The sequence below is a fragment of the Streptomyces mashuensis genome (genome assembly GCF_014654785.1).
GTDB classification, from domain to species: domain Bacteria; phylum Actinomycetota; class Actinomycetes; order Streptomycetales; family Streptomycetaceae; genus Streptomyces; species Streptomyces mashuensis.
The window spans coordinates 168,267-223,779 of the sequence record NZ_BNBD01000009.1; the positions used below are offsets into that span (position 1 = coordinate 168,267).

A 55,513-nucleotide genomic window follows, 5' to 3' on the forward strand; every position below is an offset into this window, starting at 1 on the left:
GTCTTCGTCGAGCAGGCCCAGCGCCGCATCCCGGTCCAGTACGCGAAGCGCATGATCGGCCGCCGGTCCTACGGCGGCACCTCCACCTACATCCCGCTGAAGGTCAACCAGGCCGGTGTGATCCCGGTCATCTTCGCCTCGTCGCTGCTCTACATCCCGGCGCTGCTCGTGCAGTTCACCGGGTCGAAGGCCGGCTGGGCCCAGTGGATCCAGGCCAACCTGGTCAAGGGTGACCACCCGATCTACATGGTCACGTACTTCCTGCTGATCGTGTTCTTCGCCTTCTTCTACGTCGCCATCTCCTTCAACCCCGAAGAAGTTGCCGACAATATGAAGAAGTATGGTGGTTTCATCCCGGGCATCCGGGCTGGTCGCCCCACGGCCGAGTACCTGAGCTACGTGCTGAACCGCATCACGTGGCCCGGGTCGCTCTACCTGGGACTGATCGCGCTGGTGCCCACCGTGGCTCTGGTCACACTGAACGCAAACCAGAACTTCCCGTTCGGGGGAACCAGCATCCTGATCATCGTGGGTGTCGGTCTGGAGACTGTGAAGCAGATCGAAAGCCAGCTTCAGCAGCGCAACTACGAAGGGTTCCTCCGCTGATGCGAATCGTCCTCGTCGGGCCGCCCGGCGCCGGCAAGGGTACGCAGGCCGCGTACCTCGCCAAGAACCTCGCGATCCCGCACATCTCCACGGGCGACCTCTTCCGGGCGAACATCAGCCAGGGCACGCCGCTGGGCCAGAAGGCCCAGGAGTACATGCGCGCCGGCCAGCTGGTGCCGGACGAGGTCACCATCGGGATGGCCAAGGACCGCATGCACCAGGAGGACGCCGGCCACGGCTTCCTGCTGGACGGCTTCCCGCGCAACCTGGCCCAGGCCAAGGCGCTGGACGAGATCCTCGACACCGACGGCCTGAAGCTCGACGCCGTCCTGGACCTGGAGGTCCCGGAGGACGAGGTGGTCAAGCGGATCGCCGGCCGCCGGATGTGCCGTCAGGACAGCAGCCACATCTTCCACGTGATCTACAACCCGCCGGCCGCGGAGGGCGTCTGCGACGTCTGCGGCGGCGAGCTGTACCAGCGCGAGGACGACAGCGAGGACACCGTCCGCAAGCGGCTCGAGGTCTACCACAGCGAGACCGAGCCGATCATCGACTACTACAAGGCCCAGGGCCTCGTGGTGACGATCTCCGCCCTCGGCAAGGTCGCCGAGGTCACCGAGCGCGCCATGGCCGCGCTCCGGCGCGACGCGGCCTGACCGCACGCCCACCGCTCCCACCACGGCCGCGATGCCCGCCCGGGCATCGCGGCCGTAGTGTTGTTCCACGTGCCGGCGGGCGGCCCCCCGCGGCGCGCCCCCGACCGGAAACACCGAGGAAGGCAGTCCCCATGGTCGAGATCAAGACCCCCGAACAGATCGCCAAGATGCGTGAGGCCGGGCTGGTCGTCGCGGCCATCCACGCGGCCACCAAGGAGGCCGCCGTCCCCGGGGCCACCACCAAGGACCTGGACGACGTGGCCCGCAAGGTGCTCGCCGAGCACGGCGCGAAGTCCAACTTCCTCGGCTACGGCGGCTTCCCCGCCACGATCTGCACCTCCGTGAACGACGTCGTGGTGCACGGCATCCCGGACACGGACACCGTCCTCCGGGACGGCGACATCATCTCGATCGACGCCGGGGCCATCGTCGACGGCTGGCACGCCGACGCCGCCTTCACCGCCTTCGTGGGCGGCGGCCACTCCCAGGAGCTGCACGAGCTCTCCCGGGTGACCGAGGAGTCGATGTGGGCCGGCATCGCCGCCGTGAAGAACGGCAACCGCCTGGTCGACATCTCCAAGGCCATCGAGGGCTACATCCGCCGCCAGCCCCGCCCCGCGAGCGGCCGGTACGGGATCATCGAGGACTACGGCGGCCACGGCATCGGCTCCGAGATGCACATGGACCCGCACCTGCTGAACTACGTCTCCCGCAAGCGCGGCAAGGGCCCCCGCCTGGTCCCCGGCTTCTGTATCGCCATCGAGCCCATGGTCAGCCTCGGCACGCCCCGTACGCACGTGCTGGAGGACGACTGGACCGTCAAGACGGACGACTACACCTGGTCCAGCCACTGGGAGCACTCCGTCGCCCTGACGGAGCAGGGCCCGCTGGTGCTCACCGCGGTCGACGGCGGCCGGGCCAAGCTGGCCCAGTACGGCATCACCGCTGCTCCCGACCCGCTGGCGTAGTGGCCCCGGGAACCGGTGCGACGCCCGGGCCCGATGCGGCCGGACGGGTTCCGCTTAAGGATCTTCGCCACCGGGCAGGACCCTGGATTAGTCTTTCCGGTTCCCCTGACGTAGACTGATGCGTCGGCTCTCGTATATCCGCATGTCCGCGTCCATACGGGGGTGCGAAACGGAGTCGATCAAGGTAGCCGATTCGAAAGGCGAAGCGTGGCCAAGAAGCAAGGTGCCATCGAGATTGAGGGCACCGTGATCGAGTCTCTGCCGAACGCCATGTTCAAGGTGGAGCTCCAGAACGGTCACAAGGTCCTCGCGCACATCAGCGGGAAGATGCGGATGCACTACATCCGGATCCTCCCGGACGACCGGGTCGTCGTGGAGCTCTCCCCGTACGACCTCACGCGCGGCCGGATCGTCTACCGCTACAAGTAGATCTTGCCCGTGCCCCGCTCCCGTGGGGACTGGCACTGACCCGGAGAACCTCACATCCCATGAAGGTCAAGCCGAGCGTCAAGAAGATCTGCGACAAGTGCAAGGTGATCCGCCGCCACGGCCGGGTCATGGTCATCTGCGACAACCTGCGCCACAAGCAGCGCCAGGGCTGACGCGACCACCTGCAACTCGCAGAACCCTTCTCGCGACGCGAGCAACACATGTTCATACGCAGCGTCCGCCAAGCCCGTAGTCACAGCCGGGCCGGCGACACCTCCGGCGGGGGCCGGGGACCCGGGCGTACCGCTCTCTCGTCCGAGAGGGCCGGCGACCGGGAGTGACGTTGTGGAAGACCCCCGAGATCAACTGGAGCCATTGAATGGCACGCGTTTCCGGTGTTGACATTCCGCGCGAAAAGCGCGTGGAGGTCGCACTCACCTACGTCTTCGGCATCGGCCGCACCCTGGCGAAGGAGACCCTCTCCGCCACCGGTGTGAACCCGAACACCCGCGTTCGTGACCTGTCCGAGGAGGACCTGGTCAAGATCCGCGAGTACGTGGACGCCAACATCAAGACCGAGGGTGACCTCCGTCGCGAGATTCAGGCCGACATCCGCCGCAAGGTCGAGATCGGCTGCTACCAGGGTCTGCGTCACCGTCGCGGTCTGCCGGTCCACGGCCAGCGCACCAGCACGAACGCCCGTACCCGCAAGGGTCCGCGTCGCGCCATCGCCGGCAAGAAGAAGCCGGGCAAGAAGTAGTCCTCAGCGGACGACTGCCAACGGTCTTCGCTGTAGGACCGACCACCTCCACGGGAGTAACACATGCCTCCGAAGGGCCGTCAGGGCGCTGCCAAGAAGGTGCGCCGCAAGGAAAAGAAGAACGTCGCTCACGGCCACGCGCACATCAAGAGCACGTTCAACAACACGATCGTCTCGATCACCGACCCCACGGGCAACGTGATCTCCTGGGCCTCCGCCGGCCACGTCGGCTTCAAGGGCTCGCGCAAGTCCACCCCCTTCGCCGCGCAGATGGCCGCCGAGTCGGCCGCCCGCCGCGCGCAGGAGCACGGCATGCGCAAGGTCGACGTCTTCGTCAAGGGCCCGGGTTCCGGTCGTGAGACCGCCATCCGTTCGCTCCAGGCGACGGGTCTCGAGGTCGGCTCCATCCAGGACGTCACCCCGACCCCGCACAACGGCTGCCGCCCGCCGAAGCGCCGCCGCGTCTGATCAGGGCGGCGGCGCCTCCCCGCGCGAGCGGGGGTGAACCGCGCCGCCGCGTCTGACGCGTCGCCGCTCACCAGCGGTTTCTCGGGCGGTACGGCCTTTCCGGCCGTGCCGCCCGTACCCTTGCAGTACCGACGGGCGTCAAATAGCGGGCGCCCACGACTGAAGGATCTGATCCCCACATGCTGATCGCTCAGCGCCCCTCGCTGACCGAAGAGGTCGTGGACGAGTTCCGTTCCCGGTTCGTCATCGAGCCGCTGGAGCCGGGCTTCGGCTACACCCTCGGCAACTCCCTGCGTCGTACGCTCCTCTCCTCGATCCCGGGTGCGGCTGTCACGTCCATCCGCATCGACGGTGTCCTGCACGAGTTCACCACCGTGCCGGGCGTCAAGGAGGACGTCACCGACCTCATCCTCAACATCAAGCAGCTGGTCGTCTCCTCGGAGCACGACGAGCCGGTCGTGATGTACCTGCGCAAGCAGGGCCCCGGCCTGGTCACCGCCGCGGACATCGCCCCGCCGGCCGGTGTCGAGGTGCACAACCCCGACCTGGTCCTGGCGACGCTGAACGCCAAGGGCAAGCTGGAGATGGAGCTGACCGTCGAGCGCGGTCGCGGCTACGTCTCCGCCGTCCAGAACAAGCAGGTGGGCCAGGAGATCGGCCGCATCCCGGTCGACTCCATCTACTCGCCGGTGCTCAAGGTCACCTACAAGGTCGAGGCGACCCGTGTCGAGCAGCGCACCGACTTCGACAAGCTGATCGTCGACGTCGAGACCAAGCAGGCCATGCGCCCGCGCGACGCCATGGCGTCCGCCGGCAAGACCCTGGTCGAGCTGTTCGGCCTGGCCCGCGAGCTGAACATCGACGCCGAGGGCATCGACATGGGCCCGTCCCCCACGGACGCCGCCCTGGCCGCCGACCTGGCGCTGCCGATCGAGGAGCTGGAGCTCACGGTCCGCTCCTACAACTGCCTCAAGCGCGAGGGCATCCACTCCGTGGGTGAGCTCGTCGCCCGCTCCGAGGCCGACCTGCTCGACATCCGCAACTTCGGTGCGAAGTCGATCGACGAGGTCAAGGCGAAGCTGGCCGGCATGGGCCTGGCCCTCAAGGACAGCCCGCCCGGATTCGACCCGACCGCCGCCGCGGACGCCTTCGGCGCCGACGACGACGCGGACGCGGGTTTCGTGGAGACCGAGCAGTACTGATCGGTCCCCGCCTTCCGGGGCACCCCTTCGGGGCGTGTCCCGGATCTCCGACAGGCGACCGCCTGCTCGGATACTGACTCCGGTACCTGATACGGCCGGGGCAGACACCTAGGAGAAACACCATGCCGCGTCCCACCAAGGGTGCCCGTTTCGGCGGCAGCGCCGCGCACGAGAAGCTGCTCCTGGCGAACCTCGCCAAGGCGCTCTTCGAGCACGGCCGCATCACGACGACCGAGGCCAAGGCCCGCCGCCTGCGTCCGGTCGCCGAGCGCCTGATCACCAAGGCGAAGAAGGGCGACATCCACAACCGTCGCCAGGTGCTGCAGACGATCACCGACAAGGGCGTCGTCCACACCCTCTTCACCGAGATCGCTCCGCGCTTCGCCGAGCGTCCGGGTGGCTACACCCGCATCACCAAGATCGGTAACCGTCGTGGCGACAACGCCCCGATGGCGGTCATCGAGCTGGTCGAGGGCGAGATCGCGAAGAAGGCGACCGTTGCCGAGGCCGAGGCCGCGACCAAGCGCGCGGTCAAGGAGTCCGAGGCCGCTGCCGAGGCTCCGGCCGAGGAGTCGAAGGACGCCTGACACGGCTGATGCGTGTCAGTGACGGGCCCGCCCCTTCCGGGGGCGGGCCCGTCCCGCATTCTGTGCACGGTGAGAGGAAGCACTCGGTGAGTGACGAGGTGGAGCCCGGCTACGTCCGGGTGCGGCTGGACCTGTCGTACGACGGCAAGGACTTCTCCGGCTGGGCGAAGCAGCGCGAGGGCCGGCGCACGGTCCAGGGCGAGCTGGAGGACGCGATCCGGACCGTGACCCGGTCGAAGGAGACGTACGAGCTCACGGTCGCCGGCCGTACCGACGCCGGCGTGCATGCCCGGGGTCAGGTCGCGCACGTCGACCTGCCGGACGAGGTGTGGGCCGAGCACCGGGACAAGCTGCTGCGCCGGCTCGCGGGCCGGCTGCCGCACGACGTCCGGGTGTGGCGCGCGGAGGAGGCCCCCGCCGGGTTCAACGCGCGCTTCTCGGCGATCTGGCGGCGGTACGCGTACCGGGTCGTCGACCACCCCGGCGGCGTGGACCCGCTGCTGCGCGGGCACGTGCTGTGGCACGACTGGTCGCTGGACGTCGACGCGATGAACGAGGCGTCGGAGGCGCTGCTGGGCGAGCACGACTTCGCGGCGTACTGCAAGCGCCGCGAGGGCGCGACGACCATCCGCACCCTCCAGCAGCTGCACTGGGTGCGGGACGCGTCCGGTGTCGTCACGGCGACGGTGCGGGCGGACGCCTTCTGCCACAACATGGTGCGCTCGCTGGTGGGCGCCCTGCTGCACGTCGGCGACGGCCACCGCCCGGTGGACTGGCCGGGCAAGGTCCTGGCGGCCGGCGTCCGCGACTCGGCGGTCCACGTGGTGCGGCCGCACGGCCTGACGCTGGAGGAGGTCGGCTACCCGGCCGACTCGGAACTGGCGGCCCGCAACCTGGCGGCCCGCAACCGGCGCACGCTGCCGGGCGGGGCGATCTCGGGCTGCTGCTAGGCGGCGCCCATGCGTAAGGGGGCTCCCGAGGGAGCCCCCTTACGCATGAGGAATGCGCGGCGCGTCAGGCCGAGGCCGGCACCGGCAGGTTCACGGCGAGGTCACTGCCCATCGTGATGTACGGCCGCACGCCGCCCACCGTCGGGTAGATGTCCGTCTTGTTGCGGTCGACGATGTCCCCGATGATGCGCCCGATCCGCACGGGCTCCGCCCGGCCGTCCAGCCGCAGCGCCAGGTCCCACGTGGCCCCCTCCGTACCGGCCGCGCGCAGCACCTCGTGCGGCACCGTCACGCGGAAGGACACGGCGTCGACCACCTCGGCGTCCAGCGACACCGGCTGCGCCGTCGCCCCGTCCCGCGGCGTGCCGACGAGCGTGGCGCTCCCGCCGAGCTCCGCGCCGTACAGCCGGCCCTCCACCAGGAAGGACTCCGTGCCCGTACGGATGATCGTGGCCTCCGCGTGCGCGTCGCGGTGCCAGGCGCGCAGCGCCAGGTAGCCGTCGACGGTCGGGTACGGCGCCCACCAGGTGAACGGCGAGCCCGGCAGCGGCTCCAGGTCGATCAGGCCGCGCCCCTCCGCGAGGTGCGAGACGACGCGGCGGCGCGCCTTGTCGTCCTCACGGACGACGTGCAGGTCCCAGCGGCCCTCGCCGAGCCGCAGCTCGGAGCGGTCGAGGACGGCGCGGTACGGGCCGCCGTCGGGGTCCGGCACGAGCGGCACGGAGACCGGCTTGCCCTCCTTGCGGCGGGTGACGGTCAGCGACAGCTTGTCGCCGCTGATGCCCTTGCGCTGCACGAGCACCACGATGTTGCCCCGCGCGTCGATGCGGCAGGAGGCCACGGGGCGCAGCGGCTTGCGCACCACGATGTCCTTGAGGACCTTCTTCACCGGCGGCTTGGCGGCCCTGGCCACCGGGCGGCGGCGCAGCGGCCGCAGCAGGCGTCCGGCGGTGCGGCGCAGTCGCCGGGCCAGCGGCAGCCGCTGGGCCGTGGCGGCGGCGGGCTGCACGGTGGTGCTGGTGACGCGGGGGCCGCCGAGGCTGTCGATCAGTTCGAGGTACGCGTCGGCGATGCGTTCGGGGGCGTAGCGCTTGGCGGATTCGCGGGCCGCGCGGCCCATGGTGCGCCGCAGCTCGTCGTCCTCGATCAGCTTGAGCAGGCCCTTGGCGATGGCGTCGCTGTCGCCGACGGGGACGAGGAGGCCGTCCTCGCCGTCGGTGATGATCTCGCCGGGGCCGTGCGGGCAGTCGGTGGCGACGACGGGCACGCCGCAGCCCATGGCCTCGACGATCGTCATGCCGAAGGACTCCTCGCGGGAGGTCACGGCGGCGATGGAGCCCTTGGCCCACTCGGTCTCGATGGGGGAGTGGGCACCCATGAGGGTGATGTGCTCGTTGAGGCCGAGCTTGTCGATCTGGGCGCGCAGCTTGGCCTGCTCGGGGCCGCGGCCGTAGATGCGCAGCTTCCAGTCGGGGCGGCTGGCGGCGACCGTGGCCCAGGCGCTGACCAGCAGGTCGTAGCGCTTGACGGGGATGAGCCGGCCGGCGGCGACGACGAGCTTGGCGGTGCCGTCGGAGGGCTCGACCTCGGAGGGCGGGCAGCCGTTGGGCAGGCAGACGATCTTCGTCTTGACGTCGGGGAACTGCTCGCGGTGGGTGCGGGCGTCCGCCTCGGAGACCGTGGTGTGCGCGTCCAGGTGCGGGATGGAGGCGTCCTGGTAGGCGCGGATGTTGGGCTCGTGGGTGCCGTAGATCCGGTGTTCCTGGCCGATGCGCAGGTAGCGGTCCTGGCCGAACTCGGCGAGGTACATCACGAGGCCGGGGCGGGTGGCGATGACGACGTCGGCGTCGGTCTCGGCCAGGTGCTCGGCGACGCGCTGGTCGGTGAGGGCGCTGAAGTGGGCGCCCTTGGCCTCGACCGGCGGGATGTACTGGCTGTCACGGCCCAGCAGGGCGTGGTCGCGGTCGGCGCCCTTCTCGGCGCGCTGGTCGATCAGGTTGACCAGCTTCACCTTCGGGTGAAGGGGGAGCTTGGGCTTGTCGCCGGTACGGAGCGTCGAGACGATCTCCACGTCGTGGCGGGCGGCGAGCGCGCTGGCGACGTTGAACGTCGAGCGGATGGTGCCGCCGATGCCGTAGGCGTTCTGCAAAAGGAAAGAGATCTTCATGGCGGTGTGTGCGCGCCGCGCCGAGCGCGCCGCGTCCGTCCTTCCCCCTGGCCTGGGTGGTGTCCGGGTCGTCCCCTGCTGGTCGGTCCGTGGGCGTCCCGTCGGTGGTCCCGTAGGTGGGATGTCGCGGTCCGATCCGCCGGTTAAGACCGTTGGGAGGGATTTCGGTTGCCTGCGCAGCCTACATTGTGGCCTGGGTCACGTCGCAAGAAGGTGTGGAGGAGGCCGGCTCGGTGGGTGCGTCGAGGGGCGGCGAAGGCATCAGGAACGGACGGCACGCCGTCTGCGTGGGCGTCCGGTCGGGGCTGGCGCTGGCGTGGGCGGCGGTCACGCTGGGGCTCGCGGCGGGTTGTGCGCCGCCGGGCGGCTCCCCGGACGGCGGCGGGGCCGCCGCCGGCGGGCCGGTGCGGGACGGGGCCGTAGAGGGCAAGGACGACAGCCGGGCGGTGCGGGTGCTCAGCGCCGTGCAGCTGCGCCATGTGCAGCTGGCGTCGCGCGAGGTGCCGGGCCTGGTGGTCGAGCGGGCCTCGCGGGGCACCGCGGGGAACGGCCGCCCGACCACGGACGACGCCCCGTGCCGGCCGCTGGTCGCCGCGCTGGGCTCGCAGCCGCAGCCGGAGCCGGTGGCCTCGGTGGTGAACACCTTCGCGCGCGCCTCGGGCGACGGCTTCCAGGGGCTGCTGGGCACGATCCGCGTCGCGGCGTACGAGGGCGACGGCGCGGAGACCACGCTGCGGCAGCTCCGGGAAGCGGCGCTGACCTGCGAGGACGGCTTCGCGATGCACACGGGCGAGGGGCAGCCGCAGGAGTTCGCGGCGGTCCGGACGCTGCGGGCGCCCGACGTGGGCGACGAGGCGGTGGCGTACCGGCTGGACAACGTCGCGGAGCGGGCGCCGAGCCTGGTGACGGTGGTGCGCAGCGGGCGCACGCTGGCGATGTTCTTCGCCACCAACCTGGCCGACCCGGACGCCGTGGAGATCCCGGAGGCGCTGGTCAGGGCGCAGATCGCGAAGGTGGAGCGGCTGGCGGGCGCGGAGCGGCCGCCGACCGTGCCGCCCCCGCACACCCCGGCGGGGCCGGGGGCCGACGAGGACGGGGAGGCGGGGGACGGGCCGGAGTGACGCCTCCGGCGCCGCCGGGTCCGCCGGCCCGTCCGGTGGTCGTGGCTCAGCCCGTGGACGTGATCGTCGCCGAGGCCTTGGTGGCCGCGTTGCCCTTGGAGGGGTCGGCCGAGGCGGTGGCCTGGGCGTTGGCGCGGGCCATGATCCGGCGGAAGGTGTAGCCGGCCACGTCCCGGCCGGCCTGGAGGGCCTTCTTGTCGTCGGCGGTCACGGCGGTGCCGTCCGTGTAGCCGGCGACGGTGAAGTACGCGTAGCGGCCCTCGGCGTTCGCGGTGAGCCGGCAGGCGGGGCCCTGGCAGAAGGAGGGGCCGCCGTTGTCGCCGGGCAGTGCGGTGATGTTGCCGGTGGACTGTTCCTTGACGCGGTCCGCGGCGGCCTTGGTGTCGAAGACGGCGACGCCGACGGTCACGGCCACGCCGTCCCTCGTGTAGGTGGCGCGCAGCACCTTCCGGCAGCCGTTGTCGGTGAGGACCTTGCCCAGGCCGCCGTGGGTGACCGAGGCGCAGTCGGTGGTGGTGTCGGTGGCCGCGCGCTGGTAGGCGCGCTTGTCGAGGACGGGCCGGGAGTGCGGGAAGAAGGTCTTGGTGGTGAGCGGGGCGGTGTCCTTCTCGCTGCTGGATATGAGGTCGCGCGGGTTGGGCGGGGCGACCGGCGAGAAGCTGGGCTCCGGGTTCTGCGGGCCGGGGGCGTGCGAGGCGGCCTGCGAGGGCGTGCCGCCCTTGCCGCCGCCGGCCACGGCGAAGGCCACGCCGGCGGCCACCGCGCCGGCGACCACGACGCCGCCGCCGGCCAGCAGCCATGTGCGGCGGCGGGCCCGGGAGGCGGTGGAGTCGGCCAGCCGCTCCCAGTCGGGGGTGGCCGCGGCGGGGGCGGGCGCGGCGCCGGGCGCGGGCGCCGCACCGGGCGCGGTGGGGGTGGGCGCCGCGGGAGTGGGCGCCGCCGGGTCCTGGGGGGCGCCGGGGCCGCCCGGGGCGGGCTGCTGCCAGGGCGGCAGCGGCTGGTGTGCCGGGTGGGGCTGCTGGGGCTGGCTCGGCTGGTCCGGCAGGGGTGGCGGGGGCGGCCCAAAGCTCATGGGCCGCATCGTAAACCGGCTGGTCGGGCCGGGGGCGGGTGGCCGCGATGAAAATCGGTGGGTACGTTTTGACCCGGACGACGGCCGCCCGGTACCCTGTGGGTTCGTTATGCGTATTGGCTTGCTCGATCTCACGTGAGGGGCCCTTACGCAGGTCCACCGGACCGATGACCAGCGGCAGGCACCCGGGTTGCGTCCCCGTGTGCGCGGCAGCGCTGTTGTGATCGTCAGGGTGGCCTAGTACAGGACCCATTCACGAAGAAGCGAAGGCTACGACCGTGCGTACGTACAGCCCCAAGCCCGGCGACGTCCAGCGCCAGTGGCACGTCATCGACGCCCAGGACGTCGTCCTGGGTCGTCTGGCCTCCACGGCCGCGTCGCTGCTCCGCGGCAAGCACAAGCCCGTCTACGCGCCGCACGTTGACATGGGCGACTTCGTCGTCATCGTCAACGCCGACAAGGTGCACCTGTCCGGCAACAAGCGCATCCAGAAGATGGCCTACCGCCACTCCGGTTACCCGGGTGGTCTGCGCTCCGTCCGCTACGACGAGCTGCTGGACAAGAACCCGGAGAAGGCCATCGAGAAGGCCGTCAAGGGCATGCTGCCGAAGAACTCCCTCGGCCGTCAGATGCTCTCGAAGCTGAAGGTCTACTCGGGCTCCGAGCACCCGCACGCCGCCCAGCAGCCCGTCCCGTTCGAGATCACCCAGGTCAAGCAGGGCTGAGTCCCAGCCACCGCCTAACTTAGAAAGTCTGAGGAGAATCGTGGCTGAGACCACCGCCGAGATGCCGCTCGAGGGCGTCGAGGAGTACACCACCGAGACCGAGGTCGTCGAGTCGGAGTACACCTCCGAGTCGCTCGCGTCCCGCTTCGGCGAGCCCCAGCCGGCCGCCGGCCTGGGTCGTCGCAAGAACGCCATCGCCCGCGTCCGGATCGTTCCGGGCACCGGTCAGTGGAAGATCAACGGTCGCACCCTTGAGGACTACTTCCCCAACAAGGTGCACCAGCAGGAAGTCAACGAGCCCTTCAAGGTGCTCGAGCTCGAGGGCCGCTACGACGTCATCGCCCGCATCGCGGGTGGCGGCGTGTCCGGCCAGGCCGGCGCCCTGCGCCTGGGTGTGGCCCGTGCGCTGAACGAGGCGGACGTGGACGCGAACCGCGGCCCGCTGAAGAAGGCCGGCTTCCTGAAGCGCGACGACCGTGCGGTCGAGCGCAAGAAGGCCGGTCTGAAGAAGGCCCGCAAGGCTCCGCAGTACAGCAAGCGCTAATCTCCGCGCTGCAGCACTGCCCGAACGCCCCGGTGGCACGCTCCGTGCCGCCGGGGCGTTCGGTCATCCCACCCAGGGAACGCTCATCTGTTCAGGGGCCCGAGCCCAGGCCCCGCCCCGCTCTTCTCGGAGGACACCAGTGGGACGACTCTTCGGTACGGACGGTGTGCGCGGTGTCGCCAACGCCGATCTGACGGCGGAGCTCGCGCTCGGCCTGTCGGTCGCGGCGGCGCACGTGCTCGCCGAGGCGGGCACGTTCGAGGGCCACCGCCCGGTGGCGGTGGTCGGCCGCGATCCCCGCGCGTCCGGGGAGTTCCTGGAGGCCGCGGTGGTGGCCGGCCTGGCCAGCGCCGGCGTCGACGTGCTGCGGGTGGGCGTGCTGCCCACGCCCGCCGTCGCCTACCTCACCGGCGTGCTGGGCGCGGACCTCGGCGTGATGCTCTCCGCCAGCCACAACGCCATGCCCGACAACGGCATCAAGTTCTTCGCGCGCGGCGGCCACAAGCTGGCCGACGAGCTGGAGGACCGCATCGAGGAGACCTACCGGGCGCACGCCTCCGGCGAGCCCTGGGACCGTCCCACCGGTGCCGGCGTCGGCCGCGTCCGCGACTACGACCAGGGCTTCGACAACTACGTCGCCCACCTGATCGGTGTCCTCCCCAACCGCCTCGACGGCCTCAAGGTCGTCATCGACGGCGCCCACGGTGCGGCCTCCCGCGTCTCGCCCGAGGCGTTCTCCCGGGCCGGCGCCGAGGTGATCACCATCGGCACCGACCCCGACGGCCTCAACATCAACCACGAGTGCGGCTCCACGCACCTGGCGAAGCTGCGCGCCGCCGTCGTCGAGCACGGCGCCGACATGGGCGTGGCGCACGACGGCGACGCCGACCGCTGCCTGGCCGTCGACGCCAAGGGCGAGGAGGTCGACGGCGACCAGATCCTCGCGGTGCTGGCGCTCGCCATGCGCGAGCAGGACGCTCTGCGCAAGAACACGGTCGTGGCCACGGTCATGTCGAACCTCGGCTTCAAGCTGGCCATGGAGCGCGAGGGCGTCCAGCTGGTGCAGACCGCGGTCGGCGACCGCTACGTCCTGGAGGAGATGAAGGCCAACGGCTTCGCCCTGGGCGGCGAGCAGTCCGGCCACGTCATCGTCCTCGACCACGCCACAACCGGCGACGGCACCCTGACGGGCCTGATGCTGGCGGCCCGCGTCGCCGCCACCGGCCGCCCGCTGGCGGAGCTGGCCGGCGTGATGGAGCGCCTCCCGCAGGTGCTGATCAACGTGCGGGACGTGGACAAGACCCGGGTGGGCTCCTCCGAGGAGCTGGCGGCCGCGGTGAACGCCGCCGAGCGCGAGCTGGGTTCCACCGGCCGGGTGCTGCTGCGCTCGTCGGGCACGGAGCCGCTGGTCCGCGTGATGGTGGAGGCCGCCGACCACGAGCAGGCGCGCGCGGTGGCGGAGCAGCTCGCGGACGTGGTGAAGACGGCGCTGGGCTGAGACGTCCGCTGAAAGCATTTCAGGAGGGCCGGGGCGGAAGCCCCGGCCCTCTCTTGTTCTTTGGGGGGCCTTCGGGGCCGTCTACAGCTTGCGCAGGGAGAGCCGCTGCACCTTGTGGTCCGGTCCCTTCCGCAGGATGAGGTTGGACCGTCCCCGCGTGGGGGCCACGTTCTCCAGCAGGTTGGGCTGGTTGATGGTGCGCCAGTTCCGGCGCGCGTAGTCCATGGCCTCCTCCTCGGAGACCTCCGTGTAGCGGCGGAAGTACGAGCTGGGGTCCTGGAAGGCGGTCGCGCGCAGCTTGCGGAACCGCTCGTAGTACCAGCGCTCGATGTCCTCGGTGCGCGCGTCGACGTACACGCTGAAGTCGAAGAAGTCCGCGAGCCCCACCCGGGTGCGCCCGTCCTTGCCCGGCAGGGCGGGCTGGAGCACGTTCAGGCCCTCGACGATGAGGATGTCCGGGCGGTGCACGGTCAGCCGCTCGCCGGGCACGATGTCGTAGGTGAGGTGCGAGTAGACCGGCGCGCTCACCTCGTCCTTGCCGGCCTTCACGGCCGCCACGAACCGGGTCAGCGCCCGCCGGTCGTACGACTCGGGGAAACCTTTCCGCGACATCAGGCCGCGGGCGTGCAGCTCGGCGTTGGGCAGCAGGAAGCCGTCCGTGGTGACCAGCTCGACGCGCGGGTGCTCGGGCCAGCGGGCCAGCAGCGCCTTCAGCAGCCGGGCCGTGGTCGACTTGCCGACCGCCACGCTGCCGGCCACGCCTATGACGAACGGCGTGCCGCGCTGCGTGCCCTTCTCGCCCAGGAACGTGTTGAGGGCGCCGCGCAGGCTGCCGGTGGCGCCCACGTAGAGGTTGAGCAGCCGGGACAGCGGCAGGTAGATGTCCCGCACCTCGTCCAGGTCGATCACGTCACCGAGCCCGCGCACCCGCTCCACCTCCTCGGCCGTCAGCGGCAGCGGGGTGTTCTCGCGCAGCGCGCTCCACTCGGCGCGGGTCAGGTCGACGAAGGGCGACGTGTCCGCGCGGCGTCGTTGCTGCGGCTGCTCGGTGGTGGTGGGCACGGGGCCATTGTGCGCGGCCGGGTCGTCGGGGGCACCCGCCGGGGTGGCGTTCACCGGGGTGACGTGCGGTAACGCGCGCGTCCGTACCGGTGGCGGGGGCGGGCCGGGACGGTGACGGAGGGGGGCCGCGGCGTGCCGGTGAGTGAAGTTCCGCGGAGGGTCTGTACTTACCCCCGCGTCAGGAATAACGTCCAGCGCCTGCCCCACATCACTCCCCCCACCTTCCCCACCACCCCCACCTCCCCCCCCACGTGCGAGGGTCCCGTGTTCGTGTTCCGCCTTGTGCTCCGCCGTGCCCGCAGGGGCGTACGGCGACTTGTGGCGCGCCGGGGGAGCGCGGGCCCCGGCGCGCGGGAGCTCTTCGCGGAACGCGTGCGCGGCGACCTCGCCGCCGACCTGCCCGACGAGGACCTCGGGCAGGACCTCGACGACTGCCTGGACCGGTACGTGCTCGGCAGCAAGCCGCGCTGCGAGGAGGTGGAGTACCTGGAGCTGGTGCAGGACGCCATCGACCGGATCGAACGCGGGCGTTGAGCGGTGCCGGTGGTGGCGGCGACCTTGCGCGGCGTTGACCCACGGGCGGCGGGCACGGAGCCGTACGCTGCACTCCATGTGCGGAATCGTTGGCTATGTGGGAGGGCAGTGCGCCCTCGATGTGGTGTTGGCGGGGCTGCGGCGGCTGGAGTACCGCGGCTATGACTCGGCCGGGGTCGCGGTCCTGGCCGACGGCGGGCTGGCCGCGGCGCGGAAGGCCGGCAAGCTGGCCAACCTGGAGAAGGAGCTGGCCGACCGGCCCATCCCGTCCGGGCCGACCGGGATCGGGCACACCCGCTGGGCCACGCACGGCGGCCCGACGGACGCCAACGCCCACCCCCACCTCGACAACGCCGGCCGGGTGGCCGTCGTCCACAACGGCATCATCGAGAACTTCGCCGAGCTCCGCGAGGAGCTGGCGGGGCGCGGGCACCGGCTGACCTCCGAGACCGACACCGAGGTCGTGGCGCACCTGCTGGCGGAGTCCTTCTCCTCCTGCGGCGACCTGGCCGAGGCGATGCGGCAGGTGTGCCGCCGCCTGGAGGGTGCGTTCACGCTGGTGGCGGTGCACGCCGACGACCCGGACGTGGTGGTGGGCGCGCGCCGCAACTCGCCGCTGGTGGTGGGGGTCGGCGACGGCGAGAACTTCCTCGCCTCCGACGTGGCCGCGTTCATCGCCCACACCCGGGAGGCCATCGAGCTGGGCCAGGACCAGGTCGTCGAGCTGCGCCGCGAGGGCGTCGTCGTCACCGGCTTCGACGGCGCGCCGGCCGACGACGTGCGCAGGTACCACGTCGACTGGGACGCCTCCGCCGCCGAGAAGGGCGGCTACGACTACTTCATGCTCAAGGAGATCGCCGAGCAGCCCAAGGCCGTCGCCGACACGCTGCTGGGCCGCATCGACGCCGGTGGCGCGCTGCTGCTCGACGAGGTGCGCATCCCCGCCGCGGAGCTGCGGGAGGTCGACAAGGTGGTGATCGTGGCCTGCGGCACGGCGTACCACGCCGGGCTCATCGCCAAGTACGCCATCGAGCACTGGACCCGCATCCCCTGCGAGACCGAGCTGGCCAGCGAGTTCCGCTACCGCGACCCGATCCTGGACCATCGCACGCTGGTCATCGCCATCAGCCAGTCGGGCGAGACGATGGACACCCTGATGGCGCTGCGGCACGCCCGTGAGCAGGGCGCCCGGGTGCTGGCCATCTGCAACACCAACGGTTCGACGATCCCCCGCGAGTCCGACGCCGTCCTGTACACGCACGCCGGGCCGGAGGTGGCCGTCGCCTCCACCAAGGCGTTCCTGACCCAGCTCGTGGCGTGCTACCTGGTGGCGCTCTACCTGGGGCAGGTGCGCGGCACCAAGTGGGGCGACGAGGTCCGCTCCGTCGTCCACGACCTGGCGCGGATCGCCCGGGAGGTGGAGGAGGTGCTGGAGACGATGGAGCCGGTGCGCGAACTGGCCCGCTCCCTCGCCGACCAGAACACGGTGCTCTTCCTGGGCCGGCACGTGGGCTACCCGGTGGCCCTGGAGGGCGCGCTCAAGCTCAAGGAGCTCGCGTACATGCACGCCGAGGGCTTCGCCGCCGGCGAGCTCAAGCACGGGCCGATCGCGCTCATCGAGAAGGACGTGCCGGTGGTCGTCGTCGTGCCGTCGCCGCGCGGCCGCTCGGTGCTGCACGACAAGATCGTCTCCAATATCCAGGAGATCCGGGCCCGCGGCGCCCGCACCATCGTCATCGCCGAGCGCGGCGACGAGGCGGTGCGCCCGTACGCGGACCACCTGGTGGAGATCCCGGTGACGCCGGTGCTGCTCCAGCCGCTGGTCGCCACCGTGCCGCTCCAGGTCTTCGCCTGCGAACTGGCCACGGCCCGCGGCAACGAGGTCGACCAGCCGCGCAACCTGGCCAAGTCGGTGACGGTCGAGTGATCGTCGGAGTCGGTATCGACGTCGCCGAGATCGAGCGGTTCGAGGCGGCGCTGCGCCGCACGCCGGGCATGGCGGACCGGCTCTTCGTCCAGCGCGAGCTGTACCTGCCGAGCGGTGACCGCCGGGGCATCGCGTCCCTGGCGGCCCGGTTCGCGGCCAAGGAGGCGCTGGCGAAGGCGCTGGGCGCGCCGCCGGGGCTGCTGTGGACGGACGCCGAGGTGGTGACGGAACCGGGCGGCCGGCCGCGCCTGGAGGTGACGGGCACGGTGGCGGCCCGCGCGGAACAACTGGGCGTGCGCAGCTGGCACGTGTCGCTCAGCCACGACGCGGGCGTGGCCTCGGCGGTGGTGGTGGCGGAGGGATAGGGGCGGCCCGCTGCTGCGGATTCAGGTCCAGGTCGAGGATCACCAGGCCCGCCCGTGGTCCTCGACCATTCACCCGGACGAGACATCCAGCCACACCTCCCTCAGTTCCTCCGCCACCCCGATCGACGTCAGCGGCGCCGGGCCCAGGCGGCGGGCCGCCAGGCCGTGGAGGTACGCGCCGGCCGAGGCGGCGTCCAGGGCCGGGAGGCCCGCGGCGAGGAGGGAGCCCGTCAGGCCCGAGAGGACGTCGCCGCTGCCTGCCGTGGCCAGCCAGGGGGTGCCCGTCGGGTTGACGCGGACCGGGCCCGAGGTCGCGGCGACCAGCGTGGTGGAGCCCTTGAGCAGGGCCGTCACGCCGAAGCGCCGTGCCAGGGCCCGTACCGAGGAGAGGCGGGCCGCCTCGACCTCCTCCCGGGCCAGGCCCAGCAGGGCCGCCGCCTCGCCCGCGTGCGGGGTCAGGAGGGTTTCCGCGGCACGGGTGCGGACCGCCTCGGGGTCCAGCAGGCGCAGTCCGTCCGCGTCCACCAGCACCGGGACGTCGGAGGCCAGGACGTCCTCCAGGGCCTGGTGGGCGGCCGCGTCGTCGCCCAGGCCGGGGCCGACCACCCACGCCTGCACCCGGCCCGCCTTCCCCGGCGGGCCCGCGGTGACCAGCGTCTCCGGGAAGCGGGCGACGACCGCGTCCGCCGCCGGCCCGGCGTACCGCACCGCGCCCGCGCCGCCGCTCAGCGCGCCCGCGACCGCCAGCACCGCCGCGCCCGGGTAGCGGGCGGAGCCGGCGACGACGCCGACCACGCCCCGCCGGTACTTGTCGCTCTCCGCCGCCGGCCGCGGCAGCAGCGCCGCGACGTCCGCGTGCTGCAGGGCCTCCATCTCCGGCTCCTCCGGCAGCCACGGGCCCAGCCCGATGTCGACCAGCCGCAGCGCCCCCGCGTGCTCGCGCGCCGGGTCGACCAGCAGGCCGGGCTTGTACGCGCCGAAGGTCACCGTCGCGTCGGCCCGCACCGCCGGGCCCCGCACCTCGCCGCTGTCCGCGTCGACGCCGCTGGGCAGGTCCACGGCCACGACCAGGGCCCCCTCCGCGGCCCGGACCAGCTCCTCCGCCTCCGGCCGCAGCCCGCCCCGGCCGCCGATGCCGACGATGCCGTCCACGACCAGATCCGCGCACGCCACCGCGCGTACGCCGTCCCCGTCCGCCGGCACGGCCCGGCCCCCGGCCCGGCGCAGCGCCCGCAGTCCCCCGTCGTGCGCGCGGCCGGGCGACAGCAGCACCGCCGTGACCCCCGCGCCGCGCCGGGCCAGGCGCGCACCGGCGTAGAGGGCATCGCCGCCGTTGTCGCCGCTGCCCACGAGCAGCGCGACCCGCGCCCCGTACACCCGCCGCCCCAGCAGCTCCGCGCATGCCGCCGCGAGCCCGGCAGCCGCCCGCTGCATCAGCGCGCCCTCGGGCAGCTGCTCCATCAGCGCCCGCTCCGCCGCCCGTACCGTCTCCACGCCGTAGCCAGTTCTCATGGCCTCAGCGTCCCCCACCGCCCTCGCCGGCAACACCCGGAATGCCCCGGAGCGGCCCCGGAGGGCGCCCGGAGATCGTCTCGGGGGCGTCCCGGGGAGTGCGCCGGGAGCGCGCCGGGACCCTGCCGCCCCCCGCCGCCCGCCTGCTGCCCGCCCGCCGCCCGCCCCCGCACCGCACCTCCCGGCCGCGTGACCTGAGACACTGACGGGGATGAGTGAGACACCGATGCGCGCCCGTGCCCTGGTCGACCTGGCCGCCCTGCGGGCCAACGTACGTGCCCTGCGGGCCCGCGCGCCCCGGGCGCAGCTGATGGCCGTGGTCAAGGCCAACGCCTACGGTCACGGCGCGGTGCCCTGCGCGAAAGCCGCCCGGCAGGCCGGTGCGGAGTGGATCGGCACGGCCCTGCCGCAGGAGGCGCTCGCCCTGCGTGCCGCGGGTGACACCGGCCGGATGCTGTGCTGGCTGTGGACGCCCGGCGGCCCCTGGCGGGAGGCCGTGGAGGCCGGCATCGACGTGTCCGTCAGCGGCCTGTGGGCGCTGGAGGAGCTGTGCGCCGCGGTGCGGGAGTGCGGCGTCCCCGCCCGCGTGCAGCTGAAGATCGACACCGGCCTGGGCCGCAACGGCTGCACGCCCGGCGACTGGGAGAAGCTCGTCGCGGCCGCGCGGGACGCCGAGGAGGCGGGCCTGCTCAAGGTGACCGGTGTGTGGTCGCACTTCGCCTGCGCCGACGAGCCCGGCCATCCCTCCATCCGGGCCCAGCTGGACGTCTTCAAGGACGCGGTGGCCTACGCGGAGCGGCAGGGCCTCGCCCCGGAGGTGCGGCACATCGCCAATTCGCCGGCCACCCTCACGCTCCCCGAGGCCCACTTCGACCTCGTCCGCACCGGCGTCGCCATGTACGGGATATCCCCGAGCCCGGAGGTCGGGACCCCGGAGGAGCTCGGGCTGCGGCCGGTGATGACGCTGTCCGCCTCCCTCGCCTCGGTCAAGCGCGTGCCCGGCGGCCACGGCATCTCGTACGGCCACGCGTACACCACCCCCGGCGAGACGACCCTCGCGCTGGTCCCCCTCGGGTATGCCGACGGCATTCCCCGGTCCGGTTCGGGTACGGGTCCGGTGATGGTGGGCGGCAAGCGGTACACGGTGGCGGGCCGGGTCGCGATGGACCAGTTCGTGCTCGACCTGGGCGGCGACAGCGCCGAGGCGGGCGACGAGGCGGTGCTCTTCGGCCCCGGCGACCGCGGCGAGCCGACCGCCGAGGACTGGGCGCGGGCGACCGGAACCATCGCCTATGAAGTGGTGACGCGCATCTCCTCGCGGGTGCCCCGCGTCTATACCGGAGAGATCCCGGACGGGGCCGGGGAGACGGGCGGCGACCGGACGGCCCACGGCAGCGACAACGGAGCCGACGAGGACGCGGGGGCATGAGATGACCGAAGGCGGCGGCGACAGCGCGCTCGGCGCGGCGGCGGCGTCCGTGAGGACCGCCACGGGCCTTCCCGGCGCGGTGAAGGGCGGTGCCGCGGGCGTCGGGGCCGCCGCCTGGCGGCGCGGCGCGGGCATCGCGGGCGCCGCCGTCGGCGTCGTCGCCGCGGGAGCGGCGGTCGGCGTGGCCATGGAACGGCTGACCGTCGGCCGCGGCATGCGCCGCAAGGCACGGCTCGCCCTGGACTCCGTCGCCCCCTACGGGACGCTGCGCGGCACCCCCGGCAGGGCCGTCGCCGAGGACGGCACCGAGCTCTACTACGAGGTCGACGAGCCGGACCCCGCCACCTGCGCCCGTGCCGGCCGCTTCTTCGGCCGCCGCCCGGCGCCGCCGGTCACGGTCGTCTTCAGCCACGGCTACTGCCTCAGCCAGGACTCCTGGCACTTCCAGCGCGCCGCCCTCCGGGGCGCGGTGCGCACCGTCTTCTGGGACCAGCGCAGCCACGGCCGCTCGGGCCGCGGCAGGGGCCAGGAGCCGGGCCGGGAGGAGGGCACGGAACCGGTCAGCATCGACCTGCTGGGCCGCGACCTCAAGGCCGTCATCGACGCCGCCGCACCCGAGGGACCCCTGGTGCTGGTCGGGCACTCCATGGGCGGCATGACGATGATGGCCCTCGCCGCCCACTACCCCGGGCTGATCGAGGAACGCGTGGTCGGGGCGGCCTTCGTCGGCACGTCCTCCGGCCGCCTCTCCGAGGTCACCTACGGGCTCCCCGCCGTCGGCATGAACCTGCTGCGCCGCACGGTGCTGCCCGGCGCCTTCAAGCTGATGTCCGCGCAGACGGAGCTGGTGGAGAAGGGCCGCCGGGCGACGGCCGACCTGCTCGGCGGGATCATCAAGCGCTATTCGTTCGGGTCGCGGGAGGTCGACCCGGGGGTGGCGCGGTTCGCCGAGCGGCTGATCGAGGCCACGCCGGTGGACGTGGTGGCCGCCTTCTACCCGGCCTTCGACGCCCACGACAAGGCGAACGCGCTGAGCGCCTTCGACGGCCGTCCGGTGCTGGTGCTGGCCGGCGAGAAGGACATGATCACCCCGGCCGACCACAGCCGGGCCATCGCCGAGGCCCTGCCGGCCGCCTCCCTGGTCGTCGTGCCCGGGGCCGGCCACCTGGTCATGCTCGAACAGCCGGGAACGGTGGACGCGCAGCTGTCCGCCCTGCTCACGGCGGCGGGCGCGGGCGCACCGGCACGCCGGCTGCCGAGCGGCGAGGTCGGGACGCCCTAGCCGGGAGCCCCGGCCAAGGCGCCCGGCCAGGGCGCCCTAGGGGACGGGTCCCGCCGGTCTCCGGGGAAGGCCGGGGTCGCGGCCGGCCCGTACACGGCCGGCACCCCGTACCATCGACGGGTATGAACGCCCCGCACGACACCACCACCCCCGCCGTTCCCTCCGCGCAGCTCACGGTCAAGTCCGCCGACGACATGCGGGAATTGGGTCGCCGGCTGTCCGGTCTGCTGCGCCCCGGTGACCTGGTGCTGCTCTCCGGTGAGCTCGGCGCCGGCAAGACCACGCTCACGCGCGGCCTGGGCGCGGGGCTGAACGTCCGCGGTGCCGTGACCTCCCCCACGTTCGTCATAGCCCGGGTGCACCCGCCGCTCGGCGACGGCCCGGCGCTGGTGCACGTCGACGCCTACCGGCTGTCGGGCGGCCTCGACGAGATGGAGGACCTGGACCTCGACGTCTCGCTCCCCGAATCGGTGATCGTCGTGGAGTGGGGCGACGGCAAGGTCGAGGACCTCTCCGAGGACCGGCTGCGCGTCGTCATCGAGCGCGCCGTGGGCGCCGACGCCCCCGACCCGGACGACGCCGCCGGTGACCACGAGGACGTACGGACGGTGACGGTGACCGGCATCGGTGACCGCTGGGCGGACGCCGACTTCTCCGCGCTGGGCCGCTGAGCCGGGACGCCGGCGCCGGGCGTGGCCCCGGCCAGGGGTGGTTCCGGCCGGGGTAGTTTCCGACAAGCCGTCGGCAAGATGTTGCGCGCCGGGCGCCGGGCGTGGTCACATGGAGTACGGAGGCTTGGTTAGGTCTGCCTAACTCGCAGCTGCGGCCCGCCGGCCTCCGCCCCGCTCAGCCCTCGCCCGAGCTGCCCCGGGAGGCATCCATGTCGGACCGAGAGCCCGCCGCCCCCGTGGCGCACGACCGTCCCTTGGACAGGCCCCTGTCGATGCACGACCTCCTGGCGTCGTGCGCGGCGGCCGACGCCGTCTCGACCCCGCCCGAGGCGCCCCGCGCCCCGGCCGGGACGGACGACGACACCGCTGCTCAGGACGCCCCGGCGGACCGCAACGCCGCCTGACGGGCCCCACCACCGCCCGACGGGTCACGGAAGCACGGCTACGGAACCACCACGATCTTCGTGTTGTTCACCGCGAACTCCCACATGGCCCGCCCGTCGGCCGGCTTCTCCCGGATCGCACCCGTCTTCTTCCCCGACATCGGGCTCGGCGACGAGCCGTCGACGGCCGCGCTGAAGCCGAAGACGATGCCGTTCACGTCACGGTGGAACCGCACCACGTGCTCCACCGGGATGCCGTCCGACCCCACGACGTTGGGGGAGCGCGACGTGACCGTGTACGTACCCGGCGGCGGGTTCACCGTGCTCGGCGCGACCTCGTACGTCCGCGTGGCCTTGCCGTCCGCGCCGACCAGCCAGACCCGCTTCTGCCCCAGCGCGTAGACGACCCGCAGCCCCGTGCCCGAGCCCTCCGGCACCGCATCGGCGGCCTTCGGGGCGTCCTGGCCGGCGCCGGCGCCGCCCCCCTTGCCCTGGTCGCCGCCCTTGCCCTGCTCCTTCGCGCTGCCCGACGCGGTCCCCGCGTGCGCCGCCACAGGGTGGTCCGGAGCGGCCTCCGCCTGGTACGCCAGGAAGCCGACCCCCGCCAGTGCCGCCGCGGTGAGCGCGGCCACGATGGCCCCCGAGCTGCTCCGTGCCACGCTGCGCACACCCTTCCGTCTTCTTCTCGTCGCCGGCGCCGTCCGGGGCGTCCAGGGTTCGCGGGGCGCTCGTCACCGGTCCCGGCCTGCCGGCCGGGCACCGCGCGCCGCTCGCGCCACCCTCTCGTACGGCCGCCGTCCCCTCGTACGGCTGCCGCTCCCACGTACGGCTTTCGCGGCTGACCGTAGCACCCGGCGGGGCGCCCCGACGCGCCCCAGGCCGGGCGCGGGCCGGGTCCGCGCGCCGACCGCGCCCCGGTGCGCGCATCGCGCGCCCCACCATGCGCCGTAGGCTTGTCACGTGTTGCTGCTCGCTCTGGATACCGCCACCCCCGCCGTCACCGTAGCCCTGCACGACGGCGAGTCCGTCGTCGCCGAGTCGACCCAGGTGGACGCCCGCCGCCACGGGGAGCTGCTGCTGCCCGCCGTCGACCGCGTGCTGGCCGAGGCCGGGACCCGGCTCGACGCCGTGACCGGCATCGTCGTGGGCGTCGGCCCCGGCCCGTACACGGGCCTGCGCGTCGGCATCGTCACCGCCACCACCTTCGCCGCCACCCTCGACGTCCCCGTCCACGGCCTGTGCACGCTCGACGGCATCGCGTACGCGGCGGGGCAGGCGGGCCTGGAGGGCGAGTTCGTCGTCGCCACCGACGCCCGCCGCAAGGAGGTCTACTGGGCGCGCTACGCCGACGCCCGGACCCGCAGCGGCGAACCCGCCGTCGACCGCCCCGCCGACCTGGCGGACCGCGTCGCCGGCCTGACCGCGGTGGGCGCCGGCGCCGTCCTCTACCGCGACGCCTTCGCGGCCGTCCGGGACGACCTGCCGCAGCACCAGTCGGCGGGCGCGCTGGCCGCCCTCGCCGCCGAGAAGCTGCGCACCGGCGGCGAGTTCCTCTCCTACCAGCCGCTCTACCTGCGCCGGCCCGACGCGCAGGTCCCGGCCAACTACAAGGTGGTCACACCGAAGTGAGCGCCACCGCCCCCGGGGCACCCGCCGTGCGCATCCGCGAGATGCGCTGGTGGGACATCGAACCCGTGCTGGAACTGGAGCGCGCGCTCTTCCCGCACGACGCGTGGTCCAAGGGCCTGTTCTGGTCCGAGCTGGCCCACGCGCGCGGCGCCCACGCCAACCGCCGCTACGTCGTCGCCCAGGACCCCGACGGCCGCGTCGTCGGCTACGCGGGCCTCGCCGCCGTCGACGGCACCGGCGACGTCCAGACCATCGCCGTCGCCCGCGAGCACTGGAGCACGGGCCTGGGCGCCCGGCTGCTCACCGAGCTCCTCACGACCGCGACCGCCTTCGAGTGCCGCGAGGTGCTGCTGGAGGTCCGCGTCGACAACACCCGCGCCCAGCGCCTCTACGAACGCTTCGGCTTCGAGCCCGTGGGCGTACGCCGCGGCTACTACCAGCCCGGCAACGTCGACGCGCTCGTCATGCGCCTCACCGACCCGAACCACGCAGTGCAAGGAATGACCCATGGCTCGCAAGGCTGACGAACCCCTCGTCCTCGGCATCGAGACCTCCTGCGACGAGACCGGAGTCGGCATCGTCCGAGGTCACACCCTGCTCGCCGACGCCGTCGCATCCAGCGTCGACGAGCACGCCCGCTTCGGCGGCGTGGTCCCCGAGGTCGCCAGCCGGGCGCACCTCGAGGCCATGGTCCCGACCATCCAGCGCGCGCTGAAGGAGGCCGGCGTCAGCGCCAAGGACCTCGACGGCATCGCCGTCACGGCCGGCCCCGGCCTCGCGGGCGCGCTGCTCGTCGGCGTCTCGGCCGCCAAGGCGTACGCGTACGCCCTCGGAAAGCCGCTCTACGGCGTCAACCACCTGGCCTCCCACATCTGCGTCGACCAGCTGGAGCACGGCGCCCTGCCCGAGCCGACGATGGCGCTGCTGGTCAGCGGCGGCCACTCCTCGCTGCTGCTGGCCCCGGACATCACGTCCGACGTGCGGCCGCTCGGCTCGACGATCGACGACGCGGCGGGCGAGGCGTTCGACAAGATCGCACGCGTGCTGAACCTGGGCTTCCCCGGCGGCCCGGTCATCGACCGGTACGCGCGCGAGGGCGACCCGGACGCGATCCGCTTCCCCCGCGGCCTGACGGGCCCGCGCGACCCGCTGTACGACTTCTCGTTCTCCGGCCTGAAGACGGCCGTGGCCCGCTGGATCGAGGCCAAGCGCGCGGCCGGTGAGCACGTACCGGTGGCCGACGTGGCGGCGTCCTTCCAGGAGGCGGTCGTCGACGTCCTCACCCGCAAGGCGGTACGGGCCTGCAAGGACCACGGCGTGGACCACCTGATGATCGGCGGCGGCGTCGCGGCGAACACCCGCCTCCGCGCCATGGCCGAACGCCGCTGCGAGGACGCGGGCATCACCCTGCGCGTCCCGCGCCCGAAGCTGTGCACGGACAACGGCGCGATGGTGGCGGCCCTGGGCGCGGAAATGGTGGCGAGGGGCCGCGCGGCGTCGTCGTGGGACCTGTCGGCGGACTCCTCGCTCCCGGTGACGGAAACACACGTCCCGGGCGAGGAGCACGCGCACGACCACGACCACGACCACGCCCACTCGCACGACCACGACCACGTGCACGAGCTGAGCAAGCAGAACCTGTACGACGCGTAGACCTGCGATCCACAGGTTTGCGCTCCGGGCGCCGGGCCCCGATCTTCGGGCTTCGGCGCCCGAGCGCTTTATGCAAGGAATGGGTGGAGAGGTTTGAACCCACCCTCCCACCCAATGGCGCGTATACCGCGTATACCACGAGCTGCTCACTTTACGTGAGCGGGTTGCGACGGAAGGTTGCAAGGCCCTAGCGTCCGCGGCAGACAAGAAACAACCCCGGCCGGTGCTGACAACACCGAGCCGGGGTTTGACCACTGAGATCGAGTAGGAGTCGGTCCCAGGGGCTGACCACTGAGATCGAGTAGGAGTCGATCCCGAATGGCTACTGGCTACCCTAGCGCTGCCGACCGCCCCTCGCATGCCTCTCACCCGATGGCGAAGCCGGGCTACGGCAAGCACAGCGCCCCGGACCAAGCCCCGCGCACCGCCCGCGACTTCGCGCACCTGAAGCCGCGTGAGGCGCAGATCGCGGCGTTCATCGACAGGCTGCCCGAGGGTGCGGCGATGGACGCCAAGTCGCTGGCGGCGCAGCTGCCCGCGTACGGGCAGGCAGCGTGCCGTACGGCGCTGAAGCGGCTGTCGGAGGCCGGTCACCTGCGGAGGTGGAAGGAGCACCTCAAGGGTGACGACGGCACGTGGGTGTGGGTGACGCGGTCCTGTTTCTCGCGGACGGCGCGGGACGACGCCTGGTGGGCGGCGCTGCTGAGGGGCGACAGGCCCGAGCCGACGCCCCGCCCTCGCCCTTCAGCGGTGGAACCGGCCCGCACGCGCGCGTACGGCGTCCTCGCGTCCCTGGGGCGCACCGACCCCCGTATGACGCTGTCGCACGCGGACTGCACCGCGCTGGAGGGGCTGGCGGCGCAGTGGCTGGAACGGGGGACGGGTGAACGGGAGCTGGTCCGCGCCCTGACGGCGGGTCTGCCGTACGAGGTCCACCACGCGGCGGCGTTGGCGCGCCGCCGCCTCACGGACAAGCTCCCGCCGGAACGGGTGGCGACGCCCCCGGTGATGCGCCTGGCGGAATGCACGGTGTGCGCGACCCCGGGCCGCCCGGAGGCGCTCCCAGGAGGCCTCTGCGGCACCTGCCGGGGCACCCGCCCCACCCCGCCACCGCGAACGGACATCGGCCCCCACATGGCCCGCCTACGAGCAGCCGCGTCCGGCCACACGAAAGGAACCGCACATGACTGCTGTACATGACGCACCACCGGACATCGGGGCACGATGGGGGCAAGGAGGCGACGCCATGACCCCCAGCACTGCCCACAGCCCGCTGATCTCGGCAGAGGAGTTCGAGGAGCTGGCCCGTACGGCGCCCGAGACCGTACGTCTGGAGTTCATCAAGGGAAGGATCGAGGTCAAGCCGGTGCCGGACGGGGATCACACGGAAATCGTTGCCTGGCTGCAGCGGCAGTGCATGCAGCACGTTCCGGATCTGTGGCTGTACTCGGAAAGAAACCTGAAGGTCGAGCGCTACCGTAAGGGGCGGGCCATTCCGGACGGTGTCCTCGCACCAGTACGCCATTTCGCCGGACACGGCGACTGGTCCGACCCCGACGGCGTCCTCATGGTCGTGGAGGTCACCTCGTACGACGCGGACACCAACCAGCGGGACCGCGTCGACAAGCGCGACGGCTACGCCGCCGCGGAGATCCCCGTCTACCTCCTCGTCGACCGCGACCAGTGCTCCGTGACCGTCCACTCCGAGCCCGAGGAAGGCAGGTACCGGAGCATCGTGACCCGGCCCTACGGCACGCCGGTCGAGCTTCCCGGGCCGGTCGGCATCACGCTGGAGACCGAGGAGCTGAAGAGCTTCACCGCGTGAGCGCTCACTCGGGCGCCGCGTGGCCCGCAAGCCGCTGCGCGGCCAGCGCGAGCCAGGCGCCGGGCGTGTACGGGGCGGGCGGGTCGACCTCCATGCCGAGCTCGGCGACGGCGTGGGCGTGGTCGCCGTCGTCCATGGGGAGGGCGAGCAGCTCGTGCAGCTCGCCGACGAGGCGGGCGACGAGGACCGGGTCGGTCGTCGCGCGGTAGTCGTCGACGGCGGCGTCGTGGTCCGCGAACTCGTCGGGCATGTCCTGCGAGAACCACCCGCCGAGGAACTGGGCGGTCTCGGGGAACCGGGCGTGCCACTCCCAGTGCGTCGCGGGGACGCCGGGCGGGGGTACGTCACCGGCCTCGACGCTCGCCCTGAGGTGGTCGGCGAGGGTGCGGAGCCAGTCCTGGATCTCGTCGTCCTCCAGGCCGACGTCGGGCACGGCGTAGAACTCGCCGAGGCGCAGGCGCAGCCGGCCGGGCGGGTTCTCGGCGTACTCGCGCAGCTGCTGCTCGGCAACGGGGATGGCCCAGGGGCGGGTGTGCCAGGTGTGCCGCAGATAGGCGTCGAGGGCGGTGCTGCGGCGCTCCGGCGTGTCGTCGGCGTCCTGCCCGAGGTAGGCGCGGAGGACCTGGTCGAGCTCGCCGTACTTGCGGTCGTGTTCGAGCGGCTTGAGGGACATACGGGCGGGCCTCTACAGGTAGATCGGGAAGGTGGCGTGCACGGTGAACCCGTGGGGCCGCTCGGGCGCCCGCTTGAGCACCACCCGCGCGGCCCGCACGTCGACGGGCTCCCGCCCGGCAAGCATCATCGCCTGCAACAACACCCGCCCCACGGGCTCCTCCCGCGAGGGCCAGGACGCCTCGATGGTCAACCGCGCCCGGGTCCCCTGGGCGAGCCAGCGATGGATGACCTGCTCGTTGCGGGTCACGACCTGCTGGGTGCACCACTGGGCGGTCTCCCGGTCGGGATAGGTGGCGGCTCGGGTCCGCACGGCACTCCTCTTCTGGTTGCTGGGGTCGGGTCGCGTCAGGTTGCGTCGAAAGACCAGAAGACACCGACTTCGGTGTCGGACACGACGATCAGGCCGATGTCCCAGCCGTGGACACTGAACGGATTGCAGCCGGTGATCGGAGCGTAGCAGTCCGGCACTTCTCCGTTTTCGTTGGTATTGGTGTAGAAGGAGCTCGACGCGCCAAAACGCGAAAGAACAACCGAAGCTCGCCGTTCCAGGTCGGCCTTACGGCTTTCGAAATCCCGCTCCTGAGTGACGTCCAGCCAGTTGGTCGACAGAGCGACCAGCAGCTTCTTTGCCTCCGTATCGGGAATTGCAATGAGACGGGACCGCCACGCCGATGCCTGCTCGGCATCCCGGGGAAGTCCGGCAAAGGGATAGCTGCGGTCCTCCAGCCACTCCTCCTCCCCTTCTGCCGGTTCAAGGCGCTTCCAGCCCCTGGGATCCGTCACTTCCCTCGCCATGACGGCCGCTGCGTCAAAGGCCCAGTCGTCGTGCCGCCGAGGGCCGACGGCGGCGAAGGTGTAGCGCAGTTCGTAGGGCGCGAGGGCTTCCGCCCAGGCGCCGGAATTCACATGGGTCATGTACGTGCCTGCTTGCAGCTGGTTACTTCGGCATGGACGTGGTGACGACGAACGGCGGGTCGAGGTTCGGGTCGTACGTGAGTCGGGTGGCCACGCCCTGTGCGTCCTTGACAGGAGTGGCCCGGCCGTTGACGACCTCCGAGGTACGGCCCGTCGTCGTCGCGCCCGGCACGCTCGGCACGGAGAATATCTTCGACGGCGGGGTGGGTGGTCTGTTGCTCAGCCACTGGTCGATTTCCGAGCTCTTGGAGGTCAGGCAGTACTGCGTGTACTTCTGGGCCGACTCCATGTCCGGGAAGGACGACGCCGCGGGGATCTGGGGCACCCCGGTGTTCTGGTTCGCCTGATCCCTGAGCCGCTGGAGCAGCTGGGCGTCGGACTTGCCCACGTGTTTGTCGAGGCTGTGCCCGCCGCCGAGCTCCTCCTCGGTGGCCAGGTCGAGCGCGTACTTCGACGGAGGCTGCCCGTCCCCCCGCTGCCATTTGTGTTCGTTCTTGAACTCGTTGAGCGATCGTGCACCGAACCCGATGGCTCGCGCTTCCTCGGCCTTGAACTCGGGGGCGCTGCGGTCCGCCTCGTCCAAGGCGTCCATCAGCCCTTCAAGGGTTCTTGCGATCCCGTGAACCGTCTCGTTGTACGTGTCGACAGCCTTGTTGACGCCTTCATAGTCCATGTGTTTCCGGAAGGAAAGGAAGGCCTTTTCCGCGACGCGGGCGGCGTACACGGGCGGGTCGACTACGAGCAGCTTGTCCCACGTGGGCTTCTTCAGGTCCCTGACCACGTCGTCGACCATCTGGCCGGCAGCCTTGGCCGCCGCGGCCTCCGAGACCGAGGTCAGCGTCGACGCGGCGGTCACCAGGTCCCGGCAGGCCTTCTCCATGGCCTTGGCGGTGTCGTGCAGGACCTGGAGGACCGGTCGCCGGGTGGCGGGGGCGACGTTCGGGCTCGTCTTCCAGGGCAGGCCGTGCCGGGACCGGCCCCATGCGGTGGTGCCCCAGATGTTCTGGCAGAAGGATTTCATCGCCTTCTGCCAGTCGCTGTTGTGGTCGTCCGTGATGGAGCTGATGCGCGCGATGAAGTTGTCGCCTGCTTTGAGGGCGGCGTTCCCTGCGTCCCTCCAGTGATCGGCGACCTCCTTGAGCTCGTCCTCGAAGGCGTGCGCTCCCGGGGTGACTTTGTACATCTTGCCCAGCCGGAACGCCTTGTCGATCACCTCCTCGAGGCAGTCGGCGAGGAAGTCGGGAATGTGGCCGATCGCCCGGACGAAGGAGTTGTCCGAGTCTGCGTTGGTGCCCCGCCACTTGAGGTCGGGCACAGTCCCGTAATGGGGTGGCGACTGGATGACGACCGGAGTCGCCTTGCTCGGTGGGGAACCGGACGCCTTCTTGTTGCTGTGCCAGTCCGCCGAGGCGTAGTTGTTCGCGGTCACGGTCAGACCGACCGCCACACCGCCGACGCTCACCACGCTCTTGGCCCAGACCTCCAGGAAGCGCTTCGCCACTTTCGCGTACGCAGCCGCGAAAGCGTCGGGACCGCTGCCCCGGCCCGCCAGCTGTTCCTTTCCGCCGAGCCTGTCGACGAGATTCTTGGCGCCGTCGTTGTGGGCGAACTGATCGTCGCGTATCAGATACGACACGTAGTAGAGGTGCGACGGCTTGACGTCGAAGTTGCCCCCGCTCTTCGGCGGCAACGCCGTCTTGACCGCCGCGAGCTCCTTGTCGCGCTGCTTCTTGTCGGGCAGGGCCGTGGACGTGCCGCCGGACATCAGGCCGCCCCCCAGCCGCGCAGGACGGCCTTGTGTGCGGCGTCGTAGTTGACGTGGCCCGTGACGACGACGTCGTGGAGCCAGCGCTGGGCGGCTTCCATGTCCTGCATCGAGACGTCCCACTTGTCGAGGACGTCCACGAACATGTCGCGCGCCTCGCCCTCCCAGCTCAGGACCACCTTCTCGGTCCTGGTGTAGAGCTTTTCGAGCTTTTCGTTCAGGTCCTTGAGGATGCCCTCCAGCTCACTGGACAGGTCGTGAATCGAGTTGAGGCTGACCGATATGGACTCGTCGTCCGGCACCTGTGTCCCCCGTACTGCTGTGCTCTGACACTTCGTCGGCTCGGACGATCACTCTAGCGATCGTCCCGGTCGGCCCGGGCCGTCAGTAGTCGTCCAAGGCGCTTCGGGGTCCGGCGGCCGGCTGCTTGGGCTGGGGGTTGGCATTCGCCATGGCGAGGATTTTCTGCTGCCCCGTCGTGGACTTCTGCAACTGCTGGAAGTGGTGCAGGATCTCCATGTCCTGGGCGTTGAAGCCGTCGCGGCTCAGTTTCACCGCCTCCTCGACGAGGATCAGCATCTCGCGGATTCGCACCGCGTCCCTGTTGACCGTCAGCTGGAGCTCTTTGTAGGCCGTCGCGGCGGGGCTCTTCCAGCCGTTGTCGACGGAGCCCACGAGGTCGTTCAGATGCTCGATCTTCGTCTTGAGGTAGCGCTCCATTTCGTCGAGGTCCCGTACGAGCGAGGACAGGTTGTCGTCCTGCGCGGCGAGTCTTTCGTTGCCCATGGGTGTGCGTCGCCCCCAACAGTTGCGTCGGTATCGATTGGTCTTCGGGCCTTCGTGCTCAGCCCGCGGTCGGGGCGGTCCCGCCTGCCACCTGCCCCAGCAGCATCACCGGTGCTCCCGCCGCCCGCGTGAGGATGATGACGCAGGTGTTCGGGCCCGACAGCTTGAGTTTCTTGCGCAGGTCGTCCGGTTCCACCGCCGAGCCGCGCTTCTTGATGACCGCGACGCCGATGCCGCGTTCGCGGACGAGGGCGCGGAGTTTCTTCACGTTGAAGGGGAGCACGTCCGTGATCTCGTACGCCGTCGCGTGCGGGGTCGGGTGCAGGGTGTCGCTCGTGATGTAGGCGATCGTTTCGTCGATCAGGGCGCCGGAGACCTCCTCGGCGACCTTCGCGACGAGGTGGGCGCGGATGACCGCGCCGTCCGGTTCGTAGAGGTAGCGGCCGACCGGGCGGACCGGTGGGGGAGGGGGCACGGTGCCCGTCAGGGTCGTGCCCTGGGGGAGGAGGGTGGCGCGGTGGGTGCCGGGGGTCGTGCCGAACCAGAGCACCGCCTCCTTCACGTCGCCGGCGTCGGAGATCCACTCGGCCTCCGCCTCCTCCGGGATCGCTTCGTGCGGGATGCCGGGGGCAATCTTCAGGGCCGCGTAAGGGGCGCGCAGGGCCGTGGCGAGCGCCCAGGAGAGCGGGGGCGAGTACGCCTCCGGGTCGAAGATCCGGCCCCGGCCGCCCCGCCGGGCGGGGTCGACGAAGACGGCGTCGTACGACGAGGTGTCGACCTCCGTCACATCCGCGTTGCGGACCTCGATCAGGCCGGCCAGGCCCAGGGCCGCCGCGTTCGCCCGTACGACCTCGCAGGTCAGCGGGGAGCGGTCGACCGCCAGGACGTGGATGCCCGCCCGCGCCATCGCGATCGCGTCGCCACCGATGCCGCAGCACAGGTCTGCCACGCCGCGTACGCCCAGGCCGGCGAGGCGGCGGGCGCGGTACGTGGCGACCGTGGCGCGCGTGGCCTGCTCCACGCCGTTCGGCGTGAAGAACATCCGGTACGCATCCTCCGCGCCGAACTTCGCCACCGCGCGCTGCCGCAGCCGGGCCTGGCCCAGGGCCGCCGACACCAGCTCGGCGGGGTGGTCGCGGCGCAGCCGGGTCGCCGTGGCCAGTTCCCGGGCCGGGTCGTGGTCGCGCAGCTCGTCCAGGAGAGCGCGACCCTCATCCGTGAGCAGGGCGGTGAAGGCGGTGACGGAGGGATCCGTGGGGTGGTTCGTCGGCACGTCCGTCATTGTCGCCCGCCGTCCCGCGCCGGGCGTCACCCCGAGTGCGTCACGACGACGGCGTCGGGCCCTCCAGGTGCTCGCTGATCCACTGGATCGAGCCGTCGCCCATGCCGCGCAGGTACGTCTCGCCGTTGTGCGTGCCGTTCTCGATGACGTTCAGGTTCGTGTGGACCGGACCCTTGTTGCCGTACGTCGCGATGAACTTCTGGACGTCGCTGATCATCTTCTTGTTCTCCTTCGTCCCGTACTGGAACGCGAGGTAGACGTCCGGGCCCTTCCGGTCGATCAGCTGCTTGGCGAGCACCTCGGGGTTGTTCTCCCGCTGCTCCTTCTCGTGGCCCCGCCACAGCGGCGAGTCCGGAACGATGTCGGGGCCGGAGGCGATCACGGCCTTGAACTTGTCCGGCTTCTGCAGCACGGACTTCAGCCCGACGAAACCGCCGGTGGACGAGCCCATGAAGGCCCAGCCGTCCCGCGACTTCAGGGTGCGGAAGTTCTGCTTCATGAGGTCCGGGACGTCCTCCGTCAGCCAGGTGCCCATCTTGGGCTGGCCGGGGATGTCACTGCCGTCCCAGTAGATGCCGTTGGTGTCCGGGCCGGGGTTGAGGATCGGCATGGCCAGCAGGAATGGCTTGCTCTTGCCCTGCTGGTACCAGTCGGTGACGCTGCCCTCGAGGGAGACCTTGTCCTTGCCGAAGGCGCCGACCGACCAGTAGTTGCCGTCGTGGCCGGGGCCGCCGGGCAGGGCGATCAGCACGGGGAAGCCGCTCTTGGCGAACTTGGGGTCGCTGTACTCCTTGGGCGCCCAGACCCACACCTTGCCCGTGAACCCCGACTTCGGGCCGGTGATCTTGACGACGCTGACGTGCGTGCCGTCGCTCATCGTCTTCTCGTTCTTGAAGTCGGCCGCGGGCCCCGTGGGCATCAGCGTCTTCGAGTCGGCCGGCTTCCCCGCCTGGTCCCCGCTCTTCCCGTCGCCGGACGGCCCGTAGCTGACGGACTCGCCCTTGTCGGTGAACGGGGGTATCTCGTAGTAGCTCATCACGGGCCAGGCGATCAGCCCGAGCGTGACCACCGACGCCCCGGCGATCACCCAGCGGCGGGCGCGGGCCGCCCTCCGGTGGCCCTGGGAGCGGTACGTCTCGGTGGACGTGTCGGTGGTGGGGTACGTCATGGCGAAGCTCCGGCTGCTGTGCCCCTACGGGGTGACGATCAGTTCCACACATCTGGATGGACAAATCGGAGACAAAGGTTCCCATCGGTCCCGTGCGGGTTTCCGTATGGTCTCCGACCTGGGTTTTCCTGTGGGGAACGAGTGAACAACAATCGAATGCGTGAGCCCGTCCGTATGGAAGTCCCGGCAGTCCCAGCCGCCCCGGCCGTCCCGGCAGCGCCGGAGGTCCCGGAACGCCCGGAGGTCCCGCGCCGGCCTCCTCGTCGCGGCCCTGCTGGCCGTCGCCGGTCTGCTGGCCGGCTGTTCTAGCAACGCATCCGCCCCACCAGCCTCCTCCGGCGCACCGGGTAAGGGCAAGGGACATACGTCCTCTTCCGCCGCCCCTTCCGGCCCGTCCGCCCCCGCCGACGACGGCGCCTACCGCCGCTGGGGCCTGGACAAGCCGCTGGCCCCGCCCCCGGCCCCGCCCGCCGGGCGGCCCCCGGCGGAGGAGGGCAAGGGTGGCGGCACGGCGGGCGCCGGCACGCCGCCGGTGATCCGGCGCGTACCCACCAAGGACAAGGTCGTCTTCATCACCATCGACGACGGCGCGGAGAAGGACCCCGAGTTCGTCCGGATGGCGCGCGAGCTGAAGCTGCCGTTCACGATGTTCCTGACGGACAGCGTCGCCCGCACCGGCCGCGGCTACGGCTACTTCGACGAGCTGCGCACCCTCGGCAACGGCGTGCAGAACCACACCCTGACCCACCCCAACCTGCGCACGCTCTCCGCCGACGCCCAGCGCCACGAGATCTGCGGCCAGCAGGACCAGCTGGCCAAGCGCTACGGCAGCCGCCCGCCGCTCTTCCGGCCGCCCTACGGCAACTACGACGACCGGACCCTCGCCGCCGCCGGCAGCTGCGGCGTGCGGGCCGTCGTGCTGTGGGAGGCCACCATGCAGATCAACGACATGCGCTACGCCGAGGGCGACGGGCTGCGGCCCGGCGACATCATCCTGGCCCACTTCCGGGGCCCGGCGGAGCTCAAGGGCACCACCATGACCCGGATGGTCGTCAACATGCTGCGCAGCATCCAGCGGCAGGGCTACACGGTGGCCCGGCTCGAGGACTACGTCTGACCAGGGAAGGACCGGGGGAGGGTCAGGGGCGGACCAGGGGCAGGATCAGGGTTCCGGCCAGGAGTGTCGTCGCTGCGAGCTGGGTAGGGCACCTTCCTGCGAGGCCCGCCGGGGGGCTCGGCCGGGGCCTGCCGCGGGGCTCGCCGCACGAGGAATTGGCACTCCGCTTGACCGAGTGCTAACCGCGTCATAGTCTCGGCCTCGTTGGCACTCTCCACCCGGGAGTGCCAAACACAGCGACGGGCAGGTCCGGCACCCGCGACGACGGATCGACCTGGTCGCCACCTCAGACAGTTAACCCCGTGAGATCTCCGAAGGGGGAGGTCGGATCGTGACGACCGCCAGCTCCAAGGTTGCCATCAAGCCGCTCGAGGACCGCATCGTGGTCCAGCCGCTCGACGCCGAGCAGACCACGGCCTCCGGCCTGGTCATTCCGGACACCGCCAAGGAGAAGCCCCAGGAGGGCGCCGTCCTGGCCGTGGGCCCGGGCCGCTTCGAGAACGGCCAGCGCCTGCCGCTGGACGTGAACGTCGGCGACGTCGTCCTGTACAGCAAGTACGGCGGCACCGAGGTGAAGTACAACGGCGACGAGTACCTCGTCCTCTCGGCCCGCGACGTCCTCGCGGTCATCGAGAAGTAATTCACCAGCAACACGTCTGCGCCCCTGGCTCCCGCGCCCATTCAGCCGGGCGCCCGGGGCGCAGTCCGTTGAGAGATCGCGAGGATACGTAAGCCATGGCCAAGACCCTGAAGTTCGACGAGGACGCCCGTCGCGCCCTTGAGCGCGGTGTCAACAAGCTCGCCGACACCGTGAAGGTGACGATCGGCCCCAAGGGCCGCAACGTCGTCATCGACAAGAAGTTCGGCGCCCCCACCATCACCAACGACGGCGTCACCATCGCGCGCGAGATCGAGCTCGAGGACGCGTACGAGAACCTGGGCGCCCAGCTCGTCAAGGAGGTGGCGACCAAGACCAACGACATCGCGGGTGACGGCACCACCACCGCGACCGTCCTGGCCCAGGCCCTGGTCCGCGAGGGTCTGCGCAACGTCGCCGCCGGCGCCTCCCCGGCCGCCCTGAAGAAGGGCATCGACGCCGCGGTCAAGGCCGTCTCGGACGACCTGCTGGCCACCGCCCGCCCGATCGACGAGAAGTCCGACATCGCCGCCGTCGCCGCGCTGTCCGCCCAGGACAAGCAGGTCGGCGAGCTCATCGCCGAGGCGATGGACAAGGTCGGCAAGGACGGTGTCATCACCGTCGAGGAGTCCAACACCTTCGGCCTGGAGCTGGACTTCACCGAGGGCATGGCCTTCGACAAGGGTTACCTCTCGCCGTACATGGTGACCGACCAGGAGCGTATGGAGGCCGTCCTCGAGGACCCGTACATCCTGATCCACCAGGGCAAGATCTCGGCGATCGCCGACCTGCTGCCGCTGCTGGAGAAGATCATCCAGGGTGGCGCCTCGAAGCCGCTGCTGATCATCGCCGAGGACGTCGAGGGCGAAGCGCTCTCCACCCTCGTCGTGAACAAGATCCGCGGCACCTTCAACGCCGTGGCCGTCAAGGCCCCGGGCTTCGGCGACCGCCGCAAGGCGATGCTCGGCGACATGGCCACCCTCACCGGTGCCACCGTCGTCGCCGAGGAGGTCGGCCTCAAGCTCGACCAGGTCGGCCTGGACGTGCTCGGCACCGCCCGCCGCGTGACCGTCACCAAGGACGACACCACCATCGTCGACGGTGGCGGCAAGTCCGAGGACGTCGCCGGTCGCGTGGCCCAGATCAAGGCCGAGATCGAGACCACCGACTCCGACTGGGACCGCGAGAAGCTGCAGGAGCGCCTGGCCAAGCTGGCCGGCGGCGTCTGCGTCATCCGCGTGGGCGCGGCCACCGAGGTCGAGCTCAAGGAGAAGAAGCACCGTCTGGAGGACGCCATCTCCGCGACCCGCGCCGCGGTGGAGGAGGGCATCGTCTCCGGTGGTGGCTCCGCCCTGGTGCACGCCGCCAAGGTGCTCGAGGGCAACCTCGGCAAGGACGGCGACGAGGCCACCGGTGTCACGGTCGTCCGCAACGCGGTCGTCGAGCCGCTGCGCTGGATCGCCGAGAACGCCGGCCTGGAGGGCTACGTCATCACCTCCAAGGTCGCCGAGCTGGAGAAGGGCCACGGCTTCAACGCCGCGACCGGCGAGTACGTCGACCTGGTCAAGGCCGGCGTCATCGACCCGGTGAAGGTCACCCGCTCCGCCCTGGAGAACGCCGCCTCCATCGCCTCCCTGCTGCTCACGACCGAGACCCTGGTCGTCGAGAAGAAGGAAGAGGAGCCCGCGCAGGCCGGCGGCCACGGCCACGGCCACGCGCACTGACGTCGCGCAGCACCCATACGTCACGACCGGGGCCCGGTCTCCCCTACGGGAGGCCGGGCCCCGGCCCGTACGGGCAACGGGCAATGAGCGGCCGACGGCCTGCGGCGCGGGTGGCGGCTCAGGGTACGGAGCGCAGGTCGACCGCGCCCAGCTGCCGCAACAGGCCCAGCAGGTCGTACGTCCACCAGCCCTCGGCGATCCTCCCGTCCTCGAACCGGAAGACCGTGACGCCGTCCATGGCGGCCTCCCGGCCCGTGGGCTGCACGCCCATGAAGTCGCCCTGGTGGGTGCCGGTCCACGTCCAGTGCGTGGCGACCTGGTCGCCCTCGCAGATCTGGCGGTGGAGCGTGAAGTCGAAGTCGAAGGCGCCGCGCCAGAACTCGACGTCCCGCCGCAGCTCCGCCGGGCCGGTCGTCGTCTGCTCCGCCTTGCCGATGTCGTGGTCCCGGTAGCCGGGCAGGAACAGCTCGTCGAGCAGGTCCAGGTCCCCGTCGACCGCGACGTCCTCGAAGAAGCGGCGGGCCGTGGCCTTGTTGAGCTGCTCGTCCCGCACCACGTCGAGGTCGGTGAAGGTCGGCATCTCGTCGCAGAGCGCGACGATCTCCTGGAAGATCCGGTCCGTCTCGGGAAGGTTGGAGTTCTCCATCGCCTTCTCGAACGACGGGAACTCGATGATCTCGACGTAGTGGTCGCGGTCCGAGTGGTCCCGGCCGACCAGTGAGTGGGTGGCGGTGCGGCGGCCCTCGGTGGCGGCCACCCAGCGGTCCATCAGCCGGTCCATCTCCTCGAACTGACGGGTCCTGCACTCGACCAACTGCACGAATGTCATGGCGTGCCTCCCGTACCTGCCGGGTGATATCTCCAGGTTAGACCCGGTGTGCACGCCGGTCAGGGCGGCCGGGGAGGCCCCGGGCCGCCCGTTCGCCGGTGATCAGTTCGGCCCGTACCGGCGGCCCGTCGTCGCGCTCGCCCGCGACACCGCGCGCCGCGGGGCGATCTTCATCAGCCCCGTCAGGGCCTTGTACCGCGGGTCGGGGACGGACAGCGACTTGCCGCGCGCCAGGTCCTTCAGGGCGGCCTCGACCAGCTTGTCCGCGTCCAGCCACAGCCAGCCGGGGACGTTGTCCGTACCCATCCCGGCGCGCTGGTGGAACTCCGTCCGGACGAAGCCCGGGCACAGCGCCATCAGCCGCACCCCGCTGCCCGCCAGGTCGCGCGCGGCGCCCTGGGTGAACTGCACGACCCACGCCTTGCTCGCGCCGTACGTGCCGCGCGGCACGAACGCCGCCACCGACGCCACGTTGATCACTCCGCCGCGCCGCCGCTCGCGCATGCTCGCCGCGGCGGCCGACGTGAGGCGCAGCACCGCCTCGCAGTGCACCTTGAGCATGGTCAGCTCGTCGGCCATGGACACTTCGAGGTAGCGGCCCTTGTTGCCGAAGCCGGCGTTGTTGACCAACAGGTCGACCGGGTTCCTGCGGTCGGAGAGCCTGGCCTCCACCGCCGCGATGCCCTCGTCCTCCGACAGGTCGGCCCGGAGTACCTCGGCCTCGACCCGGTGGCGGTCGTGGAGCTCGGTCGCCTGCTCGTTCAGCCGCTTCTCGTCGCGCGCCACGAGGACCAGGTTGTGCCCGTCGGCCGCCAGCCGGCGGGCGAACGCGGCGCCGATGCCGGCCGTGGCTCCCGTGATCAGTGCAGTCGTCATACGGGAACGTTAGTGCCCGGCGTGGCCCCTTGACTGTCGGCAGCGGCTCGCTTCGCCCCTCCGGGGGGCCCGGGGGAGGCCGCACTGTGACGCCGGCGGGACTCCGGCGACGGCACCGGCCCAAAGGCCCCGCGAGGTATTTCGCTTCGATTCCAAGTGGGGCTTATGCTCGAAGGGTGATCGAGGCTCGTCATCTCAGGGTGCTGCGCGCGGTGGCCGCCACCGGTTCGTTCTCGGCGGCGGCGCGTGAGCTGGGTTGCACCCAGCCCGCCGTCAGTCAGCAGATGAAGGCCCTGGAGCAGTCCGCGGGCACGCCGCTGCTGGTCCGTACGGGCCGTGAAATGCGGCTGACGGAGGCCGGCGAGGCGCTGGTGCGGCACGCGACCGGCATTCTCGCCGGGCTGACCGCGGCGAAGGAGGAGGTCGCGGCCATCGCCGGGCTGCGCGCCGGGCGGGTCCGGCTCGTCTCGTTCCCCAGTGGTAGCTCGACTCTCGTACCCGGCGCACTCGCCGCCATGCGCGCCGCCCATCCGGGCACGCGCGTCTCCCTCGTGGAGGCGGAACCGCCGCGCTCGGTGGAGATGCTGCGCGAGGGCGACTGCGAGATCGCGCTCGCCTTCCGCTACCCCGACGTCCGGGGGGCCGACCCGGCGGCCGCCGCCGAGTGGGACGACCTGGTCGTACGGCCCGTGCTGACCGACCGCCTCATCGGCGTGGTGCCCGAGGGGCACCGGCTGGCCGGGGCGGAGCGCATCGGGATAGCCGAGCTGGAGAAGGAGCCGTGGATCGCGGGCTGCCCGCGCTGCCGCCGGCACCTGGTCGAGGTCTGCGAGAACGCGGGCTTCACGCCGCGCATCGACTTCGCGACGGACGACTACCCGGCCGTCTTCGGCCTGGTCGGCGCCGGGCTCGGCGTCGCGGTGATGCCCGAGCTGGCACTGGAGACGGTCCGCCCGAAGGGCACGCGCACGGTGCTCGTCGAGCCGCTCGTGCAGCGCGAGATCGTGGCGCTCACCCTGCCCGACCTGGCCCGGGTGCCGGCGGTCGGGGCCATGCTGGACCGGCTCGCGGACGCGGCACGCCGCTGAGGACCACCGGCTCACCCACGGGGCACGCCCCGGGGTCCGGCGCCCGGGGCGAGGCCGGGGCCAGGGCCGGGGCCGGAGTCGGGCCGTGGGCCCGTCGGCTGCCGGTACCACCGGCTGCTGGAACGTTTCCTCCGAGCCTCCCCACGGCACGGAGCCGCGCCCTACGCGCTCATCACGCCCGCGCCCGCGTTGTTGTTCGCGCTGATGGAACGGTGCCGGGCGCGACCCATGAGTTCCTCGCGCTCGTCCTCGGTGAGGCCGCCCCACACGCCGTAGGGCTCCCGTACCGCCAGCGCGTGCGCCGCGCACTCCGCGCGTACGGGGCACCGCATGCACACCTCCTTCGCGGAGGCCTCTCGGGCACTGCGGGCCGCGCCCCGCTCGCCCTCGGGGTGGAAGAAGAGCGAGCTGTCGACCCCACGGCATGCCGCCAGGAGCTGCCAGTCCCACAGGTCGGCGTTGGGACCGGGAAGGCGGGAGAAGTCTGCCATTGCTCATTCCCTCGAAGCGTTGTCGAAGCGATGGCCGGAACGATCCGGTCCGGACTGATCCGTTGCAGTACCCGTGTCCGCACATTTCATCTGTCGTGTGAGCAGATGAAAATATGACTCATTGCGAATCTAGCCTCAGACGGCAGCAAATGGGAAGAAAAACAGGTCCGAGTGGGCAAATGGGGCATAGCTTGGTCAGAAGGCCGGGCGCCCCCCGTGCGCCCTGCTCCGTGTCCGCGCCCTCACGTAGAGTGCCGAACACGGCCGACCAAGCCCGTAACTCTTTCGGGTGACCGTCGTTGAGAGTGCGGAGGCGGTTGACGGATGAAGCAGTCGGGCGGGTGGCAGGTGCCCGAGTCACGTCGACCGCACAGGTGACGATCAGTACCAGCCTCTGGAGGCTCAAGGTGACGCGCATCAGCTGCGGAGGGCGGTCATGACATCCGTCCTCGTCTGCGACGACTCCCCGCTTGCCCGAGAAGCGCTCCGTCGTGCGGTGGCGACCGTGCCCGGCGTCGAGCGTGTGACGACGGCGGCCAACGGCGAGGAAGTCCTCCGCCGCTGGGGCGCCGATCGTTCGGATCTCATCCTCATGGACGTGCGCATGCCCGGCCTGGGCGGTGTCGAGACCGTCCGCCGGCTTCTCTCCGCCGATCCCGGCGCCCGGATCATCATGCTCACGGTCGCCGAGGACCTCGACGGGGTCGCCCTCGCGGTGGCCGCCGGCGCCCGTGGCTACCTGCACAAGGACGCCTCGCGCGCGGAGCTGCGGGCCACGGTCACGCAGGCGCTGGCCGACCCGACCTGGCGGCTCGCGCCGCGGCGGCTGCGCTCGGCGGAGATGGGCGCGGCACCGACCCTCACGGCGCGCGAGATCCAGGTGCTCGAGGGCATGAGCCACGGGCGGTCCAACGCGGAGATCGGGCGGGAGCTCTTCCTCTCCGAGGACACGGTCAAGACGCACGCGCGCCGACTCTTCAAGAAGCTCGGCGCCTCGGACCGCGCGCACGCCGTGGCGCTCGGCTTCCGCTGGGGCCTGGTGCGGTAACGCTGCCGCTGGGCGCCGCGCCCCGAGTGCGGCGCCCCGCCACCGGGGCACTCCCTGGCGGCGCCGCGTTCCGCCCTGCTCCGCGCCGCCCCCGCCGCCCCGCGGGGAAGGGGCGCCCCCGTCCCACCGCTACGACGGGGTTCAGGTGGCCCGGCCCCCCGACCGGCACCCCGCCCCGCGTACGGGCGCGGCCCGCCCCCTTCGGGGTGCGCGCGCCGGTCCCTCGCGCCGTCCCCCATGCCGTCCCGCCCACGGGGCGTACCGGCGGCCGCCGGGGGCGCCCGCCGGGCGGCGGCGCCGAAACTCCGAGGGATGACGCATCCTTGGAGTTGTGACTCCTCCCCGGCAGGGGCCGGCGTTCCTCGCGCGGCCAGATGAGACCTCATGACGGACAGGCCCCGTCCGGTGCCGTCCGGCACGGGCACAAGCTATCGGCGGAGTCGTGGGCGCGGGGCGGGTATACCCGGAAGGGGGCGACGCGAGACGTGAGTGCGAGGACACCGACGCGTAACGGTTCGACGCACAACCATGAAGGCGGTGCCGTGGATCGCTTGACGCCAAGGCACCATGGACCGATGCGCGACGACGAGACCCAGCGGCAGGCCGCGGCCGCCGGCCCCGGGGAGATCGGTGCACTCGTCGCCCGCGCGGTCGAGGGCGACCGGCGGGCCACGCACGACCTGCTCGCCCTGGTGCACCCGCTGGCCCTGCGCTACTGCCGGACCCGGCTGTCGCGGCTGCCGGGCGACGCGCGCCACTTCGTCGACGACCTCGCGCAGGAGGTCTGCCTCGCGGTGCTCTGCGCCCTGCCCCGGTACCGGGACACGGGCCGGCCGTTCGAGGCGTTCGTCGTGGCCATCGCCGCCCACAAGGTGGCGGACCTGCAACGGGCCGCCATGCGGCACCCGGGCAGCACGGCCGTGCCCTCGGACGAGATGCCCGAGCAGCCGGACGACTCGCTCGGGCCGGAGGAGCGCGCCCTGCTCAGCAGCGACGCCGAGTGGGCCAAGAAACTGCTCGCCAGCCTCCCGGAGAACCAGCGCGAGCTGGTGCTCCTGAGGGTGGCGGTGGGGCTCACGGCCGAGGAGACGGGGCAGATGCTGGGCATGTCGCCGGGCGCCGTCCGCGTCGCCCAGCACCGCGCCCTGAGCAGGCTCAGGGCGCTCGCCGAACAGTGAGCGCCGCGCACACACCGCCGTCCCGCGGGCGTTCGTAGAAAACTCCAAGTGACGAGGGACTCAGCCGTCGTGGAATGGGACACCCGCTGAGGCCGTTAGCATGGGAATCCTCACCGGGGCAAGGGGCTTCCACAGGGCCCGGCTGGGCCCGGCGGGCGCCGCCCGGGGCCCGCGATTCCCGGTCAATCACTGTGTTTGGGAAGGTGTCATGGCTGACCACGTCGACGGAATGCCCGAGAAGTTCGCAATGCTCGGTCTGACATACGACGACGTCCTGCTGCTGCCGGGCGCCTCCGAGGTGCTGCCCAACGCCGTGGACACGTCCTCCCGGGTCTCCCGGAACGTCCGCGTCAACATCCCGCTGCTGTCGGCCGCCATGGACAAGGTGACCGAGGCGCGCATGGCCATCGCCATGGCCCGCCAGGGCGGCGTGGGTGTGCTGCACCGCAACCTGTCCATCGAGGACCAGGCCAACCAGGTCGACCTGGTCAAGCGCTCCGAGTCCGGCATGGTCTCGGACCCGATCACCGTCCGCCCGGACGCCACGCTCGCCGAGGCGGACGCCCTGTGCGCCAAGTTCCGCATCAGCGGCGTCCCGGTCACCGACCCGGCCGGCAAGCTGCTCGGCATCGTCACCAACCGCGACATGGCCTTCGAGAGCGACCGCTCCCGCGCCGTGCGCGAGGTCATGACGCCCATGCCGCTGGTCACCGGCAAGGTGGGCATCTCCGGCGAGGACGCCATGGAGCTGCTGCGCCGCCACAAGATCGAGAAGCTGCCGCTGGTCGACGACGAGGGCGTGCTCAAGGGCCTCATCACGGTCAAGGACTTCGTCAAGGCCGAGCAGTACCCCAACGCCGCCAAGGACGCCGACGGCCGCCTGATCGTCGGTGCCGCGGTGGGCGTCGGCGACGAGGCGTACGAGCGGGCCCAGGCGCTGGTCGAGGCCGGCGTGGACTTCCTGGTCGTGGACAGCGCCCACGGTCACAGCCGCGGCATCCTCGACATGATCGCCAAGGTCAAGTCCAACATCAACGTCGACGTCGTCGGCGGCAACGTCGCCACCCGCGACGGTGCCCAGGCCCTGATCGACGCCGGCGCGGACGGCGTCAAGGTCGGCGTCGGCCCCGGCTCGATCTGCACCACGCGCGTGGTCGCCGGCATCGGCGTCCCGCAGGTCACGGCGATCTACGAGGCCGCGCGGGCGTGCCACGCGGCCGGTGTGCCGCTGATCGGCGACGGCGGTCTGCAGTACTCCGGTGACATCGCCAAGGCCATCGCGGCCGGCGCGGACACCGTGATGCTGGGCTCGCTGCTGGCCGGCTGCGAGGAGTCGCCGGGCGAGATGGTCTTCATCAACGGCAAGCAGTTCAAGTCCTACCGGGGCATGGGCTCGCTCGGCGCGATGCAGTCGCGCGGCCAGGCCCGCTCGTTCTCCAAGGACCGCTACTTCCAGGACAACGTCCTCTCCGAGGACAAGCTCGTCCCGGAGGGCATCGAGGGCCAGGTGCCCTACCGCGGCCCGCTCGCCTCGGTGGCCCACCAGCTGGTCGGCGGCCTGCGGGCGTCGATGGGCTACGTCGGCTCGGCCACCGTGCCCGAGCTGAAGGAGAAGGGCCGCTTCGTGCGGATCACCTCCGCGGGCCTCAAGGAGAGCCACCCGCACGACATCCAGATGACCGTCGAGGCGCCGAACTACTCGGCGCGCTGATTCGGCGCTTCCTACGACGCCGCGCGAACCCCGCCGGCGCCGCAGGGAGCGGAACGAAGCCCGTGGCCCGGTGGCCGCGGGCTTCGCCGCGTCCGTATGTCCCCGCGTCGGGGATACTGGGATGCGGCAGACGTGGAGCAATGAAAGGCCACACACGTGACTGAGATCGAGATCGGGCGCGGCAAGCGAGGCCGCCGGGCGTACGCCTTCGACGACATCGCCGTCGTCCCCAGTCGCCGTACCCGCGACCCGAAGGAGGTCTCGATCGCCTGGCAGATCGACGCCTACCGCTTCGAGCTGCCGTTCCTGGCCGCCCCCATGGACTCGGTCGTCTCCCCGGAGACCGCCATCCGCATCGGTGAGCTGGGCGGCCTGGGCGTGCTCAACCTCGAGGGCCTGTGGACCCGCTACGAGGACCCCGAGCCGCTGCTCGCCGAGATCGCCGAGCTGGACGAGCGCACCGCCACCCGCCGCCTCCAGGAGATCTACTCCGCGCCGATCAAGGAGGAGCTGATCGGGCAGCGCATCAAGGAGGTGCGCGACTCCGGCGTCGTGACCGCCGCCGCGCTCTCCCCGCAGCGCACCGCGCAGTTCTCCAAGGCCGTCGTGGACGCCGGCGTGGACATCTTCGTCATCCGCGGCACCACCGTCTCCGCCGAGCACGTCTCCTCCGCCGCCGAGCCGCTGAACCTCAAGCAGTTCATCTACGAGCTCGACGTGCCGGTGATCGTGGGTGGCTGCGCCACCTACACCGCCGCCCTCCACCTGATGCGCACCGGCGCCGCGGGCGTCCTCGTCGGCTTCGGCGGCGGCGCCGCGCACACCACGCGCAACGTGCTGGGCATCCAGGTGCCGATGGCCACCGCCGTCGCCGACGTGGCCGCGGCCCGCCGCGACTACATGGACGAGTCCGGCGGCCGCTACGTGCACGTCATCGCCGACGGCGGCGTGGGCTGGTCCGGCGACCTGCCCAAGGCCATCGCCTGCGGTGCCGACGCGGTGATGATGGGCTCCCCGCTGGCCCGCGCCACCGACGCGCCCGGCCGCGGCCACCACTGGGGCATGGAGGCCGTCCACGAGGACGTGCCGCGCGGCAAGCGCATGAACCTGGGCGTGGTCGGCACGACCGAGGAGATCCTGCTCGGCCCGTCGCACACCCCCGACGGCTCGATGAACTTCTTCGGTGCCCTGCGCCGCGCCATGGCCACCACCGGCTACAGCGAGCTGAAGGAGTTCCAGCGCGTCGAGGTGACGGTCGCCCCGTCGCAGCACGACCAGCGCTGACGCCTGTCTCCAGGAGAGGGCCCGGGCCGCGGAAGCGGCCCCGGGCCCTTTCGCATTGCTGCTGCACCGCCGCTGTCCTGCCGTTGTCCGCCGTCAGCGCCAAATAAAGGTTCGACCATAGGGAATACTGGCGACTTATGGCGCAAAGCAAGTCGTTCAGCGGCAGGGACATGGGCATCGACCTCGGCACCGCGAACACGCTGGTGTACGTGCGCGGGAAGGGAGTGGTGCTCAACGAACCCTCGGTCGTCGCCGTCAACGCCGAAGACGGCAGCGTGTTGTCGGTCGGTTCGGAGGCCAAGGAGACCATCGGCCGCACCCCCTCGAACATCGTCGCCATCCGCCCGCTGCGGGACGGCGTCATCGCCGACTTCGAGATAGCCGAGCGGATGCTGCGGCACTTCATCAAGAAGGTCATGGGCAACCGGCTGTTCTCCCGGCCCCGCGTCGTGGTGTGCGTGCCGTCGGGCATCACGGGCGTGGAGCGCCGCGCGGTCATCGAGGCCGCGTCGCAGGCCGGTGCCCGCCAGGTGCACCTGGTGGAGGAGCCCATGGCCGCGGCGATCGGCGCGGGGCTGCCCGTGAGCGAGCCGACGGGCTGCATGGTGGTGGACATCGGCGGCGGCACCACCGAGGTCGCGGTGATCTCGCTGGGCGGCATCGTCACCGCGCGTTCGGTGCGCACGGCGGGCGACGCGATGGACGCGGCCATCATGTCGTACGTCAAGAAGGAGTACGCCCTCGCGATCGGTGAACGCACCGCCGAGGAGCTGAAGATGAGCATCGGCTCGGCCTCGCCGACCGGCTACTGGTCGCCCGCCGCGATCGGCACCGTCGCGCAGCGTCCCGAGCGGAACGCGGCCGTCGAGGACGGCGGCGACCCGGAGAAGACCCAGGGCCTGCTGCCGCCGGAGCGCTGCACCATCCGGGGCCGCGACCAGGTCAGCGGACTGCCCAAGACGCTGGAGCTGACGGCGGACGAGATCCGGCACGCCCTGACGGAGCCGGTCGAGGCCATCATCATGGCCGTCCGTCAGACGCTGGACGAGACACCGCCGGAGCTGTCGGGCGACATCATGGACCGGGGCATCGTCCTCACGGGTGGCGGTGCGCTGCTGCGCGGCCTGGACGTGCGGCTGAGCCGCGAGCTGGACATCCCGGTGCTCGTCGCGGACGACCCGCTGGACTGCGTGGCGGTGGGCACGGGGCGCTGCGTGGAGAACTTCGCCTCGCTGCGGACCGTGCTGGACGCACAGCCGCGCATGCTGTCCACCGGGCGGCTGTGACGGCCGTAGGGGCTGGGTGCTGCGGCTACAGCCGGTAGGCCGCGCCCGCGGGGCTCGCACCGCGCGTGTCCAGCAGCAGCTGGGCCTTGGCCGCGAGCCCCTGGAGGTCGTACTTGCGGTGCGGCTGGAGCAGCACGGTCAGGTCGGCGACCGCCGCGGCCTCGTAGAGGCAGTCCGCGCGCGGCACCGGCCGGCCCAGGACGTACCACTGGGCGACGTAGGGGTCGTGGTAGCTGAGCTGGGCGCCCATTTCCATCAGCCGGGAGGCGATCTCGCGGGCCGGTGACCCCTCCTGGTCGCCGACGTCGGCCTTGTAGCCGACGCCGAGCAGCAGCACCCGCGCGCCGCGCGCGGACTTGCCGTGCTCGTTCAGGAGCGTCGCGCAGCGCTGGATGATGTAGCGCGGCATGCGCCCGTTGACCTCCTGCGCCAGCTCCACCATGCGCAGGGGGTAGCCGAGGGTGCGGCCCTTGTAGGAGAGGTAGTTGGGGTCGATGGGGACCCCGTGGCCGCCGACGCCGGGCCCGGGGCGGAAGGCCTGGAAGCCGAACGGCTTGGTCTCCGCGCAGCGCACCACGTCCCAGAGGTCGACGCCGAGGTCGTGGCAGAAGACGGCCATCTCGTTGGCGAGCGCGATGTTGACGTGCCGGTAGTTGGTCTCCAGCACCTTGACGGTCTCGGCCTCCCGTACGCCCCGGGCCCGGACCACCTTGTCGCACACCCGCCCGTAGAAGGCCGCCGCCGCCTCCGTGCAGGCCGGGGTGAGGCCGCCGATGACCTTGGGGGTGTTGGCGTACCCCTGCTGGCGGTTGCCGGGGTCGAAGCGGCTGGGGGAGTAGGCGAGGTGGAAGTCGCGGCCGGCCTTGAGTCCCGATCCGGCCTCCAGGACGGGGCGGACGTAGTCCTCGGTGGTTCCGGGGTAGACGATGGATTCCAGCAGCACAGTGGTGTGCGGGCGCAGCAGGGGTGCCAGGGTGCGGGCCGCCTCGCCGATGGCGGAGAGGTCCAGGGCCCGGTCCTCGCCCAGGCGGGTGGGGGCGCAGATGACGGCGGTACGGACGCGGTCGAGCTCGGCGGCGTCGACCGTGGCGCGGAACCCGGCGGAGAGCATGCGGCGGATCCCGGCGGCGGTGAGCGTGCCCTCGGCGCCCTCGGGGAGCCGGCCGGCGCCCAGCTCGGCGACGATGAGGGGGTCGGGGTCGTAGCCGATCGTGGGGATGGCGGCGGCGGTGGCGGCCTGGGCCAGGGGGAGGCCGAGGGGGCCCAGGCCGAGGACGGCGAGGTCTGCGGGCATGGCGGGATGCGGTCCTTCCCGGAGGGGGATTTCCGGCGGGGACGGCCGTTACATCAGGTTAGGCGGATATATGACTGTTATGCGGTATTGCCGCGCGGGTATCCGGTATCGCGGCGCGGCCGGAACGGGCGATCTGGGGCAGCATCGGAGGAAGGACGGTGTGCGGGGCCGCGTGGCGGCGCGCCCGTGCCCGTACCGGCGGGTCACCGGCAGTGGCGGCGAGAGCGGTCTAGCGGGAGGCAGTGGTGAGGACAGCGACACTCGGGCCGGCCGAGCGCGGTGAGGCGCTCGCCCGGATGGCGGATCGGGAACTGGACGTCCTGGTGGTCGGCGCCGGCGTCGTCGGCGCGGGCACCGCGCTGGACGCCGCCACCCGCGGGCTGCAGACCGGCCTGGTGGAGGCGCGCGACTGGGCGGCGGGCACCTCCAGCCGGTCCAGCAAGCTCATCCACGGCGGCCTGCGGTACTTGGAGATGCTGGACTTCGCGCTCGTGCGGGAGGCGCTCAAGGAGCGCGGGCTGCTGCTCCAGCGTCTCGCCCCGCACCTGGTCAAGCCGGTGCCGTTCCTCTACCCCCTCCAGCACCGGGCCTGGGAGCGGTTCTACGCGGGCGCCGGCGTCGCCCTGTACGACGCGATGTCGGTCTCCTCGGGCCACGGCCGCGGGCTGCCCGTCCACCGCCACCTCACCCGGCGCAGGGCGCTGCGCGTGGCGCCCTGTCTGCGCAAGGACGCGTTGGTGGGCGCGCTCCAGTACTACGACGCCCAGATGGACGACGCCCGTTTCGTCACCACGCTGGTGCGCACCGCGGCGGCCTACGGCGCCGACGTGGCCAACCGCGCCCGCGTGGTGGGCTTCCTCCGGGAGGGCGAACGCGTCGTCGGCGCCCGGGTGCGCGACCTGGAGCAGGGCGGCGAGTTCGAGATCCGCGCCCGGCAGGTCGTCAACGCCACGGGCGTGTGGACCGACGACACGCAGAAGCTCATCGCCGAGCGCGGCCAGTTCCACGTCCGCGCGTCCAAGGGCATCCACCTGGTCGTACCGAAGGACCGCGTCCACTCCACCACCGGCCTGATCCTGCGGACGGAGAAGAGCGTGCTCTTCGTCATCCCGTGGGGCCGGCACTGGATCATCGGCACCACCGACACCGACTGGGACCTGGACAAGGCCCACCCCGCCGCCTCCAGCGCCGACATCGACTACCTGCTGGAGCACGTCAACTCGGTGCTCGCCGTCCCGCTCACGCGTGACGACGTGCAGGGCGTGTACGCCGGGCTGCGCCCGCTGCTGGCCGGCGAGTCGGACGCCACCAGCAAGCTGTCGCGCGAGCACACGGTGGCCCACCCGGTGCCGGGCCTGGTGGTGGTGGCGGGCGGCAAGTACACCACCTACCGGGTGATGGCCAAGGACGCGGTGGACGAGGCGGTGCACGGCCTGTCCCAGCGCGTGGCGGACTGCGTCACCGAGGACGTGCCTCTGGTGGGCGCGGAGGGCTACCGGGCGCTGTGGAACGGACGGGCCCGGCTCGCCCTGCGCACCGGCCTGCACGTGGCCCGCATCGAGCACCTGCTCAACCGGTACGGGTCCCTGGTCGACGAGGTGCTCTCCTACGTCATCGCCGACCCGTCCATGGGCGAGCCGCTGACCGGCGCCGACGACTACCTGCGCGCCGAGGTCGTCTACGCCGCCTCGCACGAGGGCGCCCGCCACCTGGACGACGTCCTCACCCGCCGGACCCGCATCTCGATCGAGACCTTCGACCGGGGTACGCGGTGCGCCCGTGAGGCCGCGGAGCTCATCGCCCCCGTGCTGGGCTGGGACGCGGCCCAGGTGGAGAAGGAGGTCGAGCACTACGAGAAGCGTGTGGAGGCGGAGCGCGAGTCGCAGCTCCAGCCCGACGACCAGACGGCGGACGCGGCCCGGCTCGGCGCCCCGGACATCCAGCCGGTGTGAGTCCGCGCGTGCGGCGGCCCCGTGCGGGTCAGCCGCAGAACTCGGCCGCGACGACCCGGGACTCGGCCGCCGGGCCGGGCCGCGCGTCGCTGTTGAGCCGGTAGCTGAGCAGGTGCCGGCCGTCGGCCGTGCCGAGCACTTCCACGTAGGAGCCGTTGATCTCCCCGTTGTGGCCCCACACCGTGCGTCGGCAGGGCAGCTGTACGGGGAACAGGCCCATGCCGTAGCGGCCCCCGGAGGCGGTGGTGTCCCGCATGGCCCGCAGCTGCCCCGGCGGCAGCAGGGCGCCTCCCAGCAGGGCGCCGAGGAACCGGTTGAGGTCGGTGAGCGTGGACACCATCTCGCCGGCCGCTCCGGCGGCGGAGGGGTTGAGGTCGGTGACGTCGGCGAGACGGGACGTACCGCCGTTCCGTACCGGTGAGTAGGCCCGGCCGTGCGGTGCCGGCAGCACCGGCCGGTCGCCGGGGAAGCTGGTGCCCGTGAGGTGGAGGGGCTCGATGACGCGGCGTCGGATCTCGTGTGCGTAGGAGTGGCCCGTCACCTGACGGATCAGCATGCCGAGGAGGACGTAGTCGGTGTTGGAGTAGTGGTAGCCGGCGCCGGGCGGCCCGTACGGAGGGTGGGCGAGGGCGGTGCGGACGAGGGCGTCGGGCGTGTGCGAGTCGTACCGGTGAGCGGTGAAGCCCGGGCCGAAGAACGCGCGGAAGAACGCCGGGTCGTCGGTGTACGAGAACAGCCCCGAGGTGTGGGTGAGGAGTTGGCGGACCGTGACATGTGCCGTCTCCTCGCTGTTCCGCAGCGCGGCGGCGGTCCGCGCCGGCAGCCGTCCGGCAACCGGTTCGTCCAGGTCGATCCGGTTCTCGGCGGCCAGCTGGAGGACGACGGTGGCGATGAAGGTCTTGGTGACGCTGCCGGCCCGGAACCGGTCGTCCGGCCCGATCGGCCGCCCGGTACGGACGTCCGCCACCCCCGCCGCGACGAACCGGACCGTCCCATGAGCATCCTGTGACAGCTCGGCCGCACCGGGAACCGTACGTTCCGAAACGAGGTCCTGTACTGCGGAGCGGGCGACGTCGCGGTCGCGTTCCGGCGTCACCGGCCCGGTAATGGCGCAGCACAGCGCGGCCATGGCCGCAGGGAGGCGCAGGAGGGCGGTGCGCGTCGGCATGCGCTCATCATCCATGGCCTCACGGACCCTGTCCTTCCACCGGTCCGCGGATGAGGGACAATGGTCGCTCTGCCAAGGTCGGTTGGTCGCAGAGCTGATTGCCAGAGGGGACGCATGTCGGAGGCGGAGCAGACGCAGGGCAACGCAGGGCGCCTCCTCGCCGGGCGATACCGCCTCGGGGCCGTCCTGGGGCGAGGTGGCATGGGCACGGTCTGGCGTGCCGACGACGAGACCCTGGGCCGTGTGGTCGCGGTGAAGGAGTTGCGCTTCCCCGCCAACATCGACGAGGACGAGAAGCGCCGCCTCATCACGCGCACCCTGCGCGAGGCCAAGGCCATCGCCCGTATCCGCAGCGCCGGCGCGGTCACGGTCTACGACGTCGTCCACGAGGACGACCGGCCCTGGATCGTCATGGAGCTCATCGAGGGCCGCTCCCTCGCCGACGTCATCCGCGAGGACGGGCCGCTCCAGTGGCGCCGGGCCGCCGAGGTCGGCCTGGCCGTCCTCGACGTGCTGCGCGCGGCGCACCGCCAGGGCATCCTGCACCGCGACGTGAAGCCGTCCAACGTGCTCATCGCCGACGACGGCCGCGTGGTGCTCACCGACTTCGGCATCGCCCAGGTCGAGGGCGACCCCTCCGTCACCTCCACCGGCATGCTCGTCGGCGCCCCCTCCTACATCTCCCCCGAGCGGGCCCGCGGCCACAAGCCCGGCCCGCCGGCGGACCTCTGGTCGCTGGGCGGCCTCCTGTACGCCGCCGTGGAGGGTGCGCCCCCGTACGACAAGGGGTCGGCCATAGCGACCCTGACGGCCGTCATGACCGAGCCGCTCGGCCCGCCGCGCAACGCCGGCCCGCTGGAGGAGGTCATCTACGGGCTGCTGGCCAAGGACCCGCAGAAGCGCCTGGACGAGGCCGGCGCGCGGGCCCTGCTGTCCGACGCCGTCAGCGCTCCCGACGAGCGGCGGCCCGCCGCTCCTGTCTCCCCCGACCTGGAGGCGACCCAGGCCATCGCCATCCCCTCCATACCTCCGGCCTCCGCCGAGCCCGCCTTCCGGCCCGGCGCCGCGGGGCGGAAGAGCGACGGCGGCCGCGCCGCCCGGATGTCCGAGACGACCGAGCGGACCCCTGCCCCCGCCCGCACCGGTGGCTCCACGAAGCCGTCGGCCAAGGCCTCCGCCGCGGGCGAGGAAGTGACGCGTGAGACCCCGGGCAAGCCCGCCGCGGCCTCCCCGAAGCCGGCGGCCAGGCCGCCGGTGAAGCCGGCCGGTGCCCGCCCGTCCGGCCCCGCCTCCGCCACCGGTGGCGCACGTGGCGCGTTCAAGCCCCTGCGCGACGACACCGAGGGCTCCTCCTCGTTCGGTGCCCGCGCGGAGGGCGCGGACCAGCCGGTCAAGCTCCGGGTGGGCAGCGTGGCCGCCTCCGCCCGCAACGGCCGCGGCCTGCGCGGCGGCACCACCTACGGGCGCGCCTCGATCGCCGACGTGGTCCCGCGCCGCGTCCTGATCGCCGCCGCCGTGGTCGTCGTCCTGGCCGTCGTCGCCACCGTGCTGACGCTCGCGCTCAGCGGCGGCGACGGGGGCGACGAGGGCAAGAAGGGCGGTTCGCCCCGTACGAGCAACAAGGGCATGAGCGTCACGTTGACGACGGTACGCGGCGACTCCGACCGCTTTCCGGCTTCCCGGTCGTGAACTGACCCGTCCCGAGCGGGACGTAGTGAGCCGTACGGGCCCGAAGGGGCGGGTTCGGCACGTATCGTGAGTCCTCGTGGACCCTGCGCAGCCGCAATGACCCGGTCGCACGGCCGGACCCCGGCGACCGGCCGGGCGGGGTGGGCGGATCGCACGTTTGGGCGTGTCACACGTTTGGGGAGGCGTCGTGGACGACTATGCGGGCAGGGTGCTCGCCGACCGTTACCGTCTGCCGCTGCCGCCCTCCGACGCGTTCGACCTCGTGGAGACCCGGGCCTTCGACACCTACAGCGGGCAGGAGGTCCTGATCCGGCAGATCCCCCTGCCGGAGGTCGTCGACGGCGAGGTCATGGGCGGCAGCCGGGCGACGGGGCCCGCCACCGGCCCGACGGCCCCCACGGCCGGTCACCCGGTGGTGCGCCGTGCGCTGGAGGCCGCCACCGCCGCCGCCCAGGTCCCCGACCATCCCCGCCTCGACCAGGTCTTCCACGTCTTCGCCGAGGCGGGCAGCCTCTGGATCGTCAGCGAACTGCTGCCGGCCCGCCCGCTGGCCGCGCTCCTCGCCGAGCGCACGCTGTCCCCGCACCGCGCGGCCGAGGTCGCCGCCGACGTCCTCGCCGCCCTGCGCGCCCTGCACGCGCAGGGCTGGACCCACCGCAACATCACCGCCCGCACCGTCCTCATCTGCGACGACGGCCGCGCCATCCTCACCGGTCTGGCCGCCGGCGCCGCCGAAGAGGCCCTGTGCGGCCACAACCCGGTACCCGGGCCCCAGAGCCCCGGACCGGGTCACGGCGCGGTTCAGGGGAAGGTGCCACGGCAGGGCGGTGGCACGGCAGGGCCCGCCGACCGTGGCGAGGCCCGCGCCGCCCGCGCCCTGCGCTCGGGAACCATCGCCGCCTACCACGCGGCAGCCCGCGCCGCCGCGGCCCGGGTCGCCGCCGACACCACGCCCGGCCCGCGGGCCGGCGCCTCGACCTGGGGCGGCGGCAGCGCCGCCAGCGGAACCGCACCGGCAGCGGACCCCACCGCACAGACCCGTGCCGACGCCCTTCTGGCCGGGAAGCCCCTCGCCCCCTCCTCCAACGGACAGGACCCTGCGGCTGGTTCCCGTCCGCCGGCTTCCGCTGGCACGGGCGCGGATATGGGCGTGGGTACGGGCGTGGGTACGGGCGTGGCAGGAACCGCCGGGGCACCCGCCGTCGCGGCTCCCGGTACGCCGGCCTGGGACCCTTCCGGCGGGCCCGGCGACGTCCTGGCCGCCGAGCGGGCGCGGCAGACCCGTATGGCCGTGGTCGGCGCCGTCACCGAGCGCTGGGCCCCCGAACAGGCATGGCCCCTCCAGGAGAACTGGCAGCTCGCCCCACCCGTCGGCCCCGCCGCCGACCTGTGGGCCCTGGGCGCCCTGCTCTTCCGCGTCGTCCAGGGCCACGCCCCGTACCCCGAGGACAGCGCCGCCGAACTCGTCCAGCTCGTCTGTGCCGAACCGCCCGCGTATGCCGAGGAGTGCGGCCCCCTGCGGCCG

55 protein-coding genes and 1 pseudogene (2 of these 56 only partly in view) are annotated in these 55,513 nt (G+C 72.1%); 38 read left to right on the forward strand and 18 right to left on the reverse strand.

Annotated features, from left to right (window positions below; genetic code table 11):
• The 10 genes from secY to truA form a co-directional block, all read left to right on the forward strand.
• On the forward strand, positions 1-606 hold the end of the coding sequence (gene secY, locus IE305_RS21625; RefSeq protein ID WP_190131329.1) for a preprotein translocase subunit SecY. The gene continues 708 nt to the left of window position 1, outside the view; only the last 606 of its 1,314 coding nucleotides appear in the window; its start codon lies off the left edge, out of view; the stop codon is at positions 604-606.
• On the forward strand, positions 606-1,262 hold the full coding sequence (locus IE305_RS21630) for an adenylate kinase (RefSeq protein ID WP_190131330.1): 657 nt from the start codon (positions 606-608) through the stop codon (positions 1,260-1,262). Before secY ends, IE305_RS21630 begins: the two co-directional genes overlap by 1 nt.
• A gap of 131 nt (positions 1,263-1,393) precedes the next feature.
• Positions 1,394-2,230, forward strand: coding sequence for a type I methionyl aminopeptidase (map, locus tag IE305_RS21635; RefSeq protein WP_190131331.1), 837 nt, complete (start codon positions 1,394-1,396; stop codon positions 2,228-2,230).
• Positions 2,231-2,437: 207 nt separating this feature from the next.
• On the forward strand, positions 2,438-2,659 hold the full coding sequence (infA, locus tag IE305_RS21640) for a translation initiation factor IF-1 (protein WP_003956442.1): 222 nt from the start codon (positions 2,438-2,440) through the stop codon (positions 2,657-2,659).
• 59 nt (positions 2,660-2,718) lie between these two features.
• A complete protein-coding gene (gene rpmJ / locus IE305_RS21645; protein ID WP_003956441.1) occupies positions 2,719-2,832 on the forward strand; it encodes a 50S ribosomal protein L36 in 114 nt (37 codons plus the stop codon).
• Positions 2,833-3,038: 206 nt separating this feature from the next.
• A complete protein-coding gene (gene rpsM, locus IE305_RS21650) occupies positions 3,039-3,419 on the forward strand; it encodes a 30S ribosomal protein S13 (protein ID WP_190131332.1) in 381 nt (126 codons plus the stop codon).
• Positions 3,420-3,482: 63 nt separating this feature from the next.
• On the forward strand, positions 3,483-3,887 hold the full coding sequence (rpsK, locus tag IE305_RS21655; RefSeq protein WP_003948617.1) for a 30S ribosomal protein S11: 405 nt from the start codon (positions 3,483-3,485) through the stop codon (positions 3,885-3,887).
• A 179-nt stretch (positions 3,888-4,066) separates the two neighbouring features.
• The gene (locus IE305_RS21660; protein WP_004946635.1) at positions 4,067-5,089 is read left to right on the forward strand and encodes a DNA-directed RNA polymerase subunit alpha; all 1,023 of its coding nucleotides are present in this window, start codon (positions 4,067-4,069) and stop codon (positions 5,087-5,089) included.
• 122 nt (positions 5,090-5,211) lie between these two features.
• The gene (rplQ, locus tag IE305_RS21665; RefSeq protein WP_190131333.1) at positions 5,212-5,676 is read left to right on the forward strand and encodes a 50S ribosomal protein L17; all 465 of its coding nucleotides are present in this window, start codon (positions 5,212-5,214) and stop codon (positions 5,674-5,676) included.
• Positions 5,677-5,762: 86 nt separating this feature from the next.
• Entirely contained in the window at positions 5,763-6,626 is an 864-nt protein-coding gene (gene truA, locus IE305_RS21670; RefSeq protein WP_190131334.1) for a tRNA pseudouridine(38-40) synthase TruA, read from the forward strand.
• Between the two features lie 64 nt (positions 6,627-6,690).
• Here the strand turns inward: truA and IE305_RS21675 are convergent, their stop codons facing one another.
• Positions 6,691-8,793: a glycosyltransferase gene (locus tag IE305_RS21675; RefSeq protein WP_190131335.1), complete on the reverse strand. Its 2,103-nt coding sequence runs from the start codon at positions 8,791-8,793 to the stop codon at positions 6,691-6,693.
• Positions 8,794-9,026: 233 nt separating this feature from the next.
• Here IE305_RS21675 and IE305_RS21680 point away from each other — a divergent pair, with 233 nt between their 5' ends.
• Positions 9,027-9,914, forward strand: a complete 888-nt coding sequence (locus tag IE305_RS21680; RefSeq protein WP_190131336.1) for a hypothetical protein — start codon at positions 9,027-9,029, stop codon at positions 9,912-9,914.
• 46 nt (positions 9,915-9,960) lie between these two features.
• Here the strand turns inward: IE305_RS21680 and IE305_RS21685 are convergent, their stop codons facing one another.
• A complete protein-coding gene (locus IE305_RS21685; RefSeq protein ID WP_229891309.1) occupies positions 9,961-10,986 on the reverse strand; it encodes a hypothetical protein in 1,026 nt (341 codons plus the stop codon).
• Positions 10,987-11,264: 278 nt separating this feature from the next.
• On the opposite strand from IE305_RS21685, the gene rplM reads away from it, so the two are divergent.
• The 3 genes from rplM (at position 11,265) to glmM (ending at position 13,753) form a co-directional block, all read left to right on the forward strand.
• Positions 11,265-11,711: a 50S ribosomal protein L13 gene (gene rplM / locus IE305_RS21690; protein ID WP_190131337.1), complete on the forward strand. Its 447-nt coding sequence runs from the start codon at positions 11,265-11,267 to the stop codon at positions 11,709-11,711.
• Positions 11,712-11,751: 40 nt separating this feature from the next.
• Positions 11,752-12,255: a 30S ribosomal protein S9 gene (gene rpsI / locus IE305_RS21695; protein WP_190131338.1), complete on the forward strand. Its 504-nt coding sequence runs from the start codon at positions 11,752-11,754 to the stop codon at positions 12,253-12,255.
• 139 nt (positions 12,256-12,394) lie between these two features.
• Positions 12,395-13,753: a phosphoglucosamine mutase gene (gene glmM / locus IE305_RS21700; protein ID WP_190131339.1), complete on the forward strand. Its 1,359-nt coding sequence runs from the start codon at positions 12,395-12,397 to the stop codon at positions 13,751-13,753.
• Between the two features lie 81 nt (positions 13,754-13,834).
• Here the strand turns inward: glmM and coaA are convergent, their stop codons facing one another.
• Positions 13,835-14,815: a type I pantothenate kinase gene (coaA, locus tag IE305_RS21705; protein ID WP_190131340.1), complete on the reverse strand. Its 981-nt coding sequence runs from the start codon at positions 14,813-14,815 to the stop codon at positions 13,835-13,837.
• Between the two features lie 318 nt (positions 14,816-15,133).
• Between coaA and IE305_RS21710 the strand changes: the two genes are divergently transcribed.
• The 3 genes from IE305_RS21710 to IE305_RS21720 all read left to right on the forward strand — a co-directional run bounded on the left by IE305_RS21710 (position 15,134) and on the right by IE305_RS21720 (position 17,641).
• Positions 15,134-15,349: a hypothetical protein gene (locus IE305_RS21710; protein WP_229891329.1), complete on the forward strand. Its 216-nt coding sequence runs from the start codon at positions 15,134-15,136 to the stop codon at positions 15,347-15,349.
• A 76-nt stretch (positions 15,350-15,425) separates the two neighbouring features.
• Positions 15,426-17,276, forward strand: coding sequence for a glutamine--fructose-6-phosphate transaminase (isomerizing) (gene glmS, locus IE305_RS21715; protein WP_190131341.1), 1,851 nt, complete (start codon positions 15,426-15,428; stop codon positions 17,274-17,276).
• Entirely contained in the window at positions 17,273-17,641 is a 369-nt protein-coding gene (locus IE305_RS21720) for a holo-ACP synthase (RefSeq protein WP_190131342.1), read from the forward strand. Before glmS ends, IE305_RS21720 begins: the two co-directional genes overlap by 4 nt.
• Positions 17,642-17,710: 69 nt before the next feature.
• On the opposite strand, the gene IE305_RS21725 is transcribed toward IE305_RS21720, so the two are convergent.
• Entirely contained in the window at positions 17,711-19,153 is a 1,443-nt protein-coding gene (locus tag IE305_RS21725; RefSeq protein WP_190131343.1) for an NAD(P)H-hydrate dehydratase, read from the reverse strand.
• Between the two features lie 211 nt (positions 19,154-19,364).
• Here IE305_RS21725 and alr point away from each other — a divergent pair, with 211 nt between their 5' ends.
• The 4 genes from alr to IE305_RS21745 all read left to right on the forward strand — a co-directional run bounded on the left by alr (position 19,365) and on the right by IE305_RS21745 (position 22,939).
• Positions 19,365-20,582: an alanine racemase gene (alr, locus tag IE305_RS21730; RefSeq protein WP_190131344.1), complete on the forward strand. Its 1,218-nt coding sequence runs from the start codon at positions 19,365-19,367 to the stop codon at positions 20,580-20,582.
• 1 nt (position 20,583) lies between these two features.
• Positions 20,584-21,864, forward strand: coding sequence for an alpha/beta fold hydrolase (locus tag IE305_RS21735; RefSeq protein ID WP_190131345.1), 1,281 nt, complete (start codon positions 20,584-20,586; stop codon positions 21,862-21,864).
• 122 nt (positions 21,865-21,986) lie between these two features.
• Positions 21,987-22,535 carry a tRNA (adenosine(37)-N6)-threonylcarbamoyltransferase complex ATPase subunit type 1 TsaE gene (gene tsaE / locus IE305_RS21740; RefSeq protein WP_190131346.1) on the forward strand — a complete coding sequence of 183 codons (549 nt, stop codon included), beginning with the start codon at positions 21,987-21,989 and terminating at the stop codon, positions 22,533-22,535.
• Positions 22,536-22,744: 209 nt separating this feature from the next.
• Positions 22,745-22,939, forward strand: coding sequence for a hypothetical protein (locus IE305_RS21745; protein WP_190131347.1), 195 nt, complete (start codon positions 22,745-22,747; stop codon positions 22,937-22,939).
• 38 nt (positions 22,940-22,977) lie between these two features.
• On the opposite strand, the gene IE305_RS21750 is transcribed toward IE305_RS21745, so the two are convergent.
• Complete coding sequence (locus IE305_RS21750; RefSeq protein WP_190131348.1) at positions 22,978-23,577, reverse strand: hypothetical protein; 600 nt, start codon at positions 23,575-23,577, stop codon at positions 22,978-22,980.
• A 301-nt stretch (positions 23,578-23,878) separates the two neighbouring features.
• On the opposite strand from IE305_RS21750, the gene tsaB reads away from it, so the two are divergent.
• The 5 genes from tsaB to IE305_RS21775 all read left to right on the forward strand — a co-directional run bounded on the left by tsaB (position 23,879) and on the right by IE305_RS21775 (position 28,025).
• Positions 23,879-24,547, forward strand: coding sequence for a tRNA (adenosine(37)-N6)-threonylcarbamoyltransferase complex dimerization subunit type 1 TsaB (tsaB, locus tag IE305_RS21755; RefSeq protein ID WP_190131349.1), 669 nt, complete (start codon positions 23,879-23,881; stop codon positions 24,545-24,547).
• Between the two features lie 41 nt (positions 24,548-24,588).
• Positions 24,589-25,071, forward strand: a complete 483-nt coding sequence (rimI, locus tag IE305_RS21760) for a ribosomal protein S18-alanine N-acetyltransferase (protein WP_190131442.1) — start codon at positions 24,589-24,591, stop codon at positions 25,069-25,071.
• Positions 25,055-26,200 (forward strand): tRNA (adenosine(37)-N6)-threonylcarbamoyltransferase complex transferase subunit TsaD, encoded by a 1,146-nt coding sequence (gene tsaD, locus IE305_RS21765; RefSeq protein ID WP_190131350.1) that lies wholly within the window; start codon positions 25,055-25,057, stop codon positions 26,198-26,200. Before rimI ends, tsaD begins: the two co-directional genes overlap by 17 nt.
• A gap of 372 nt (positions 26,201-26,572) precedes the next feature.
• A complete protein-coding gene (locus IE305_RS21770; RefSeq protein ID WP_190131351.1) occupies positions 26,573-27,400 on the forward strand; it encodes a hypothetical protein in 828 nt (275 codons plus the stop codon).
• A gap of 46 nt (positions 27,401-27,446) precedes the next feature.
• On the forward strand, positions 27,447-28,025 hold the full coding sequence (locus IE305_RS21775) for a Uma2 family endonuclease (protein ID WP_190131352.1): 579 nt from the start codon (positions 27,447-27,449) through the stop codon (positions 28,023-28,025).
• A gap of 4 nt (positions 28,026-28,029) precedes the next feature.
• On the opposite strand, the gene IE305_RS21780 is transcribed toward IE305_RS21775, so the two are convergent.
• The 8 genes from IE305_RS21780 to IE305_RS21815 form a co-directional block, all read right to left on the reverse strand.
• Positions 28,030-28,698: a contact-dependent growth inhibition system immunity protein gene (locus tag IE305_RS21780; protein WP_190131353.1), complete on the reverse strand. Its 669-nt coding sequence runs from the start codon at positions 28,696-28,698 to the stop codon at positions 28,030-28,032.
• Between the two features lie 12 nt (positions 28,699-28,710).
• A complete protein-coding gene (locus tag IE305_RS21785) occupies positions 28,711-29,010 on the reverse strand; it encodes an RNase A-like domain-containing protein (RefSeq protein ID WP_190131354.1) in 300 nt (99 codons plus the stop codon).
• A gap of 35 nt (positions 29,011-29,045) precedes the next feature.
• Positions 29,046-29,615 carry a hypothetical protein gene (locus IE305_RS21790; RefSeq protein ID WP_190131355.1) on the reverse strand — a complete coding sequence of 190 codons (570 nt, stop codon included), beginning with the start codon at positions 29,613-29,615 and terminating at the stop codon, positions 29,046-29,048.
• Positions 29,616-29,637: 22 nt separating this feature from the next.
• A complete protein-coding gene (locus IE305_RS21795; RefSeq protein ID WP_190131356.1) occupies positions 29,638-31,380 on the reverse strand; it encodes an RNase A-like domain-containing protein in 1,743 nt (580 codons plus the stop codon).
• Positions 31,380-31,682, reverse strand: a complete 303-nt coding sequence (locus IE305_RS21800; protein ID WP_190131357.1) for a WXG100 family type VII secretion target — start codon at positions 31,680-31,682, stop codon at positions 31,380-31,382. Before IE305_RS21800 ends, IE305_RS21795 begins: the two co-directional genes overlap by 1 nt.
• An 82-nt stretch (positions 31,683-31,764) precedes the next feature.
• Positions 31,765-32,166 (reverse strand): hypothetical protein, encoded by a 402-nt coding sequence (locus IE305_RS21805; RefSeq protein WP_190131358.1) that lies wholly within the window; start codon positions 32,164-32,166, stop codon positions 31,765-31,767.
• 58 nt (positions 32,167-32,224) lie between these two features.
• Entirely contained in the window at positions 32,225-33,448 is a 1,224-nt protein-coding gene (locus IE305_RS21810; RefSeq protein WP_190131359.1) for a class I SAM-dependent methyltransferase, read from the reverse strand.
• 40 nt (positions 33,449-33,488) lie between these two features.
• On the reverse strand, positions 33,489-34,616 hold the full coding sequence (locus IE305_RS21815) for an alpha/beta hydrolase (protein WP_190131360.1): 1,128 nt from the start codon (positions 34,614-34,616) through the stop codon (positions 33,489-33,491).
• A gap of 532 nt (positions 34,617-35,148) precedes the next feature.
• On the opposite strand from IE305_RS21815, the gene IE305_RS21820 reads away from it, so the two are divergent.
• From IE305_RS21820 to groL, 3 genes are all read left to right on the forward strand, one after another.
• Complete coding sequence (locus IE305_RS21820) at positions 35,149-35,733, forward strand: polysaccharide deacetylase family protein (RefSeq protein ID WP_308440267.1); 585 nt, start codon at positions 35,149-35,151, stop codon at positions 35,731-35,733.
• A 331-nt stretch (positions 35,734-36,064) separates the two neighbouring features.
• Positions 36,065-36,373, forward strand: a complete 309-nt coding sequence (gene groES, locus IE305_RS21825; RefSeq protein ID WP_190131362.1) for a co-chaperone GroES — start codon at positions 36,065-36,067, stop codon at positions 36,371-36,373.
• Between the two features lie 95 nt (positions 36,374-36,468).
• Entirely contained in the window at positions 36,469-38,094 is a 1,626-nt protein-coding gene (gene groL / locus IE305_RS21830) for a chaperonin GroEL (protein WP_190131363.1), read from the forward strand.
• Positions 38,095-38,212: 118 nt separating this feature from the next.
• On the opposite strand, the gene IE305_RS21835 is transcribed toward groL, so the two are convergent.
• Positions 38,213-38,923, reverse strand: coding sequence for an ester cyclase (locus IE305_RS21835; protein WP_190131364.1), 711 nt, complete (start codon positions 38,921-38,923; stop codon positions 38,213-38,215).
• A 102-nt stretch (positions 38,924-39,025) separates the two neighbouring features.
• Positions 39,026-39,799, reverse strand: a complete 774-nt coding sequence (locus tag IE305_RS21840; RefSeq protein ID WP_190131365.1) for an SDR family NAD(P)-dependent oxidoreductase — start codon at positions 39,797-39,799, stop codon at positions 39,026-39,028.
• A 176-nt stretch (positions 39,800-39,975) separates the two neighbouring features.
• Here IE305_RS21840 and IE305_RS21845 point away from each other — a divergent pair, with 176 nt between their 5' ends.
• Positions 39,976-40,887, forward strand: a complete 912-nt coding sequence (locus IE305_RS21845; RefSeq protein WP_190131366.1) for a LysR family transcriptional regulator — start codon at positions 39,976-39,978, stop codon at positions 40,885-40,887.
• A gap of 161 nt (positions 40,888-41,048) precedes the next feature.
• Here IE305_RS21845 and IE305_RS21850 read toward each other — a convergent pair whose 3' ends face one another.
• Positions 41,049-41,378, reverse strand: coding sequence for a WhiB family transcriptional regulator (locus IE305_RS21850; RefSeq protein WP_190131367.1), 330 nt, complete (start codon positions 41,376-41,378; stop codon positions 41,049-41,051).
• Between the two features lie 436 nt (positions 41,379-41,814).
• Between IE305_RS21850 and IE305_RS21855 the strand changes: the two genes are divergently transcribed.
• The 5 genes from IE305_RS21855 (at position 41,815) to IE305_RS21875 (ending at position 47,885) form a co-directional block, all read left to right on the forward strand.
• Positions 41,815-42,426, forward strand: coding sequence for a response regulator transcription factor (locus IE305_RS21855; RefSeq protein WP_003948568.1), 612 nt, complete (start codon positions 41,815-41,817; stop codon positions 42,424-42,426).
• 575 nt (positions 42,427-43,001) lie between these two features.
• Entirely contained in the window at positions 43,002-43,604 is a 603-nt protein-coding gene (locus IE305_RS21860) for a sigma-70 family RNA polymerase sigma factor (RefSeq protein ID WP_190131368.1), read from the forward strand.
• Positions 43,605-43,812: 208 nt separating this feature from the next.
• Positions 43,813-45,315, forward strand: a complete 1,503-nt coding sequence (gene guaB / locus IE305_RS21865) for an IMP dehydrogenase (RefSeq protein WP_190131369.1) — start codon at positions 43,813-43,815, stop codon at positions 45,313-45,315.
• 156 nt (positions 45,316-45,471) lie between these two features.
• Positions 45,472-46,599: a GuaB3 family IMP dehydrogenase-related protein gene (locus tag IE305_RS21870; protein WP_190131370.1), complete on the forward strand. Its 1,128-nt coding sequence runs from the start codon at positions 45,472-45,474 to the stop codon at positions 46,597-46,599.
• 137 nt (positions 46,600-46,736) lie between these two features.
• On the forward strand, positions 46,737-47,885 hold the full coding sequence (locus IE305_RS21875; protein ID WP_190131371.1) for a rod shape-determining protein: 1,149 nt from the start codon (positions 46,737-46,739) through the stop codon (positions 47,883-47,885).
• 25 nt (positions 47,886-47,910) lie between these two features.
• Here the strand turns inward: IE305_RS21875 and IE305_RS21880 are convergent, their stop codons facing one another.
• Positions 47,911-49,179 (reverse strand): nucleotide sugar dehydrogenase, encoded by a 1,269-nt coding sequence (locus IE305_RS21880; RefSeq protein WP_190131372.1) that lies wholly within the window; start codon positions 49,177-49,179, stop codon positions 47,911-47,913.
• 245 nt (positions 49,180-49,424) lie between these two features.
• Between IE305_RS21880 and IE305_RS21885 the strand changes: the two genes are divergently transcribed.
• Positions 49,425-51,131, forward strand: coding sequence for a glycerol-3-phosphate dehydrogenase/oxidase (locus tag IE305_RS21885; protein WP_190131373.1), 1,707 nt, complete (start codon positions 49,425-49,427; stop codon positions 51,129-51,131).
• Between the two features lie 28 nt (positions 51,132-51,159).
• Here IE305_RS21885 and IE305_RS21890 read toward each other — a convergent pair whose 3' ends face one another.
• Positions 51,160-52,299 (reverse strand): serine hydrolase domain-containing protein, encoded by a 1,140-nt coding sequence (locus IE305_RS21890; RefSeq protein ID WP_190131374.1) that lies wholly within the window; start codon positions 52,297-52,299, stop codon positions 51,160-51,162.
• Between the two features lie 114 nt (positions 52,300-52,413).
• Here IE305_RS21890 and IE305_RS21895 point away from each other — a divergent pair.
• Both IE305_RS21895 and IE305_RS21900 read left to right on the forward strand, forming a co-directional pair.
• A pseudogene (locus tag IE305_RS21895) lies at positions 52,414-53,889 on the forward strand (serine/threonine-protein kinase); the annotation flags it as partial.
• 286 nt (positions 53,890-54,175) lie between these two features.
• A protein-coding gene (locus IE305_RS21900) for a serine/threonine kinase C-terminal domain-containing protein (RefSeq protein ID WP_190131376.1) crosses the window boundary here: on the forward strand, positions 54,176-55,513 show its 5' portion. It continues 1,008 nt past the right edge of the window; 1,338 of the gene's 2,346 nt are visible here — the first part of the coding sequence; its start codon is at positions 54,176-54,178; the stop codon falls past the right edge of the window.

Bases quoted from the DNA above. Each gene is read 5' to 3' on its own strand.
- IE305_RS21630 (WP_190131330.1), top strand. From the start codon at position 606: ATGCGAATCGTCCTCGTCGGGCCGCCCGGCGCCGGCAAGGGTACGCAG.
- map (WP_190131331.1), top strand. From the start codon at position 1,394: ATGGTCGAGATCAAGACCCCCGAACAGATCGCCAAGATGCGTGAGGCC.
- rpmJ (WP_003956441.1), top strand. From the start codon at position 2,719: ATGAAGGTCAAGCCGAGCGTCAAGAAGATCTGCGACAAGTGCAAGGTG.
- rpsM (WP_190131332.1), top strand. From the start codon at position 3,039: ATGGCACGCGTTTCCGGTGTTGACATTCCGCGCGAAAAGCGCGTGGAG.
- rpsK (WP_003948617.1), top strand. From the start codon at position 3,483: ATGCCTCCGAAGGGCCGTCAGGGCGCTGCCAAGAAGGTGCGCCGCAAG.
- IE305_RS21660 (WP_004946635.1), top strand. From the start codon at position 4,067: ATGCTGATCGCTCAGCGCCCCTCGCTGACCGAAGAGGTCGTGGACGAG.
- rplQ (WP_190131333.1), top strand. From the start codon at position 5,212: ATGCCGCGTCCCACCAAGGGTGCCCGTTTCGGCGGCAGCGCCGCGCAC.
- IE305_RS21675 (WP_190131335.1), bottom strand. From the start codon at position 8,793: ATGAAGATCTCTTTCCTTTTGCAGAACGCCTACGGCATCGGCGGCACC.
- IE305_RS21685 (WP_229891309.1), bottom strand. From the start codon at position 10,986: ATGAGCTTTGGGCCGCCCCCGCCACCCCTGCCGGACCAGCCGAGCCAG.
- glmS (WP_190131341.1), top strand. From the start codon at position 15,426: ATGTGCGGAATCGTTGGCTATGTGGGAGGGCAGTGCGCCCTCGATGTG.
- IE305_RS21725 (WP_190131343.1), bottom strand. From the start codon at position 19,153: ATGAGAACTGGCTACGGCGTGGAGACGGTACGGGCGGCGGAGCGGGCG.
- alr (WP_190131344.1), top strand. From the start codon at position 19,365: ATGAGTGAGACACCGATGCGCGCCCGTGCCCTGGTCGACCTGGCCGCC.
- IE305_RS21735 (WP_190131345.1), top strand. From the start codon at position 20,584: ATGACCGAAGGCGGCGGCGACAGCGCGCTCGGCGCGGCGGCGGCGTCC.
- tsaE (WP_190131346.1), top strand. From the start codon at position 21,987: ATGAACGCCCCGCACGACACCACCACCCCCGCCGTTCCCTCCGCGCAG.
- IE305_RS21745 (WP_190131347.1), top strand. From the start codon at position 22,745: ATGTCGGACCGAGAGCCCGCCGCCCCCGTGGCGCACGACCGTCCCTTG.
- rimI (WP_190131442.1), top strand. From the start codon at position 24,589: ATGCGCTGGTGGGACATCGAACCCGTGCTGGAACTGGAGCGCGCGCTC.
- tsaD (WP_190131350.1), top strand. From the start codon at position 25,055: ATGGCTCGCAAGGCTGACGAACCCCTCGTCCTCGGCATCGAGACCTCC.
- IE305_RS21770 (WP_190131351.1), top strand. From the start codon at position 26,573: ATGGCGAAGCCGGGCTACGGCAAGCACAGCGCCCCGGACCAAGCCCCG.
- IE305_RS21775 (WP_190131352.1), top strand. From the start codon at position 27,447: ATGACCCCCAGCACTGCCCACAGCCCGCTGATCTCGGCAGAGGAGTTC.
- IE305_RS21780 (WP_190131353.1), bottom strand. From the start codon at position 28,698: ATGTCCCTCAAGCCGCTCGAACACGACCGCAAGTACGGCGAGCTCGAC.
- IE305_RS21790 (WP_190131355.1), bottom strand. From the start codon at position 29,615: ATGACCCATGTGAATTCCGGCGCCTGGGCGGAAGCCCTCGCGCCCTAC.
- IE305_RS21795 (WP_190131356.1), bottom strand. From the start codon at position 31,380: ATGTCCGGCGGCACGTCCACGGCCCTGCCCGACAAGAAGCAGCGCGAC.
- IE305_RS21805 (WP_190131358.1), bottom strand. From the start codon at position 32,166: ATGGGCAACGAAAGACTCGCCGCGCAGGACGACAACCTGTCCTCGCTC.
- IE305_RS21810 (WP_190131359.1), bottom strand. From the start codon at position 33,448: ATGACGGACGTGCCGACGAACCACCCCACGGATCCCTCCGTCACCGCC.
- IE305_RS21815 (WP_190131360.1), bottom strand. From the start codon at position 34,616: ATGACGTACCCCACCACCGACACGTCCACCGAGACGTACCGCTCCCAG.
- groL (WP_190131363.1), top strand. From the start codon at position 36,469: ATGGCCAAGACCCTGAAGTTCGACGAGGACGCCCGTCGCGCCCTTGAG.
- IE305_RS21835 (WP_190131364.1), bottom strand. From the start codon at position 38,923: ATGACATTCGTGCAGTTGGTCGAGTGCAGGACCCGTCAGTTCGAGGAG.
- IE305_RS21840 (WP_190131365.1), bottom strand. From the start codon at position 39,799: ATGACGACTGCACTGATCACGGGAGCCACGGCCGGCATCGGCGCCGCG.
- IE305_RS21850 (WP_190131367.1), bottom strand. From the start codon at position 41,378: ATGGCAGACTTCTCCCGCCTTCCCGGTCCCAACGCCGACCTGTGGGAC.
- IE305_RS21855 (WP_003948568.1), top strand. From the start codon at position 41,815: ATGACATCCGTCCTCGTCTGCGACGACTCCCCGCTTGCCCGAGAAGCG.
- IE305_RS21860 (WP_190131368.1), top strand. From the start codon at position 43,002: ATGCGCGACGACGAGACCCAGCGGCAGGCCGCGGCCGCCGGCCCCGGG.
- guaB (WP_190131369.1), top strand. From the start codon at position 43,813: ATGGCTGACCACGTCGACGGAATGCCCGAGAAGTTCGCAATGCTCGGT.
- IE305_RS21875 (WP_190131371.1), top strand. From the start codon at position 46,737: ATGGCGCAAAGCAAGTCGTTCAGCGGCAGGGACATGGGCATCGACCTC.
- IE305_RS21880 (WP_190131372.1), bottom strand. From the start codon at position 49,179: ATGCCCGCAGACCTCGCCGTCCTCGGCCTGGGCCCCCTCGGCCTCCCC.
- IE305_RS21890 (WP_190131374.1), bottom strand. From the start codon at position 52,299: ATGCCGACGCGCACCGCCCTCCTGCGCCTCCCTGCGGCCATGGCCGCG.